The sequence below is a fragment of the Streptomyces sp. NPDC102441 genome (genome assembly GCF_044765585.1).
In the GTDB taxonomy this organism is placed as follows: Bacteria; Actinomycetota; Actinomycetes; order Streptomycetales; family Streptomycetaceae; genus Streptomyces.
In genome coordinates, this window is sequence record NZ_JBIWKH010000016.1 from 55,566 (window position 1) to 113,236 (window position 57,671).

At 69.4% G+C, this 57,671-nt stretch carries 51 protein-coding genes, 1 tRNA gene and 1 riboswitch (2 of these 53 cut by a window edge); of the genes, 30 read left to right on the forward strand and 22 right to left on the reverse strand.

Annotated elements, in window-relative coordinates; genetic code table 11:
- Positions 1–551 carry the 3' portion of an ATP-binding protein gene (locus ACIREO_RS30965; protein WP_404116175.1) on the forward strand. It extends 55 nt beyond the left edge of the window, so 551 of the gene's 606 nt are visible here — the last part of the coding sequence; the start codon falls outside the window, past its left edge; it ends in the stop codon at positions 549–551.
- A gap of 127 nt (positions 552–678) precedes the next feature.
- Positions 679–1,644: a DUF5926 family protein gene (locus tag ACIREO_RS30970; protein ID WP_404116177.1), complete on the forward strand. Its 966-nt coding sequence runs from the start codon at positions 679–681 to the stop codon at positions 1,642–1,644.
- Between the two features lie 700 nt (positions 1,645–2,344).
- Here ACIREO_RS30970 and ACIREO_RS30975 read toward each other — a convergent pair.
- On the reverse strand, positions 2,345–3,028 hold the full coding sequence (locus tag ACIREO_RS30975; RefSeq protein WP_404116179.1) for a bifunctional DNA primase/polymerase: 684 nt from the start codon (positions 3,026–3,028) through the stop codon (positions 2,345–2,347).
- Between the two features lie 601 nt (positions 3,029–3,629).
- On the opposite strand from ACIREO_RS30975, the gene ACIREO_RS30980 reads away from it, so the two are divergent.
- Positions 3,630–5,051, forward strand: a complete 1,422-nt coding sequence (locus tag ACIREO_RS30980) for a PP2C family protein-serine/threonine phosphatase (protein ID WP_404116399.1) — start codon at positions 3,630–3,632, stop codon at positions 5,049–5,051.
- 102 nt (positions 5,052–5,153) lie between these two features.
- The gene (locus ACIREO_RS30985; RefSeq protein ID WP_404116181.1) at positions 5,154–6,620 is read left to right on the forward strand and encodes an aminopeptidase P family protein; all 1,467 of its coding nucleotides are present in this window, start codon (positions 5,154–5,156) and stop codon (positions 6,618–6,620) included.
- 48 nt (positions 6,621–6,668) lie between these two features.
- Here the strand turns inward: ACIREO_RS30985 and ACIREO_RS30990 are convergent, their stop codons facing one another.
- Complete coding sequence (locus ACIREO_RS30990) at positions 6,669–7,226, reverse strand: ATP-binding protein (RefSeq protein ID WP_404116183.1); 558 nt, start codon at positions 7,224–7,226, stop codon at positions 6,669–6,671.
- 279 nt (positions 7,227–7,505) lie between these two features.
- Here ACIREO_RS30990 and ACIREO_RS30995 point away from each other — a divergent pair, with 279 nt between their 5' ends.
- The 9 genes from ACIREO_RS30995 to ACIREO_RS31035 all read left to right on the forward strand — a co-directional run bounded on the left by ACIREO_RS30995 (position 7,506) and on the right by ACIREO_RS31035 (position 17,372).
- Complete coding sequence (locus ACIREO_RS30995; protein WP_404116185.1) at positions 7,506–8,327, forward strand: hypothetical protein; 822 nt, start codon at positions 7,506–7,508, stop codon at positions 8,325–8,327.
- A gap of 100 nt (positions 8,328–8,427) precedes the next feature.
- A complete protein-coding gene (locus tag ACIREO_RS31000) occupies positions 8,428–9,156 on the forward strand; it encodes a YcnI family protein (RefSeq protein WP_404116187.1) in 729 nt (242 codons plus the stop codon).
- A 47-nt stretch (positions 9,157–9,203) separates the two neighbouring features.
- Positions 9,204–9,860: an SCO family protein gene (locus tag ACIREO_RS31005; RefSeq protein ID WP_404116188.1), complete on the forward strand. Its 657-nt coding sequence runs from the start codon at positions 9,204–9,206 to the stop codon at positions 9,858–9,860.
- Complete coding sequence (locus tag ACIREO_RS31010; protein ID WP_404116189.1) at positions 9,857–10,303, forward strand: copper chaperone PCu(A)C; 447 nt, start codon at positions 9,857–9,859, stop codon at positions 10,301–10,303. The genes ACIREO_RS31005 and ACIREO_RS31010 overlap by 4 nt, the downstream gene beginning before the upstream one ends.
- A gap of 13 nt (positions 10,304–10,316) precedes the next feature.
- A complete protein-coding gene (locus ACIREO_RS31015) occupies positions 10,317–12,356 on the forward strand; it encodes a copper resistance CopC/CopD family protein (RefSeq protein WP_404116191.1) in 2,040 nt (679 codons plus the stop codon).
- Positions 12,353–13,678, forward strand: a complete 1,326-nt coding sequence (gene efeB, locus ACIREO_RS31020) for an iron uptake transporter deferrochelatase/peroxidase subunit (RefSeq protein WP_404116401.1) — start codon at positions 12,353–12,355, stop codon at positions 13,676–13,678. The genes ACIREO_RS31015 and efeB overlap by 4 nt, the downstream gene beginning before the upstream one ends.
- Positions 13,679–13,752: 74 nt before the next feature.
- Positions 13,753–14,688 (forward strand): prephenate dehydratase, encoded by a 936-nt coding sequence (gene pheA, locus ACIREO_RS31025; protein WP_404116193.1) that lies wholly within the window; start codon positions 13,753–13,755, stop codon positions 14,686–14,688.
- Positions 14,689–15,282: 594 nt separating this feature from the next.
- Positions 15,283–16,560 (forward strand): serine--tRNA ligase, encoded by a 1,278-nt coding sequence (gene serS / locus ACIREO_RS31030; RefSeq protein WP_404116195.1) that lies wholly within the window; start codon positions 15,283–15,285, stop codon positions 16,558–16,560.
- Positions 16,557–17,372 (forward strand): HAD family hydrolase, encoded by an 816-nt coding sequence (locus ACIREO_RS31035; protein WP_404116197.1) that lies wholly within the window; start codon positions 16,557–16,559, stop codon positions 17,370–17,372. Before serS ends, ACIREO_RS31035 begins: the two co-directional genes overlap by 4 nt.
- 54 nt (positions 17,373–17,426) lie before the next feature.
- On the opposite strand, the gene ACIREO_RS31040 is transcribed toward ACIREO_RS31035, so the two are convergent.
- The 6 genes from ACIREO_RS31040 to ACIREO_RS31065 all read right to left on the reverse strand — a co-directional run bounded on the left by ACIREO_RS31040 (position 17,427) and on the right by ACIREO_RS31065 (position 22,284).
- A tRNA-Ser gene (locus tag ACIREO_RS31040) sits at positions 17,427–17,513 on the reverse strand.
- Positions 17,514–17,771: 258 nt separating this feature from the next.
- The gene (locus ACIREO_RS31045; protein WP_404116199.1) at positions 17,772–18,464 is read right to left on the reverse strand and encodes a hypothetical protein; all 693 of its coding nucleotides are present in this window, start codon (positions 18,462–18,464) and stop codon (positions 17,772–17,774) included.
- Between the two features lie 289 nt (positions 18,465–18,753).
- Positions 18,754–19,473, reverse strand: coding sequence for an ABC transporter permease (locus ACIREO_RS31050; protein WP_404116201.1), 720 nt, complete (start codon positions 19,471–19,473; stop codon positions 18,754–18,756).
- 30 nt (positions 19,474–19,503) lie between these two features.
- Positions 19,504–20,415, reverse strand: a complete 912-nt coding sequence (locus ACIREO_RS31055) for an ABC transporter ATP-binding protein (protein WP_404116203.1) — start codon at positions 20,413–20,415, stop codon at positions 19,504–19,506.
- On the reverse strand, positions 20,412–21,320 hold the full coding sequence (locus ACIREO_RS31060) for an ABC transporter permease (RefSeq protein WP_404116205.1): 909 nt from the start codon (positions 21,318–21,320) through the stop codon (positions 20,412–20,414). Before ACIREO_RS31060 ends, ACIREO_RS31055 begins: the two co-directional genes overlap by 4 nt.
- Entirely contained in the window at positions 21,310–22,284 is a 975-nt protein-coding gene (locus ACIREO_RS31065) for an ABC transporter ATP-binding protein (protein ID WP_404116403.1), read from the reverse strand. The genes ACIREO_RS31060 and ACIREO_RS31065 overlap by 11 nt, the downstream gene beginning before the upstream one ends.
- Before the next feature lie 288 nt (positions 22,285–22,572).
- On the opposite strand from ACIREO_RS31065, the gene ACIREO_RS31070 reads away from it, so the two are divergent.
- The 4 genes from ACIREO_RS31070 (at position 22,573) to ACIREO_RS31085 (ending at position 27,261) form a co-directional block, all read left to right on the forward strand.
- Positions 22,573–24,351, forward strand: coding sequence for an SDR family oxidoreductase (locus ACIREO_RS31070; RefSeq protein ID WP_404116207.1), 1,779 nt, complete (start codon positions 22,573–22,575; stop codon positions 24,349–24,351).
- Between the two features lie 342 nt (positions 24,352–24,693).
- The gene (locus ACIREO_RS31075; RefSeq protein ID WP_404116209.1) at positions 24,694–25,236 is read left to right on the forward strand and encodes an RNA 2'-phosphotransferase; all 543 of its coding nucleotides are present in this window, start codon (positions 24,694–24,696) and stop codon (positions 25,234–25,236) included.
- A 93-nt stretch (positions 25,237–25,329) separates the two neighbouring features.
- Complete coding sequence (locus tag ACIREO_RS31080) at positions 25,330–26,241, forward strand: LLM class flavin-dependent oxidoreductase (protein WP_404116211.1); 912 nt, start codon at positions 25,330–25,332, stop codon at positions 26,239–26,241.
- A 177-nt stretch (positions 26,242–26,418) separates the two neighbouring features.
- On the forward strand, positions 26,419–27,261 hold the full coding sequence (locus ACIREO_RS31085; RefSeq protein ID WP_404116213.1) for a Cof-type HAD-IIB family hydrolase: 843 nt from the start codon (positions 26,419–26,421) through the stop codon (positions 27,259–27,261).
- A 19-nt stretch (positions 27,262–27,280) separates the two neighbouring features.
- Here the strand turns inward: ACIREO_RS31085 and ACIREO_RS31090 are convergent, their stop codons facing one another.
- From ACIREO_RS31090 to hisC, 5 genes are all read right to left on the reverse strand, one after another.
- Positions 27,281–28,987, reverse strand: a complete 1,707-nt coding sequence (locus tag ACIREO_RS31090) for a GAF domain-containing protein (RefSeq protein WP_404116215.1) — start codon at positions 28,985–28,987, stop codon at positions 27,281–27,283.
- 62 nt (positions 28,988–29,049) lie between these two features.
- Entirely contained in the window at positions 29,050–32,616 is a 3,567-nt protein-coding gene (gene cydD / locus ACIREO_RS31095; protein ID WP_404116217.1) for a thiol reductant ABC exporter subunit CydD, read from the reverse strand.
- Between the two features lie 16 nt (positions 32,617–32,632).
- The gene (gene cydB, locus ACIREO_RS31100) at positions 32,633–33,634 is read right to left on the reverse strand and encodes a cytochrome d ubiquinol oxidase subunit II (RefSeq protein WP_404116219.1); all 1,002 of its coding nucleotides are present in this window, start codon (positions 33,632–33,634) and stop codon (positions 32,633–32,635) included.
- 19 nt (positions 33,635–33,653) lie between these two features.
- Positions 33,654–35,162 (reverse strand): cytochrome ubiquinol oxidase subunit I, encoded by a 1,509-nt coding sequence (locus ACIREO_RS31105; RefSeq protein WP_404116221.1) that lies wholly within the window; start codon positions 35,160–35,162, stop codon positions 33,654–33,656.
- 293 nt (positions 35,163–35,455) lie between these two features.
- The gene (gene hisC, locus ACIREO_RS31110) at positions 35,456–36,535 is read right to left on the reverse strand and encodes a histidinol-phosphate transaminase (protein ID WP_404116223.1); all 1,080 of its coding nucleotides are present in this window, start codon (positions 36,533–36,535) and stop codon (positions 35,456–35,458) included.
- Positions 36,536–36,938: 403 nt separating this feature from the next.
- On the opposite strand from hisC, the gene ACIREO_RS31115 reads away from it, so the two are divergent.
- The 3 genes from ACIREO_RS31115 (at position 36,939) to ACIREO_RS31125 (ending at position 40,287) form a co-directional block, all read left to right on the forward strand.
- Positions 36,939–38,051 (forward strand): LacI family DNA-binding transcriptional regulator, encoded by a 1,113-nt coding sequence (locus tag ACIREO_RS31115; RefSeq protein WP_404116225.1) that lies wholly within the window; start codon positions 36,939–36,941, stop codon positions 38,049–38,051.
- 174 nt (positions 38,052–38,225) lie between these two features.
- Positions 38,226–39,281 carry a metallophosphoesterase gene (locus ACIREO_RS31120; protein ID WP_404116227.1) on the forward strand — a complete coding sequence of 352 codons (1,056 nt, stop codon included), beginning with the start codon at positions 38,226–38,228 and terminating at the stop codon, positions 39,279–39,281.
- Positions 39,282–39,462: 181 nt separating this feature from the next.
- Positions 39,463–40,287 (forward strand): hypothetical protein, encoded by an 825-nt coding sequence (locus ACIREO_RS31125; RefSeq protein ID WP_404116229.1) that lies wholly within the window; start codon positions 39,463–39,465, stop codon positions 40,285–40,287.
- 91 nt (positions 40,288–40,378) lie between these two features.
- Here ACIREO_RS31125 and ACIREO_RS31130 read toward each other — a convergent pair whose 3' ends face one another.
- Together ACIREO_RS31130 and thiC are read right to left on the reverse strand one after the other, a co-directional pair.
- Complete coding sequence (locus tag ACIREO_RS31130; RefSeq protein WP_404116231.1) at positions 40,379–40,735, reverse strand: DUF805 domain-containing protein; 357 nt, start codon at positions 40,733–40,735, stop codon at positions 40,379–40,381.
- 377 nt (positions 40,736–41,112) lie between these two features.
- Positions 41,113–42,897: a phosphomethylpyrimidine synthase ThiC gene (gene thiC, locus ACIREO_RS31135; RefSeq protein ID WP_404116233.1), complete on the reverse strand. Its 1,785-nt coding sequence runs from the start codon at positions 42,895–42,897 to the stop codon at positions 41,113–41,115.
- Positions 42,890–43,023, reverse strand: a riboswitch (TPP riboswitch). Its footprint overlaps the gene before it by 8 nt.
- A 71-nt stretch (positions 43,024–43,094) precedes the next feature.
- On the opposite strand from thiC, the gene ACIREO_RS31140 reads away from it, so the two are divergent.
- Complete coding sequence (locus tag ACIREO_RS31140) at positions 43,095–44,450, forward strand: YibE/F family protein (RefSeq protein ID WP_404116235.1); 1,356 nt, start codon at positions 43,095–43,097, stop codon at positions 44,448–44,450.
- A 56-nt stretch (positions 44,451–44,506) separates the two neighbouring features.
- On the opposite strand, the gene ACIREO_RS31145 is transcribed toward ACIREO_RS31140, so the two are convergent.
- From ACIREO_RS31145 to ACIREO_RS31160, 4 genes are all read right to left on the reverse strand, one after another.
- Positions 44,507–44,944, reverse strand: coding sequence for an SsgA family sporulation/cell division regulator (locus ACIREO_RS31145; protein WP_030123081.1), 438 nt, complete (start codon positions 44,942–44,944; stop codon positions 44,507–44,509).
- Positions 44,945–45,045: 101 nt separating this feature from the next.
- Positions 45,046–45,813, reverse strand: a complete 768-nt coding sequence (locus tag ACIREO_RS31150; protein ID WP_404116237.1) for an IclR family transcriptional regulator — start codon at positions 45,811–45,813, stop codon at positions 45,046–45,048.
- Between the two features lie 287 nt (positions 45,814–46,100).
- Complete coding sequence (locus ACIREO_RS31155; protein ID WP_404116405.1) at positions 46,101–46,310, reverse strand: DUF5326 family protein; 210 nt, start codon at positions 46,308–46,310, stop codon at positions 46,101–46,103.
- 163 nt (positions 46,311–46,473) lie between these two features.
- Positions 46,474–46,791: a cupin domain-containing protein gene (locus tag ACIREO_RS31160; protein WP_404116239.1), complete on the reverse strand. Its 318-nt coding sequence runs from the start codon at positions 46,789–46,791 to the stop codon at positions 46,474–46,476.
- 77 nt (positions 46,792–46,868) lie between these two features.
- On the opposite strand from ACIREO_RS31160, the gene ACIREO_RS31165 reads away from it, so the two are divergent.
- From ACIREO_RS31165 to ACIREO_RS31185, 5 genes are all read left to right on the forward strand, one after another.
- Entirely contained in the window at positions 46,869–47,246 is a 378-nt protein-coding gene (locus tag ACIREO_RS31165) for a phage holin family protein (protein WP_404116241.1), read from the forward strand.
- 64 nt (positions 47,247–47,310) lie between these two features.
- Positions 47,311–48,435, forward strand: coding sequence for a cystathionine gamma-lyase (locus tag ACIREO_RS31170; RefSeq protein ID WP_404116243.1), 1,125 nt, complete (start codon positions 47,311–47,313; stop codon positions 48,433–48,435).
- Positions 48,436–48,709: 274 nt separating this feature from the next.
- Entirely contained in the window at positions 48,710–49,606 is an 897-nt protein-coding gene (locus ACIREO_RS31175) for a LysR family transcriptional regulator (protein ID WP_404116244.1), read from the forward strand.
- Between the two features lie 52 nt (positions 49,607–49,658).
- Positions 49,659–50,138: an NUDIX domain-containing protein gene (locus tag ACIREO_RS31180; protein WP_404116246.1), complete on the forward strand. Its 480-nt coding sequence runs from the start codon at positions 49,659–49,661 to the stop codon at positions 50,136–50,138.
- A gap of 125 nt (positions 50,139–50,263) precedes the next feature.
- The gene (locus ACIREO_RS31185) at positions 50,264–50,776 is read left to right on the forward strand and encodes a DUF2269 domain-containing protein (RefSeq protein ID WP_404116248.1); all 513 of its coding nucleotides are present in this window, start codon (positions 50,264–50,266) and stop codon (positions 50,774–50,776) included.
- Here the strand turns inward: ACIREO_RS31185 and ACIREO_RS31190 are convergent.
- A complete protein-coding gene (locus ACIREO_RS31190; RefSeq protein ID WP_404116250.1) occupies positions 50,676–51,920 on the reverse strand; it encodes an MFS transporter in 1,245 nt (414 codons plus the stop codon). The two genes, ACIREO_RS31185 and ACIREO_RS31190, sit on opposite strands and share 101 nt — an antisense overlap.
- A gap of 152 nt (positions 51,921–52,072) precedes the next feature.
- Here ACIREO_RS31190 and ACIREO_RS31195 point away from each other — a divergent pair, with 152 nt between their 5' ends.
- From ACIREO_RS31195 to ACIREO_RS31205, 3 genes are read left to right on the forward strand one after another with little or no spacing between them, the layout of a single operon-like run.
- On the forward strand, positions 52,073–52,531 hold the full coding sequence (locus ACIREO_RS31195; protein WP_404116252.1) for a MarR family winged helix-turn-helix transcriptional regulator: 459 nt from the start codon (positions 52,073–52,075) through the stop codon (positions 52,529–52,531).
- Between the two features lie 28 nt (positions 52,532–52,559).
- Positions 52,560–53,012: a GNAT family N-acetyltransferase gene (locus ACIREO_RS31200; RefSeq protein ID WP_404116254.1), complete on the forward strand. Its 453-nt coding sequence runs from the start codon at positions 52,560–52,562 to the stop codon at positions 53,010–53,012.
- Positions 53,013–53,053: 41 nt separating this feature from the next.
- On the forward strand, positions 53,054–54,217 hold the full coding sequence (locus ACIREO_RS31205) for a winged helix DNA-binding domain-containing protein (RefSeq protein ID WP_404116256.1): 1,164 nt from the start codon (positions 53,054–53,056) through the stop codon (positions 54,215–54,217).
- 65 nt (positions 54,218–54,282) lie between these two features.
- On the opposite strand, the gene ACIREO_RS31210 is transcribed toward ACIREO_RS31205, so the two are convergent.
- Positions 54,283–55,662 (reverse strand): serine hydrolase domain-containing protein, encoded by a 1,380-nt coding sequence (locus tag ACIREO_RS31210; protein WP_404116258.1) that lies wholly within the window; start codon positions 55,660–55,662, stop codon positions 54,283–54,285.
- A 162-nt stretch (positions 55,663–55,824) separates the two neighbouring features.
- Positions 55,825–56,505 carry a TetR/AcrR family transcriptional regulator gene (locus ACIREO_RS31215; protein WP_404116259.1) on the reverse strand — a complete coding sequence of 227 codons (681 nt, stop codon included), beginning with the start codon at positions 56,503–56,505 and terminating at the stop codon, positions 55,825–55,827.
- Between the two features lie 69 nt (positions 56,506–56,574).
- On the opposite strand from ACIREO_RS31215, the gene ACIREO_RS31220 reads away from it, so the two are divergent.
- A protein-coding gene (locus tag ACIREO_RS31220; protein WP_404116261.1) for an FAD-dependent oxidoreductase crosses the window boundary here: on the forward strand, positions 56,575–57,671 show its 5' portion. Its footprint extends 13 nt past the window's final position; only the first 1,097 of its 1,110 coding nucleotides appear in the window; it begins with the start codon at positions 56,575–56,577; its stop codon lies beyond the right edge, outside the window.

Genomic DNA, 57,671 nt, shown 5'->3' on the forward strand with positions numbered 1-57,671 from the left:
ATGGCCCTGTGGGCGTGGGGCAGGCGCGGCACCGTATGCGCGAGCAGCTGCGCAGCAACGGGGTCCCGGACACCGTGGTCGACGACGCTGTACTGATCCTTTCCGAACTTCTCAGCAACGCCTGCCGGCACGGCAGGCCGCTGGGGCAGCAAGCAGAGGTGGGGGACGGCGACATCCGCGCCGCATGGCGCGTGGACAGAAGGGGTGACCTGACCGTCGAGGTCACGGACGGCGGAGGGCCGACCAGGCCGGTCCCGGCCACACCGTCGGTCACCGCACGTGGTGGGCGCGGACTCAACATCATCAGTGCCCTCGCCCAGGAGTGGGGCGTACGGGACGACGCCGTAGGTGAGGTCACCGTCTGGGCCCTCGTCTCCGCGGGCCACGGACACAGCGGCTTCACGGCCGGGGCTCTGGGCCCCTCGAGGTCCACCCGCCGCGAACGGCCCGGGCTGAACGGACTGGACGGGCTGAAGGGGCTGAGCGGATTCGGCTCGCTCGACGGACTGGAACTCGCCGACGTTCTCGACGCCTTCGACGACGCGGGCTGAGAGCGGCGCGGCGCGCGACACGGTGGAACGGGCCGCGAGGGCGCCACGGCGGGTGTGCCCCGGCTATGACAGGGACGGCTAGGCTCGCGCCCGAGACCGCACTGTCGCAATCGGGAGATCGCCCACCATGGCCAAGAAGCGCCCTCAGTCCAAGGCCGGGAAGCCGCAGCTCAAGGACGGTGAAATCCCGGTCGTAGGGGCCCGTGAGCCCTGCCCGTGCGGTTCGGGCCGCCGTTACAAGGCGTGTCACGGACGCGCCGCCGCCCACGCCGTGACCGAGCTGGTCCAGCGCCCCTTCGAGGGAATCTCCGGGGAGTGCGACTGGATCGCGCTGCGCGAGCTGGTCCCCGCCGCCACCGTCGAGCTGACGCTGAAGAGCGGGCTTCCCGAAGGCGTGCCGTCCGTGACGCTCGCGACCGTGCTGCCGATGGCCTGGCCCGCGCTGCGCCGGGACGACGGCTCCGTCCTGCTCGCCCTGCAGAACGACACCTCGTCCGGCGACCTCAGCCGCGATCTCGCGGACACCCTGCAGCGTGCGCTGGAGGCCGACCCCGGTTCACCGGTCACCGCCCGCCGGGTGCCCGCCGACGGGCCCCGCCTGCAGGACGTCCTCGACCCGGACGCCGCTTTCGAGCCCGTCGTGCATCCCGGATTCGAGTTCTGGGTCCCGGACGCTTCGAACGCCACGGCGGAGGTGTCCGCATCGCTGGAGCGCGCCAACGCGGCTGCCATCCCCACCACACGGCTCTCCGGTGTGGACGCGGCCTACTGGTGCGAGACACCGGAGAAGAACCACCTGCGCTGGGTCATGCCGCACCCCGAGGAACAGCTCCTCGACGCCCTCGCCCGGCTGCACGCGGCGGGCACCTCCTCGCTCGGCGAAGGGACCCGTCTGGTGGGCTCGTTCCGCGCCCATGGGCTCATGGTCCCGGTCTGGGACCTGCCGAGCGCGATGGGGGCCGAGGAGTGCGAGAAGCCCGCGGCGCAGTTCGCGGAACGGCTCACCGGGGCACTCGCCTCGGACGCTCCGCTGACGGCCGAGGAGCGCCGGGCGCGCGGAGGGCTCACCAACCGCCAAGTGACGCTCAGCTGACAGTGACGAGAGCCGGGGCAAGGCGGTGACACCCGTCACAACTCCCCGTATCCGTCGGTAAATCGGTGTCCGAATAGACGAGATCGAATTTGCTAACGGCAGATCTCTTGTTACGGTTCTGGAAGTCCGGTCGCTGGTGCATCCCCCGTCGCCAGCGGCCGGGCGTCCTCGTTTCCGGGCCCGGACGGCCAGGGCGCACGCCGGAGCGCTCGGCGCACCGGCGGCCTGCGGCGACTGCCCGCCGCCCATCCGCCTCTCACCCGCGCGGATCGGTTCCCCCACAGGCCGACGCCCCGTCAACTCCTGTGTACGAGGCCGGGCTCGGCCCCGCGCGCGCCCGGAAAACCCGCGCGCGCACCCGGAGCACCCGTCGTGCCGGGCGTTCGCTTTCGGACAGAAATCCAGGATGCTGCCGGGCACCGGGAATGAGCCCGCAGCACCTGGGAAACAATCACACCGGAACGACCACGCGCACCGTTTCCGCAATGCGTGGAAAGGCCGCCGGAAAGCCTGCGAGCACCGGCTTTTGCGAGCATGCAATTACATCTGCCGCGTGCACCCCGCCCTTCGGGTGCCCCGGGAACCCGGGCGACGCGGAACCCGGACGACGCGGAACCCGGACGACCCCACACCCCTGAACGAGTGAGCGCCCGCTGTTCCCGCGTCGGTCAGGGCCTCAAGGCCCCTGGGCGCCGGCCGCTCAGTAGGTGAGCCGGCTCCCGCCGTCCGGAGCGCTGTTGCTCGCCTCGACGAGCGCGTCCAGGACGGATTCCACATCCGGAAGCCATGGCGGGGCGTTCCGGGCCTCCGGCGCGCGCTCCCAGCGCACCTGCCCCGTGCCCACCTCGGACGGGGGCAGGATGAGATAGCCGCCCTCCCCGTGGAACCGCAGAGAGCTGGGCACCCGGTCCTTGGCGTGCAGCAGCTCGCCGAGCCGTTCCAGGGTGTAGGGGGCGACCAGCAGCGACCACCGGGTGGGTGTCGCCACCACAGGGCCGAGCCGCAGCCCCATGCCGTCGAGCGCGGCCAGCGCCCGGGCACCGGCGACGGCCGGCAGACTCAGCGCGCAGGGCGCCTGGCCACCCGTGGCCAGGACGACGGGCGCGGTGGGCCGGTTGGTCCACCACCAGCGCACCATGCGCTCGTCGGTGGTCGCCGCCAGGAGACCGGGTTCGAAGGGGTGTGCGCCGGGCACGGCGCACTCGGGGTCGGGACAGGCGCAGCCACGGCCGCGTCCGCCGCGTACGGCTCCCGTCGTCAGGCCTGCTCCGGGGAGCACGGGCCAATTCCGGACGGAGGCACAGACCAGCGCCGCGTCGAGCTGTGCGGAGCTTTGCTTGCGCCGGGGCCGGTGCCTGCGTCGCCTTCCGAGGATCTCGCGCATGAGCGCTCGTTCCTTTCCGTTGAACGCCGAGGTCCACATCACACCACGCGCTCGTTACAGCACGTGTGCGTCTCTTCGCTGTGCGTGCTTGCTCATCGGGTCTGCGGTACGGACAGTTAGTCGGTGCCGAGCGTGAGCCGAGCCGAGCAGAGTGGAACCGAACAGAATGGAGCTGAGCCGAGTCGAACCGAGTTGAACCGAGCCGAGTCCAGTCAAAACATCGCGCGGCCGGCGTGCGCGGTGCGCGTGCCGTCCCTTGTGCAACCCCGCCACTCGGGGGGTGGGCGGGCGGCCGTCATCTGTAAGGACGCCCGGGCTCGCTGTCGGGTTCCGGGGCGGTCGTAACTGCCCCCGGCCATCCACGACTACGTACCCCGCATGACCGGGATGACGCTCCCTCCGGCATTTCACCCCGAGGGCGTTCCCTGTCGAGCGCCCCCAGTCGATCGCAAAAACCGGCCCGGGGGTGCATTTTTCGGCCAAGTTACCTGTCGCGTGGACACCATAAATACCGTAAGGACAATGCTGGACATCACCTCAGTTGTGCGTGTAGATGTGGGTGTGTGTACATGTGGTTGCACCGATAGCGGCGCAGAACGACATGGGGGTTTGCGATGCTATTCGACAGAACACACCAGTCGGAAAGCCAACTTCCATGAGCGCCCCCCACCTTCCGAAAGTGGCTGGAATCGACCCCATGGTTCCCGTTTCAACGCACACTGCCGCACCCACGGAAGGCGCGCCCTCCGCACCGGGAGCCTTCCTCCAGGACCGGCTGGCCGGCTGGGTCTCCGACCTCACCACGCTGCACGAACTCACCGAACGGCTGGCCGGGACCAGCACCCTGGACAGTGCCCTTCATGAACTCCTGGGCGCCGGAGCAGCGCTCGTGGGCGCCGGCCGCGGGCTCCTCGTCCTCGAACCCTCCGACGGCGGCGGGCCGTCCCGCACGGTCGGGCTCGGTCTCGCCCACGCCGATCTGGGGCACATCGAGACGGTGCCCCGCAGCGCCACCGCGTACGGCCGCTTCCTCGACGGCCTCCCGGATTCTGACTCCCCCCTGGCCAGTCCCGACATCCTCGGCGACACCGGCCTCGACCCCCGCTGCCGCGAGGTCGCCGCCCGGCTCGGATACGCCGCCAGCTACGCACAGCCCCTCGCCACCCGAACCGCCGGCCGGCTGGGTGCGGCCGTCTGGCTCTACGACGAACCGGCCGAACCGCTGGAACGCCAGTGCCATCTTGTCGGGCTGTACGCGCGCTACGCCGCCGAACATCTCGCCCGGCTGCTCGAACTCGAACGGGCCAGGGCGGACGCCGCCGCCGTCGCCGAGGAACTCCTCCCCAGCAGACTGCCCCGGATTCCGGGCGTACGCCTGGCCGCCCGGCGCCGGGCAGCACCCGGAGGAGGAGGCGACTGGTACGACGCGCTGCCCCTCCCGGACGACGCCCTCGGCCTGGCCGTCGGCTCGGTCGGAGGCTCCGGCCCGGCCGCCCTCGCCGCCAGGGGCCGGCTCCGCGCCGGTCTGCGGGCCTACGCCGTGATGGAGGGTGAGGACCCCGTCGCCGTACTCTCCGATCTCGAGCTGCTGCTGCGGCTGACCGAACCGTCCGCCACGGCGACCGCCCTCTACGCGTACTGCGAACCCGGCCGGCGCACGATCGTGCTCGCCGGTGCCGGGCACACCCCGCCGCTGGTGACCGGCGAACGGCGCACCGAGTTCGTGGAGACGTCCCTCTCGGCACCGCTGGGCATGCTCTCCTGCTGGGAGGCGCCGAGCGTGGAGTTCACCCCCCTGCCCGGTGAGACGGTGCTGTTCTACACCGACGGGCTGCTGCGCCGCACAGGAGACACCAGGGACCGGGCGTTCGCACGGCTGCACTCGGCGGCGGCCGCTGTGCCGAAGGTCCTGCGCCAGGACCCGGGAGCTGTGGCGGACCACATCCTGCGGACCGTCCTGCCCGACGGCGCGAACCGCGGCGGCGCCGAGGATGTCGCCCTGCTGGCCGCACGGTTCGACTGAGACCACAGCGCTCCGGATGTGTAAGAGGTCTTCCGGCACTGGGCCCCCTTCCGTACGCCCGTACGATGGAGAGGGCCCAGTGTCGTACAAGGAGGACAAAACGTGTCTGAGGAGCTCGCCCCGGAGACCCCGGAAGCAGCAGAAGCAGAGCCGATCAAACAGCGGAAGAACGGCCTGTACCCGGGCATCTCCGATGAGCTCGCGGAGAACATGAAGTCCGGCTGGGCCGACACGGAGCTGCACGGCCTGGAGCCGATCGCCCAGGCCTCGTACACCGCCGAGCGCCGTGCCGCGCTCTCCGCGCGCTTCCCCGGCGAGCGGCTCGTCATTCCCGCGGGCAATCTGAAGACCCGATCGAATGACACCGAGTACGCCTTCCGCGCCTCCACCGAGTACGCGTACCTGACCGGCGACCTCACCCAGGACAGCGCCCTGGTCCTCGAACCGGCCGCCGAGGGCGGGCACGAGGCCACGGTCTATCTCCTGCCCCGTTCCGACCGTGAGAACGGCGAGTTCTGGCTCGACGGCCAGGGTGAGCTCTGGGTCGGCCGCCGCAACTCCCTCATCGAGGCCGAGCAACTGCTCGGCATCCCCGCGAAGGACGTCCGCGAACTCCCGGCCGCACTGACCGCGGCCACCGGCCCGGTGCGCAACGTCCGCGGACACGACGCGGGCATCGAAGCCGCACTCACCGACAAGGTCACCGCCGAGCGCGACGAAGAACTGCGTGTCTTCCTCTCAGAGGCGCGTGTGGTCAAGGACGCGTTCGAGATCGCCGAGCTGCAGAAGGCCTGCGACGCCACGGCGCGCGGCTTCGAGGACGTCGTCAAGGTGCTCGACAAGGCCGAGGCAACGAGCGAGCGCTACATCGAGGGCACCTTCTTCCTGCGTGCACGCGTCGACGGCAATGACATCGGTTACGGCTCGATCTGCGCGGCCGGCCCCCACGCCACCACGCTGCACTGGGTCCGCAACGACGGCGCGGTCCGCTCCGGCGAGCTCCTGCTGCTCGACGCGGGCGTGGAGACCGACGAGCTCTACACCGCCGACGTGACCCGGACGCTGCCCGTCAACGGCACGTTCTCGCCGCTGCAGCGGAAGATCTACGACGCGGTGTACGAGGCCCAGGAGGCGGGCATCGCGGCTGTGAAGCCCGGCGCAGCCTTCCGCGACTTCCATGACGCCGCTCAGCGGGTCCTCGCGGAGAAGCTGGTCGAGTGGGGTCTGCTGGGCGACCTGACCGCGGAGAAGGTCCTGGAGCTGGGCCTCCAGCGCCGCTGGACGCTGCACGGTACGGGCCACATGCTCGGCATGGACGTCCACGACTGCGCCGTCGCGCGCACGGAGTCGTATGTCAACGGCACCCTGGAGCCCGGGGTCTGCCTGACGGTCGAGCCCGGACTGTACTTCCAGGCCGACGACCTGACCGTCCCCGAGGAGTACCGGGGGATCGGCGTCCGGATCGAGGACGACATCCTCGTGACCGAGGACGGCAACCGGAACCTGTCCGCCACGCTGCCGCGCCGGTCCGACGAGGTCGAGGCGTGGATGGCGCGGCTCAAGGGCTGACACGGCCGGCGCGTAAGGCCGCGCCCCGTGCGCCGGAGGGCGCGCTGCTCAGGACACCATGAGCAGCGCGCCCTCCCGCCATTTCAGGACCTTGTCGAAGCTCACCACCGCGCCGTACCCCGGCCGGTTCACGAAGTGGACGTGATCGGCGAGCTCCTCGATCAGACAGAGCCCACGCCCGCTCTCAGCCGTGACCGGAGGGCGCACCGCGGTGCGCGGGTGCGAGGGATCGCCCGCCAGGTGAGCGGCGGACGGCTGTGCGGCGGTGCGAAGCGTGCGCCGGGAGGGGAAACCGGGCCCCGAGTCGGCGACTTCGATACGGCATTTCTCGCCGTCCAGATACGCGGTGACCCGGTACTGCCCGCAGGCGTGTCCGGGCTGCCCGTCACCGGCGGGCACGGGGGCCGCGTCCCCGGCCCCACCCGCGTCCCCTCGGTCGCCGCCGTGTTCGACGGCGTTCGCACAGGCTTCGCTGAGCGCGACCGAGAGGTCGTAGGAGATGTCCGGATCCACCCCCGCGGTCTCCATGGTGCCGAGCAGAAAACGACGGGCGAGCGGAACGCTCGCGGCTTCGCGCCGCAAATGGAGTGACCACCACATGCTCATGCTCCAGCCTCCTGGCTGCGGCTCGACATACCGTTACGTATTGCCGCCATCAGCGCTTCGTAAGCACGGATCGGCCATGACAGCGCTCATTCGGCGGATGCGGATATTCCGTCCACGGGTGTATGCCCGCCCGGATCGCGGCACCGGAGCGGCCGTGAACAGGTACAACACCCCCTGATCACTCCCTATCACTCCCTATCGCTCCCTGATCGGGACGGATGCCGACCTTCCGGACCTGCCGTACGGAGACAGGTGGCTCAGTGGGATGATGACCCGGCCATGTCTATGCCTGTCGCACGCGCCGGAGCCGGTATGCGGCTTTTGAGGACCGCGGTGTTCACCGCGGTCTGCGTCGTGCTCGCCTCCGCCGGACATGGCCTCGCCGCAGGCGTGGGTGTGCCCGGCACGAGTCTGCTGGCCGGCTTCGCCGGAGTCTTCGCCGTCGCGGTGGCACTCGCCGGGCGTGAGCGGACCCTTCTCTCCATCACCGCCGCCCTCGCGGCCGGACAGGTCGCCCTGCACATCCTCTTCGGGCTCGGGCGGCACGCGCCGGCGCCCGCGGCAGGGACCGGGGACGACTCCCTGATCCACTTCGCCGCAGGGCTGGTGTGCGGTGCGGGACCGGCGCAGCTGAGCGCGGGCGAGGCCCACCGCATCGTGACCACCGCGGGCCTGGACCCCGCGACGGTGGCCCAGGGGCACTCACATCTGGCGTCCGGAGCGGCAGCCGCACCGGATGCGGCTCCGACGCTCCTGGACACCATGATGTCCGGCCTGCCCAGCCTCCCCATGGTCCTGGGGCACCTGCTCGCCGCGCTCGCCACCGGCTGGTTGCTGCGCCGCGGCGAGATCGCGCTCTTCCGGCTGGCCAGGCTCTCGGCGCACGGTGGCCGGCAGCTCGCGGCCGGAGCCAGGCTGCGCGCGCTACGGGCGGCGATGGCACTCGTACGCGCTCTGCGTGCGGGACTTCCGGGCCGGGCCACGACCGGGCCGCACCCTCTCCGCAACGCCGTCGACGCTCCCGCGCCGGCCACCGGGGACCCTCTGCAGCACATGGTGATCAGGCGCGGGCCGCCACCCGTATACGTACGCGCAGCCTGACGCGGCCCCTCCGCCTGGATTCCGGTGAGGTGGCCGTGATGCCGTCGCGCCTCCGCGCGCCGGACCACCTTTCCTCGTGTCCTGTGGAGTGATCCCTGCCATGAACATTTCCCGCATCGCACTCGCCGGCGGCGTCGCCGCGTCCACCGTCCTGCTGCTCGCCGGTACGGCCTCCGCGCACGTCAGCGTGCAGCCGCAGGGCGAGGCCGCCAAGGGCGGCTACGCCACCGTCAACTTCAAGGTCCCCAACGAGCGCGACAACGCCTCCACCGTCAAGCTCGAGGTCAGCTTCCCGACGGACCACCCGCTGGCGTCCGTCAGCCCGCAGCCGGTGGCGGGCTGGAAGATCGATGTCACCAGGAGCAAGCTGGCCAAGCCGCTCGAGGTGCACGGCAAGAAGATCAACGAAGCCGTCTCGAAGGTCACCTGGACCGCGGAGGGCGACGGCATCGAGGCGGGCTTCTTCCAGCAGTTCCCGCTCTCCGTCGGGCAGCTGCCCGAGGACGCCGACCAGCTCGTCTTCAAGGCTCTCCAGACGTACAGCAACAAGGAAGTCGTGCGCTGGATCGAGGAGCCCACCGAGGGCGGCGAGGAGCCCGAGAGCCCGGCTCCCGTCCTCGCGCTGACCGCCCCGGCGGACGACGCCCACGGTGCCGCCGCGGACGCCAAGAGCGGTGAGGCACAGGAGACGAAGGAAACGGCCTCGGCATCCGGTGAGGCGTCCTCGAACACCGACGGCACCGCCCGTGTCCTGGGCGTCGTCGGCATCGTCGTCGGTGTCGCGGGGGTCGCCTTCGGTGTCCTCGCCGGCCGTCGCCGCAGCGCCTGAGCCTCCAGACCCACCACCCGTATTCACAGATCAGGAATCAGCTCTCCATGCACAGCAAGAAGACGGTGCTGGCCGCGGCGTTCGCCGCCGTGGCCGCACTGACCCTGTCGGCCTGCGGCAGCGGCGGAGACTCGGCGGACAACTCCGTCGCCGAGGTCTCCTCCGGGACCGAGTCCAAGCCCGCGACCGTGCTCGACCAGCCGTTCACCAAGCCCGACCTCGTACTCACCGACACCCACGGCAAGAAATACGACCTGCGCGAACAGACCAAGGGCAAGCCGACACTCATCTACTTCGGCTACACCAACTGCCCCGACGTATGCCCTCTGACCATGAGCAACATCGCCGTCGCCAAGCGGGCACTGCCCAAGGCCGACCAGGACAAGCTCCAGGTCGTCTTCGTCACGACGGACCCCGAACGGGACACCCCGGCATCCCTGGGCAGCTGGCTCAAGGCTCAGGACCCCGACTTCACCGGTCTCACCGGGGACTTCCCCACCATCCAGGCGGGAGCGCGGCAGATCGGCATCGGCATCGACGCACCGAAGAAGGAGAAGGACGGCACGATCGTCTCGATGCACGGCGCCCAGGTCATCGCGTTCTCCCCGAAGACCGACAAGGGGTACGTGCTCTACAGCGAGGACACCACGGCCGAGGACTACACCGAGGACCTCCCGGAGCTCGTCAAGGGGGAGACCCCGTGAACCGCCGCACGGCCGTTGCCGGCGCCCTGGCCCTCACCACCGGGCTGACGCTGACGGCGTGTTCCTCGGACGGCGTGCCGCAGCTGGAGGTGACCGGGGCCTTCATGCCACAGCCCGTCAGCGACATGGCGGCCGGCTTCCTCCTCGTGAAGAACAGCAGCGACGCCACCGACCGGCTCACCTCGGTGACGAGCTCCCTCTCGGACCACGTCTCCATCCACGAGACGAAGAACCGGACGATGCGGATGGTCACGTCGTTCGAGGTGCCCGCCGGTGGCGAGCTCGATCTCGAACGCGGCGGCAACCACATCATGTTCACGGAGCTGAAGCAGCAGCCCAAGCGGGGAGAAACGGTCTCCGTGGAACTGCACTTCGAGAAGGCCGACCCCATCACGGTCGACATTCCCGTGAAGGAGACCACCTACAACCCGAAGAAGAGTTGAGGTACTGACACCCATGACGGCCACCGCCCCGCGCTTCGGGCCCTCCCCGATACGACGGCCGCTCGCCGCGGCCGCGCTCCTCGCCACGCTGATCAGCCTGCTGTTCGGTCTGGTGCTGGCCGGCGCGAGCCCCGCGTCCGCGCACGCCGCTCTCACCGGGAGCGACCCCCAGGACGGGGCGGTGGTCGCCACCGCGCCCAAGGACGTCACGCTCACCTTCTCCGAGCAGATCGCCATGGACGACGACTCGATCCGGGTCCTCGACCCCAGCGGCAAGCGGGCCGACGACGGCGCTCCCCGTGACCTGACGAGCGGCGGCGCAGTGCGGTACGGCGTACAGCTCCACAGCGGTCTGCCCGACGGCACGTACACCGTGGCCTGGCAGGCCGTGTCCGCGGACAGCCATCCGGTCGCGGGAGCCTTCACCTTCTCCGTCGGCGCCCCCTCGGAGACCACCGTGGCCCTGCCCTCCGACGGCGCCGGCGGCGGTCTCGTAGGGGCGCTCTACGGCATCGCACGCTACGCCGCGTACGCCGGATTCATCCTGCTCGCGGGCGGATCTGCCTTCGTACTCGCCTGCTGGCAGCGCGGAGCGGGCGCGCGGCCGATGCAGCGGCTCGTCGTACGCGGCTGGGTCACGCTCACCGCCGCCACCCTGGCCATGCTGCTCCTGCGCAATCCGTACACCGGCTCCGGCAAGCTCGCGGACGCCTTCGACCTCGACGGGCTCCAGTCCGTACTCGACACGAAGCCGGGCGCCGCGCTGGTCTCCCGGCTGCTGCTCCTGGGCGCATCCGCGCTCTTCATCGCCGTCCTCTTCGGGGCCTACGCCAAGCGTGAGGACGAGAAGGAGAAGCAGGACCTCACCTTCGGACTCGCGACGGGCGGAGCGGTCATCGCCGCCGGGATCGCCGGTACATGGGCCCTGGCCGAGCACGCCTCGACGGGGATCCAGCCGGGCATCGCCATGCCGGTCGACGTCCTCCACCTGCTCGCCGTCGCCGCCTGGCTTGGCGGACTCACCGCGCTGCTGGTCGCCCTGTACCGGACGCCGGACATCACGAGCGGCGCGGTACGCCGGTTCTCCCGTATGGCATTCGGCAGTGTTCTCGTCCTCGCCGCGACCGGGCTCTACCAGTCCTGGCGTCAGGTCGGATCGTGGTCGGCACTGACCGGCACCCGGTACGGGCAGCTGCTGCTCCTCAAGGTGGCGCTCGTCGCCGTACTCGTCGGGGTCGCGTGGATATCGCGGCGCTGGACGGGACGGCTCACCGATTCCACCGGATCCGCATCCGCATCCACCAGATCCGCGTCCGGTCCCACCGAATCCGCGTCCGCATCCACGTCCGGTCCCACCGAATCCGCGTCCGCATCCACGTCCGGTCCCACCGAATCCGCGTCCGCCGACGACGCCGCCTCGGTGGAGGCCTCGGAGACAGCGGCCGCGGTCTCCGTGGCCGAGGGGGCCGTGGCCCCTGAACGCGCCGCCCAGCTCTCCCGGCAGCGTGCCGCGCTGACGGCGACGAAGGAGAAGCGCGACCGGGACGCCGATCCGGACCGCTCCGGGCTGCGGCGTTCCGTGATGGTGGAGACGGCCATCGCCGTGGTGCTGCTCGTCGTCACGACGATCCTCACCTCGACCGAGCCCGGCCGCACCGAGGAGGAAGCCGCGCGCGGCAACACCACGGCGGCACCGGCGCCGGTGACCGGTGGGCAGGTGAATCTGAGCCTGCCCTTCGACACCGGCGGCCAAAACGGCAAGGGGACGGTGCGCCTGGACATCTCGCCCGGCGGAACCGGGTCGAACAGCGTGCACCTCTGGGTCGACGGACCCGACGAACGCCCCCTGGACGTCCCGGAGGTGAAGCTCGCCTTCACTCTGGAGTCCAAGGACATCGGTCCGCTGCCGGTCGCCCCCGACCGCCTCACCGAGGGGCACTGGACCGCGAGCGGCGTGCAGCTCCCGATGGCGGGCGACTGGAAGGTCGCCGTGACGGTACGCACGTCGGACATCGACCAGACCACCATCGTCAAGAACGTGAAGATCGGCTGAGCAGGGTGAGCAAGAAGAAGGACCACACCGGGCAGAACGGCGACACCGCCGTCCGCCGCGACGGATCCGGCCCCGACGGCACGAGCGTCGTCTCCCGGCGCCGGCTGATCGGCAGCGCGGGAGCGGCCGGCGCGGCAGGCCTGGTTCTGGGCGCGGCGGGCGGCGCGGGCGGCTATGCCGCGACGCGAGGGGACGAGCCGGCACCGCTGACCACGGTCGGTTCGACCGAGGCGATGTTTCACGGGAAACATCAAGCGGGGATCACCACTCCGCTTCAGGCCCGCGGACACCTCGTCGCCTTCGATCTGACGCCCGGCGCGGGGCGGAAGGAAGCGGCCGCCCTGATGCGTCGCTGGTCGGCCGTGGCGGAACGGCTGATGTCCGGTGAGCCGGGGGAGAGCGGCGAGGGGCACGACACCGGTGTGGCCCTGGACGCCGGGCCGTCCTCCCTGACCGTCACCTTCGGATTCGGACGAACCTTCTTCACACGCACCGGCCTGACCGGCCGCCGGCCGGCCGCCCTGGACCCGCTGCCGGCCTTCTCCTCCGACCACCTCGACGCCAAGCGGTCGGAGGGAGACCTCTGGGTGCAGATCGGTGCCGACGACGCGCTCGTCGCCTTCCACGCCCTGCGCGCCCTTCAGAAGGAGGCCGGCTCGACCGCCCGGGTGCGGTGGCAGATGAACGGCTTCAACCGCACCCCGGGGGCCACGGACCGTCCGATGACCACACGCAATCTGATGGGCCAGGTCGACGGCACCAACAACCCGAAACCGGCCGAGAGCGACTTCGAGAAGCGGATCTTCGTGGAGTCCGGTGGATCTTCGGCGTACGCCTGGATGGCGGGCGGCTCGTACGCCGTCGTACGGCGGATCAGGATGCTCCTGGACGACTGGGAAGAACTCACGGTCAAGCGGCAGGAACAGGTCATCGGGCGGCGAAAGGCGGACGGCGCCCCGCTCAGCGGCGGTTCGGAGGACACCGCCATGGACCTGGACAAGGCAGGGGCGGACGGCAAACTGCTGGTCCCCGGCAACGCCCATGCCCGGATCTCCTCCCCCGAGAAGAACGGCGGAGCCGCGATGCTGCGCCGCCCGTTCTCGTACCACGACGGCATCTCCGACGACGGCACCCCCGACGCAGGACTGCTCTTCATCTGCTGGCAGGCCGATCCGTTCAAGGGCTTCATCCCGGTCCAGCGCAAGCTCGACCGGGGGGACGCGCTCTCACCGTTCATCCGGCACGAGGCCAGCGGTCTCTTCGCCGTACCCGGAGGTCCCGCGTCCGGGGAGTACGTGGGGCAGCGACTGCTGGAGGCGTGAGAGCGCATGGCCCTCCCGCCCGGGGCCTGAGTCAGGCGCGCCGGCCCCGTCCACCGGCCCATTAGGGTGACCGTATGTCAGCCACGCGCTACGCCTACCTCGGTCCCGAAGGCACCTTCACCGAGGTGGCCCTCCGTACGCTCCCCGAAGCCGCCACCCGCGAACTCGTCCCGATGGTCTCGGTCCCGGCCGCACTGGACGCGGTACGAAGCGGGGAGGCCGCGGCGGCGCTCGTCCCCATCGAGAACTCCGTGGAGGGCGGGATCAGCACGACGCTCGACCAGCTGACCTCGGGCGCTCCGCTGATGATCTACCGCGAGGTGCTGCTCTCCATCACGTTCGCCCTGCTGGTGCGCCCCGGGACGAAGCTCTCGGACATCAAGACCGTCACCGCCCACCCGGCCGCGCAGCCTCAGGTACGCAACTGGATGGCGGCCCATCTGCCGAACGCGGTGTGGGAGTCGGCCGCCTCGAACGCCGATGGCGCACGGCTGGTCCAGGAGGGGCGCTACGACGCCGCCTTCGCCGGTGAGTTCGCCGCGGCGACCTACGGGCTGGAAGCTCTGGTCACGGAGATCCACGACGCGGAGAACGCCCAGACCCGCTTCGTGCTGGTAGGGCGCCCGGCCAGGCCGTCGGCGCCCACGGGAGCCGACAAGACCTCCGTGGTCATCTGGCTCGGCGCCGACCGTCCGGGCGCCCTCCTGGAACTGCTCCAGGAGTTCGCCGTACGAGGCGTCAACCTGATGCTGATCCAGTCCCGGCCCACCGGGGAGGGCATCGGGAACTACTGCTTCGCCGTGGACGCGGAGGGACACATCGCGGACCGCCGCGTCGGTGAGGCACTGATGGGGCTGAAGCGGATCTGCCCGGAGGTGCGGTTCCTGGGTTCGTATCCGCGCGCAGGAGTGACGCCGGCAGAAGTGAGCGCCCTGCGGATCGGGACGTCGGACACGGACTTCACCGAGGCGTCCGACTGGCTGGCCCGTAGCCAGGACGGCCGGGCCTGAGGCCCTGTGTGGAGGGACCGGCCCCGAATCCCACCGGTCCTACCTGCAGATTTTCATCCCGCGCAAAAGTTATCCACAGGGCACCCCTTCAGCCTGGGGACAAGTCGACACCGCAACACGACATGGTCGACAAATCACCCCAGTACTCCTGGATCCCCCATGAGGTCACAGCTCCCCCCGTGTCACTCCAATTCCGTTGATCAACTCATTGGAACGAGGAATACCCACCCGAATGAGTGCACGGGTGAGGTTTGAGTTGCGATTCCCTGTCCCGGCATGCCGCTTTCGGAACGATCTCTTCCGGCATCCACAGATCTTCTTCACAGCCTGTGGATAACTAATTGGATCGATGACGACCTGTGGACAACACACCCTTCCGGGACCCTCAACTCCCCGCGCACGCACCGGTGATGCGTCAAGGAGAAGGGCGCCTTGTTCCCTTTTCGAGGCAATGAGACCTTTTTATTGACGATCTCCACCCCGCGTTCGGCCCGCAGCGCTCACCAGGATTACCAATTCCGGCAATTCAGACAAAGCGCCACGCTCATCGATATCGGTTCGAGCGGTGGATCCCCGCACCGGTAGCCTTGAGGGGTGATTGACCTTCGCCTGCTCCGTGAGGACCCCGACCGTGTTCGCGCCTCCCAGCGCGCCCGTGGAGAGGACGTCGCGCTCGTCGACGCCCTGCTCTCCGCCGACGAGCTGCGCAGGTCGTCCGGCGTCCGCTTCGACGAACTCCGCTCCGAGCAGAAGTCGCTCGGGAAGCTGATCCCCAAGGCCACCCCCGAGGAGCGTGCCGAGCTCCTCAAGAAGGCTGATCAGCTCAAGTCCGAGGTCAAGGCGGCAGACGCGGCGCAGGGCGAGGCCGACGCCGAGGCCAAGCGACTGCTCCTGCTGCTCGGCAACATCGTCCACGAGGACGTGCCGGTCGGCGGCGAGGAGGACTTCGTCGTCCTGGAGACCCACGGCACGATCCGTGACTTCGGTGCGGAGGGCTTCGAGCCCAAGGACCACCTGGAGCTCGGAGAAGGACTGGGCGCCATCGACATGGAGCGCGGCGCCAAGGTGTCCGGATCGCGCTTCTACTACCTGACGGGCATCGGCGCGCTGCTCGAACTGGCCCTGGTCAACGCGGCCATCGCCCAGGCCACCGAGGCCGGTTTCGTCCCCATGATGACCCCCGCCCTGGTGCGCCCGCGCGCCATGGAGGGCACGGGCTTCCTCGGCCAGGCCGCGGAGAACGTGTACCACCTGGAGAAGGACGACTACTACCTCGTGGGCACGTCGGAGGTCCCCCTCGCGGCGTACCACATGGACGAGATCCTCGACGCCGGCAAGCTGCCCCTGCGGTACGCCGGCTACTCCCCCTGCTTCCGGCGTGAGGCTGGCACGTACGGCAAGGACACCCGAGGCATCTTCCGCGTCCACCAGTTCGACAAGGTCGAGATGTTCTCGTACGTCGACCCGGCGGACGCCGAAGCCGAGCACCGCAGGCTCCTGGACTGGGAGAAGCAGTGGCTCACCGGCCTCGAGCTGCCGTTCCAGGTGATCGACGTCGCCACCGGTGACCTGGGGGCCTCGGCCTCGCGGAAGTTCGACTGCGAGGCGTGGATCCCGACCCAGGGCAAGTACCGCGAGCTGACCTCCGCGTCGAACTGCGACGGCTTCCAGGCGCGCCGGCTCTCCGTCCGGATGCGTGACGGGAAGAAGGTCCAGCCGCTGGCCACGCTGAACGGCACGCTCTGCGCCGTACCGCGCACGATCGTGGCGATCCTGGAGAACCACCAGCTGCCCGACGGCTCGGTGCGGGTGCCGGAGGTTCTCCGTCCCTACCTGGGCGGACGCGAGCTCCTGGAACCGGTCTCCAAGTGATGTTCCCCTACAAGCTCGTCGCGACCGATCTCGACGGCACGCTGCTGCGTGACGACCACACCGTCTCCGCTCCCACCCGGGAGGCGCTGGCCGCGGTCACCGCGGCCGGCGCAGCCCATATCGTCGTCACCGGGCGGGCCGTTCCGTGGACCCGGCACATCCTGGACGACCTGGGCTACGAGGGCCTCGCGGTGTGCGGCCAGGGCGCGCAGGTCTACCACGCGGGCGAGCACAGGCTGCTGACCTCCCTCACCCTGGACCGGCAGCTCGCCGGACTCGCGCTGTCCAAGATCGAGGCGGAGGTCGGCCCGCTCGCGCTGGCGGCGAGCCGTGACGGGCTCGAGGGCGAGGTGCTGGTCGGGCCTGGTTACGAGGTGCAGGAGGGGCCGCTGCCCGCCGTCTTCATGGCCGACCCCGCAGAGATGTGGACCGCTCCGCTGAACAAGATCTACATCCAGCATCCGGAGCTCGACGACGACGCCCTGGCCCACGCCGCGCGGCAGGCCGTCGGCAGTCTGGTGAACATCGTCATGGCAGGCCCGGGGGTCGTGGAGATCCTCCCCCTGGGGCTGAGCAAGGCGACCGGGCTTTCGCTGGCCGCACGCCGTCTGGGGCTCAAGTCGTCGGACACGCTGGCGTTCGGTGACATGCCGAACGACATCCCCATGTTCGGCTGGGCGCAGCACGGCGTGGCCATGGCCAACGCGCACGACGACCTCAAGGCCGTGGCGCACGAGATCACCGCGTCGAACGAGCACGACGGCATCGCGGTCGTGCTGGAGGAGCTGCTCCGGACGGCCACACGCGCGTAGGCGGGGCTGTTCTGCGGGCCCCCGGCTCAGGCGGGGCGGTTCTTCGGGCTGCTGCGGAGGATGCGCGGATCGAACGCGCGCGGGGGTCGCGCCCCGACGACGGCTCAGCAAGCCGCTGCCTTACCACTCGGCCAATCCTCCGGGAGGTGGCCGCACGCGAGACTCGCGCAGGGCCACCCGGGGATCCTGCTGCGGGCGACCGCGCGGGCAGCTGATGAAGCTACCGCGGTGCCGGCTGCGGACCGCCCTGTCGGGAGCACGACGGACTCGGACTCCTGGTCATCGCCGCGCTCCTCTCCCGGTCCTCATGAACGGCGCCTTCCCGCGCCGTTGCCCTCACTCTGCCCGAGACCGCCGTCCGGGGACCACCCATTTCTTTCGGTGATCCCCGGCGGAGTGTCAGCCGCTCCTGCGGCGGCCCAGATCCCTCAGCCGGTGGGCGAGGTCGTCCATGCGGGCATCGAGCCGGATGACGTCGTGCGAGACGTCGGTGAGCCGGATGCTGATCGCACCGACGACCTGGTGGGTCACATCGAGCTTCCGGTCGAGCGAGTCCAGCCGCTGCGACATCCGGCCGAGCACGGGGCCCAGCTCCTGGAGCGCGCTCCCCACGTCTGCCAGGCAGCCCTCGATGCGGGTGACGCGCCGGTCGAGCGAGACGTAGGAGGTCCTGAGCTCCTCCTCCGCGTCGAGCAGGTGCGTCCGGACGCTGCGCGCGATGTCGCTGTCGCGAAGAAGCATGGCCACGTTGAGCACGGTCCTGCGGGTGTAGAGCGTGAGCTGAGTGGGCGCCTGTGGATAACTTTCCGGCCCCTCACCCTTCCATAGGGACATCATGTCCCTATGGAAGGCGCGCAGCTCAGCGCCGCGCACCAGCCTGAGGCCGTTCTCCTCCACCTCGGCGCGGTGGCGCTGGGTCAGCTTCTTGATGACCTCTGTGGATACTTCGAAGTACCGGGCCACCTCCTCTGTGCGAAGGTGAATTCCGTCCGGGAGCATGACAAGGCTCTTGACCTTGTCGAGGACTTCGACGCGCCCCATCTGCTCGACCCGGAGGGCCTGGGATTCGAGCAGGGCGACTTCCGTGGGCATGGGTATGCCTTTCGTGCGTGGGAACGGCAAGGACAGCCCTGTCCCCGGGCTGCGAGGGCGGAGGTCGCTCACGGTTGCCACTCACTCGATGACCGGCCGGGTGGGCGCTGCCTCACCGCTGCCGGCATTCCCCGAATTCACGAAAGCTCGACGCCACAGATTCCAGTTGCCTCCACGCACCCTGTACAACGAGCCGACAAACGTACAGTCACGCCACCCGGCCGCCCCCGCACATGGAACAACCCCCGCCCGATGGGCGGGGGTTGCAGGTGGTGCACGGCGGCCGGTCTCACTCCTCGCCGGCGAGCTTCAGCGCTCGCAGCTTCTGACCGGCGTACCACGTGGCCAGGGCCGTGACGCCGACCAGCAGCACGGTCGCGAGCGGCAGGCCGACGTCCGAGGTGATCGCGCCCTCCCCGGCGACCTTCTCGGCGACCGACAGGGACCACTGCTGGACGCTGAGCGTCCTGGCCCCCGGCACCAGGCTGCCGACGAGGGTCTCCCAGACCAGTGCGTACACAAGGCCGAGGACGACCGCGTGCCGGCTGACCGTGCCGAACAGCAGGAAGAGCGCGCTGTACGCGATCGACGCGACCAGCGCCGCGATCGTGTAGGCCACGGCGATCTGTCCGCCGTTGCCGTTCATGATGAGCCCCGCGATCAGCGTGGGCAGCGCCGAGAACAGCATCGTCACGGCGATGGCGACGATGAGTTTGGTGAAGATGATCGTCGGCCGCTTCACCGGCTTGGCGAGCAGATAGACGATCGAGCCGTCGTCGATCTCCGGCCCGATGGCGCCGGTACCCGCGATGACACCGATGAGCGGAACCATCGTGGCGATGGCGAAACCGCCCAGCACCCCGGAGGCGACGCCGTCATCGGCTCCGGCGAACGCCCGTACCGCCACGGCGATGGCCACCAGGAGGACCGGCAGGACGAACAGGATGGCGGCCCGGCGCCGGCCGAGCAGGGCCCGGTAGGTGAGCCGGGCGACTGTGGGGTCGTACATGACGCTTCACAGCTCCTTTCAGGCCACTACTCAGGCCGCTACAAGATAGGAAAAGACCGATTCGAGGGACTCGTCGGACGGGGAGACGGTGAGCAGCCGGATGCCGTGTTCACGCGCGACCTTCGGCAGCAGCGTCGTGAAGCGTCCGAAGTCGACCGCCTGGATGCGCAGGGCCTTCTCCGTGACATCGACCTCGATACCCGCCGTCGAGGGGTCCGCGATGAGCGCGGCTGCGAGGGCCCGGTCGTCACTGGACCGGACGAGATAGCGGTGCGGCCGGTCCGTCATCAGCCGGCGGATCTTCCGGAAGTCGCCCGACGCCGCGTGGCGGCCGGCCACGACCACCTCGATGTGCGAGGCGAGCTGCTCGACCTCCTCCAGGATGTGGGAGGAGAAGAGCACCGTGCGCCCCTCCGCCCCCATCTGGCGCAGCAGCTCCATGAGCTGCATGCGCTGACGCGGGTCCATGCCGTTGAACGGCTCGTCGAGGAGCAGCACCGAGGGGTCGTGGACCAGGGCGGACGCCATCTTCACGCGCTGGCGCATGCCCTTGCTGTACGTCGAGATCTTGCGGTCCTGCGCGTACTCCATCTCGACCGTGGCCAGCGCCTTGTGCGCGGCCGCGTCGCCCAGCCCGTGGAGCTCGGCATTGGCGACGACGAACTCGCGGCCGGTCAGGAAGTCGTACATGCCCTCCCGCTCCGGCACGATCCCGATCGCCTTGTAGACCGCCTCGTTACGCCAGATCTCTGTGCCGTCGAGCGTCACCTTGCCGGTCGACGGCGCGAGGAACCCGGCCATCATGTTGATCAGCGTGGACTTCCCGGCCCCGTTGGGTCCGAGCAGCCCGGTGACTCCGGGACCCACGGTCATGCTGACGTCGTTGACGGCGACCACGTTGCCGAACCAGCGGGAGGTGTGGTCGATCTCGATGGTGGTCACAGCCCGACCCTCCGGTAGCGGCGCATCAGTACGGCGTACGAGCCGGCGACGAGCGCGAGAACAACGATCAGATAGACCACACCGGCAGCGGCTCCGGGTCCTTCCCCACCGGGGAAGGAGGAGGCCGCCCCGAGGAAGGCGGTCTGCACGCCGTCGATCAGCGTGATGGGCGAGAAGAGTCCCAGCCACGTGATGGCGGCGGCCGAGTCCGTCTGCCAGGCGATCGCCTGGACCGTGGAGACCGCGCCGTAGGTGATGGTCAGTACGGCGATGACGGCGGCGACTCCGAAGCCCCTGCGTGGCGTCAGCGCGGCGACCACCAGTCCGAGCCCGGCGAACAGCACGGAGAGCAGTGCCACCGAGACCATCCCCTGCCCGAAGCCCTTGGTCTGATCGGCGAGGTCGAACTCGGCCAGCAGCGATCCCACATAGAGGATGACGAGGGGCAGCCCGGTGAGGATGAGCAGGGCGGACGCCATGGCGGCGAACTTGGCGACCACGTAGTCGACGCGCTCGATGGGGCGCGAGAAGTACAACGGCACGCTCCTGAAGCGGAGGTCCCTGGACACGGACTGCGGCGCCTGGGAGGCGACGAAGAGTCCGATCACGGCCTGCAGGTAGACCGCGAAGTCCGTGAAATCGATGGGAAGCTTCGTCATGCCGGGTGCGTAGATGGCGACCGCGACGAGGATCAGCGCCACCAGGCACATCACCCCGCACAGAAGCATCGGCAGCATTTTGGACTTGGCGGACCTGCCCAGCCCGAACGAGCCCCGCAGGGACTGCGAGTACAGCGAGCGGCGGGCGTAGGCCCGGCCCAGCCGGACGCCGTCGTAGGAGCGGTATCCGATGTTGTGGATCCGGGAGGTGTCGCTCCCGGCCGCGGTCCCGGTCTCAGTGCTCATCGCGACCGCTCCCCTTCTGCTGTCCGGCACCCGCTGTCACGGCCACGGCCGCCGGTGGTGCCTCTTCGGTACGGAAGACCTCGGCGATGTGGTGGCGCCGCTGTTCCATCCGGATGAGACCCAGCCCGAGGCCGGCGACGCTGTCGCGGACGATGTCGTACGTCTCCTCGCCCGTGGCCTCCACCAGGAGGATGTGGCCGGCGCCCGGAAGCCCTTCGGCGTCGACGCCGTCGTGCCCGACGAGCTTGATCCCGGCCCCGGCGAGGGCCTGGCGCAGGGCGCCCGTGCCGTCCGGGTGGGTGTCGCTGTCGGTGACCTCGACCGCCAGCGTCGTGGTGGTCTGGGTGAAGTCGCTGGTGGAGCTGGAGCGCAGCAGCGCGCCGCCGTCGATGACGACGACGTGGTCGCAGGTCCTCTCGAGCTCCCCGAGGAGATGCGAGGTGACCAGCACCGAGATGCCGAAGTCGGTGTGGACACGGCGGATCAGGCCGAGCATCTCGTCCCGTCCGACGGGGTCAAGACCGTTGGTCGGCTCGTCGAGAAGCACCAGCTTGGGGTCGTGGACCAGTGCTTGGGCCAGCTTCACCCGCTGCTTCATGCCGGTCGAGTAGCCGCCGATGGGACGGTAGCGCTCCTCGTACAGCCCGACGTGGCGCAGGGTGTCCGCGGTCCGCTCGCGTGCCGCGGTGGGCGGCAGCCCGGACATCCGGGCCATGTGGACGACGAACTCGGTCGCCGAGACGTCAGGTGGCAGACAGTCGTGCTCGGGCATGTATCCGACCCGCTCCCGGATGGCGGCGCCTTCGGTGGCGACGTCGAGCCCGAGCACCGCGGCCCGGCCCTCGGTGGCGGGGGACAGACCCAGCAGGATCTTGATCAGTGTGGACTTGCCGGCCCCGTTGGAACCCACCAGGCCGGTTACGCCCGGTCCGATGTCCAAGGAGAGCCGGTCAAGTGCGGTCACCCTGGGGAACCGCTTGCTCAGACTTTCGGTTGCGATCACAGTCACGTCTTCGAAGGTAGTGGCGCCCGTCGCGGGAGTCGTCAGACCAGGCGGCTGTATCGGAGTCAGACTCCAGGCGTACGGACCCGTAGGGGCCCCACGGGAGGAGGACGCGGGAGCGGGTTTGTCCACAGGGTGTTGTCCACAGGTTCGGGTCATCCCTTGACGCGACCGTCCGCCGGTTGCCACATTCAGCGGTGTCACGTTACGGACGCGTACCGCAACGCCGGCACTAAACCAGGAGGCGGCGTGGATCTGCGAGGCGCGCGTGAGCGCTGGGTGCGTACGGGCGGGATCGAGCTGTGTGTCGCCGAACTGGGCGATCCCGCGCAGCCGACGATCGTGCTGGTGCACGGCTATCCGGACAGCAAGGAGGTCTGGTCCGAGGTCGCGGGCCGGCTCGCGGAGCGGTGGCATGTGGTGCTCTACGACGTCCGGGGCCACGGCAGGTCCACGGCGCCCGAGCCGCTGCGCGGCGGCTTCACCCTGGAGAAGCTGACCGACGACTTCCTGGCTGTCGCGGATGCGGTGAGCCCGGACCGCCCCGTCCATGTGGTCGGCCACGACTGGGGTTCGGTCCAGTCCTGGGAATTCGCGACGGTCGAGCGGACCAAGGGCCGTATCGCCTCGTTCACATCGATGTCCGGCCCCTCTCTCGACCACTTCGGGCACTGGATCAAGCAGCGGATGTCCCACCCGAGCCCACGCCGGGTGGGGCAGTTGCTCGGCCAGGGCGCCAAGTCCTGGTACGTGTACGCCCTGCACACGCCGGTGCTGCCGGAAATGGCCTGGCGAGGAGTGCTGGGCAGGCAGTGGCCGCGGATTCTGCAGCGGATGGAGAAGGTGCCTGCGGACGGATATCCGACGGCGTCGCTCCCGGGGGACGCGGCACACGGTGCCTGGCTCTACCGTGACAACATCCGCTCCCGCCTGCGCCGGCCGCGCCCGGACGCGTACGCACATGTGCCGGTGCAGCTGATCACACCGACCGGTGACGCCTTCCTCTCACCGTCGCTCTACGACGAACTGGACGCATGGGTCCCACGGTTGGTGCGTCGGACCCTGCCGGCGAAGCACTGGGTCCCGCGTACCAGGCCGGACCAGCTGGCCGCGTGGATCAGCGAATTCGTGGGCATGGAATCCGACGGCAAGGACGCAGCCGCTGAATCCGGGGCACCGGGTCCGACGGCCACTGGTGCCCATGCGGACCGGTTCGGCGGGCAGTTGGTTCTCGTCACGGGCGCAGCCTCGGGGATCGGGAGGGCCACAGCACTGTCCTTCGCCGAGGCGGGAGCACGGGTGGTGGCCGTCGACCGGGACGTGGAGGGCGTTGCCCGGACGGCGGAGAGGGCCCGGCTGATCGGCGCGTCCGGCGCCTGGGGCGAGGTGGTGAATGTCGGGGACGAGCAGGCGATGGAGGAGCTCGCCGAGAAGGTCGCCGCCGAACACGGCGTCGTGGACGTCCTGGTGAACAACGCGGGTATCGGGCTCTCGGGCTCCTTCCTCGACACGACGAGTGAGGAGTGGCGGAAGGTCCTCGACGTCAATCTGTGGGGGGTCATCCACGGCTGCCGGATCTTCGGGAGGCAGATGGCCGACCGGGGGCAGGGCGGCCACATCGTCAACGTCGCGTCGGCGGCGGCCTATCAGCCGTCGCGGGTGCTGCCCGCCTACAGCACGTCCAAGGCTGCCGTGCTGATGCTCAGCGAGTGCCTGCGTGCGGAACTCGCCGAGCAGTCGATCGGGGTCAGCGCCGTCTGCCCGGGTTTCATCAACACCGGCATCACCGGCACCGCGCGCTTCGTCGGAGCCGACGCGGCGGAGGAGGCGCGGCTCAGGAAGCGGACTGCCCGGCTGTACTCGCTGCGCAACTACCCTGCGGAGAAGGTTGCTCGGGCGATCCTGGCGGCAGTGGTGCACAACCGTGCGGTGGTGCCGGTGACGCCCGAGGCGCGAGGTGCACGGCTGCTGTCACGGATCAGCCCTCGGGTGCTGCGTGGTGTGGCCCGGCTGAAGCCACCCCTGTGACTGCGGCGGCCGGCCCAGGTCCAGGCCGGCCAATCTCCGCGAGTGCGAGCCGAGTTACGCCCGGCCGCCTGAACACCTGCTCCACGCAACTCACTTGCCCATGTGCCGCTTCTGGACGCTGAGTCACAGGTTACATTTAACACAAAGCGCCCCTAAAAGTACGCACAGGTAAACTAGTTGGGCAAATGCCTCATTTCTGGCAGCACTTGTCCACAGGAGCGCCAAAAAGCCTGTGGATAAAGCCAGTTGGCTGTGGATCAAACCCGATCACGCTCATGAGTGCTCCAAACCCCGGGTGAAATCGAGGTGCGCCGGGAGGAGCTGTCTGGGCACCCTGACGGGATGGACGAACGACGCACCGTCAAGGTGTCCAGGTATCTGTCGAAGCATCTGCGGCATGAGCCCGACCGGATCGGGATCAGTCTCGACCCCCACGGCTGGGTGGCCGTCGACGAGCTGCTGCGGGCCTGCGCACGGCACGGCTTCACCATCACCCGGGACGACCTCGACCATGTCGTCGCGGTCAACGACAAACAGCGGTTCACCGTGGACGGCGATCGCATCCGGGCCAACCAGGGGCACTCCGTCACGGTCGATCTCGGCCTGCCCCCCGCCGAACCACCGGCGTACCTCTACCACGGCACCGTGGCACGGGTGCTCGACGCCATCCGCGCCGAAGGGCTCCGGCCCATGAACCGCCACCATGTACATCTCTCGCCGGACCGCGAGACAGCGGACCGGGTCGGCGCGCGGCGCGGCGCCCCGGTCGTCCTCGCCGTGGACGCGGGCGCCATGCACCGCGCGGGCCACCTCTTCCATGTCAGCACCAACGGGGTATGGCTCACCGACTCCGTGCCGCCGCCCTTCCTGCGCCTGCCTGGATAAGGCATTCCGCAGCTCAGTGCCCATCCAGTGCACCCACTGCCACCGCCGGGTGTCTCCGACAGGGCCCCGAGGCACAGCCGTAGAGTCGTGACCATGACCTCCTCCCGCCGACTGAGCACCGTGATCCTGCCCATCCGCCGCTGGCACGAGGGCGGCCGGTCCTTGTGGGTGCGCGCCGAGGATCTGGGATTCCACGCCGCCTACACCTACGACCACCTGGCCTGGCGGACGTTCCGCGACGGCCCGTGGTTCGGAGCTGTCCCGACGCTGACGGCCGCCGCCGCGGCCACCCAACGGCTGCGGCTGGGCACGCTCGTCACCTCGCCCAACTTCCGGCACCCGGTGACGCTCGCCAAGGACCTCATCACGCTGGACGACGTCTCCGACGGACGGATCACGCTCGGCATCGGCGCCGGTGGCAGCGGTTTCGACGCCACCACGCTGCGCGGGAGCGACGAGGAGCCGTGGACGCCGCGGGAACGCGCCGACCACTTCGACGAGTTCGTCCCACTGCTCGACCGGCTGCTCCGGGAACCCTCCGTGACGCAGGAGGGCCGCTTCTACAGCGCCAACGAGGCCCGGAACATCCCCGGCTGCGTTCAGCGCCCCCGGCTGCCCTTCGCGGTCGCCGCCACCGGCCCACGCGGACTGAGGCTCGCGGCACGGTACGGCCAGGCGTGGGTGACCACCGGTGATCCGAAGCTGTACGAGGCCGGCACCCCCGAGCAGTCCGTGGAAGCCGTCCGAGGGCAGATCAGCCGACTCGGCGTGGCATGCGAGCAAGCCGGGCGGGATGTCTCGGATCTGGACAAGATCCTTCTCACCGGTTTCACCCCCGGCCGGCCGCTGCGGTCCTTCGACGCGTTCGTCGACTTCGCGGGAACGCACTTCGACCTCGGATTCACCGAGATCGTCATCCACTGGCCGGAGCCGGACTCGGACTTCGCCATGGACACCAAGGTGTTCGAGCGAATCGCCACCGAGGGCCCTGCCCAGTTCGGCTGACCCATCCGGCTCCGGGCGCCCGGCAGGGACGAGGGACACTCCGGGCCTCCGGCCTGGGCTGTTCCCCCGAAAAGCCCTCGGTATATGCCGGTGACATGTTCCGCAGCTCAGAGACTCGCGCTCTCAGATGTGCGCCCCTCTGCACGCCCGTGCGACTCCGTGCGGGAGAATGACCGGGTGACCTCAGCTACAGACTCGCCTCTGCCTGCCGTGACCCGGCTGATCGCCACCGACCTGGACGGCACCCTCCTACGCGACGACAAAACCCTGTCGGCCCGTACGACCGCCGCCCTGGCAGCCGCCGAAGAGGCGGGAATCGAGGTCTTCTTCGTCACCGGAAGGCCCGCCCGCTGGATGGATGTCGTCAGCCCCCACGTGCAGAGCCATGGCATGGCGATCTGTGCGAACGGTGCCGCGGTCGCCGATCTCCACGACGGACGTCTGATCAAGGTCTCTCCGCTGGACCGCGACATCGCCCTGGCCGTGGTCGACAACCTGCGCGAGGCCGCTCCCGGGGTGTCGTTCGCCGTCGAACTGACCACCGGCATCCACTACGAACCGGCCTACCCCCCGTTCCACATGGACCCGGGTGCCACCGTCGCCGTCGCGGAGAAGCTGCTCCACGAGGAGGCACCGGGCACGGGTACGCCCGTACTGAAGATCCTCGCCCACCACCCCGAACTGGCCCCGGACGCCTTCCTCTCGCTGGCCCGTGAGCTCGCGGGGGATCGTGCGTCGTTCACCCGGTCCAGCCCCACCGCGCTGCTGGAGATCAGTGGCCTCGGCGTCTCCAAGGCGGCCACGCTCGCAGCCTGCTGCGCGGAACGCGGTATCGCTCGGGCCGAGGTGGTCGCGTTCGGGGACATGCCCAACGACGTGGAGATGCTCAGCTGGGCCGGAGCCTCGTTCGCCATGGGCAACGCCCACCCGGCCGCCGTGGCCGCCGCGTCCGGTGTGACGCTCACGAACGACGAGGACGGTGTCGCGGTCGTCATCGAGCGGATCCTCGCCGCACGCTGAGCCCTCGGCGGTCCGTACGTCAGAGCGGGACCTGCCAGGTCACCGTCGTGCCGCTGTCGCTCTCCCCGGCCCCCGGGCCGAACCAGCCGGCACCGCCCAGCGACTCGGCGCGCCTCCCGAGGTTGCGCAGGCCACTGCGCCGGCCTCCGTCCGGGATCCCCACCCCGTCGTCCACGACCGTCAGCCGGACCGCGTCCCTCCCGTCCGGCAGCACCGCGGTCGCGTCCACCCTCACCTCGACACGCGAGGCCCTCGCGTGCCGGAAGGTGTTGGACAGCGCCTCACGCAGAGCGGCGATGAGGTTCTTGCCCGCGAGCTCCCCCACCAGCGAGTCGACAGGGCCCAGAAACCGGTGGGAGGGCATGAAACCCAGAGGCACCGCTGCCATGTTGATCTCCCGGAGCACACGGGTCCGCAGCCCCGACGGCGCCTCGGCCGGCTCCTGCTGCAGCGCGAAGATGGCGGTTCGGATCTCCTGGATGGTCACGTCCAGTTCGTCCACGGCCCGTCCGATGCCGGCCTGCACCGCGGGGACAGGGGAGCGCCGCTGGGCACCTTCCAGCATGATCCCGGTGGCGAACAGGCGCTGGATGACCAGGTCGTGGAGGTCCCGGGCGATCCGGTCCCGGTCCTCGTAGACGGCGATCCTCTCCCGGTCCCGCTGGGTTTCGGCCAGCTTCAGAGCCAGTGCGGCCTGCGCGGCGAAGTGGGTGGCCAGCGTCCGCTCCGCCCGGGTGAAGGGACGGCCACCCCGCACCCGTGGGATGGACAGCGCCCCGAGCACCCGCCCGCCGCTGCGCAGGGGGAGCAGCATGTGCGGACCGAACCGGTCGGCCAGCCTGGTGATCATGCGGGGGTCCGTCGCCGAGTCGTCCAGGAACACCTCCTCGCCCTTCAGAAGCGCCGCCACCACCGGGCTGTGCGGCGGGATGATCACCCCGAGGGACTGGGACGGCTTGGCCCCGGCGACGGCGACGATCTCCAGACCTCCCCCCGCGGCCGGCAGCAGCACGATGCCGGCGACGGCGTCGGCGAGGCGGCGCGCCTGTTCGGCGACGACGGACAGTGCCTCGTCGGCGTCCCCGGCCGAGAGCAGAGCGGTGGTGACGGCCACCGAGCCGTCGATCCACCGTTCGCGCTGTCGCGCGGCGTCGTACGTCCGCGCGTGACCGATGGCGATCCCGGCCTCCGTGGCCAGCACGCGCAGCATGTGCAGTTCGTCGTCACCGAACGCGTCCCCGCCGCGCTTCTCCATCACGTAGAGGTTGCCGAAGATCTTGCCCTGGACCCGGATCGGGACCCCGAGGAACGTGCGCATCTTCGGGTGTGCGGCCGGAAAGCCCGCGAAGCGCGGATCAGCCGCCAGGTCCTCCAGCTGAATGGGCACGCCCTCCTCGATCAGCGCGCCCAGCAGACCGGTGTGCCCGTCGGGCGGCCGGCCGATCGCCCGGGCGGTCTCCTCGGGCACCCCGTACGTGATGAAGTCGCTGAGGCTCTCACCGGGCCTTTCCACGACTCCGATGGCCGCGTAGCGGGCGTGGGCGAGTTCGGCGGCGGTCTCACAGATGCGCTCCAGGGTGGAGTGGAGCTCGAGGCCCGTACCGACGGACCTCGTCGCTTCCAGCAGCTGCGGAACACGTGCGGTCAGCTCCGCGGAGAGCCCTCGCAGGCTCCCGGCGGACCGCTGCGTGGTCCCGGGCGCGTCCTTCGGATCCTGCTCGGCCATGACCCGAGCCTAGTAAGCACCGAATGGTCCGGAAAGTCGGAACCGGAGCCGTCTCACCGTCCTCAGACCCGCACAGGCACCGCCCGCCTCCGCTCCGGCTCCGTGCGCACCGGCTTCTGTTCGCGTTCGAGCATCCTGCGCAGCGGGCCGTCCTGCGCTGCCAGAGCGGCGTACGGCCCCTGCTGCACCACCCGGCCCCCGTCCAGCACCAGGACCTCGTCCACCGCGTCGAGCCCGGCCAGCCGATGGGTGATCAGCACGGTCGTACGCCCCTGAGTGGCATCCAGCAGATCCTCGGTCAACGCGTCCGCCGTCGCCAGGTCAAGATGCTCCGCGGGCTCGTCGAGCACGAGTACGGGGAAGTCGGCGAGGAGCGCGCGGGCCAGCGCGAGCCGCTGCCGCTGGCCGCCCGAGAGCCGGGCCCCGTGCTCACCCACCAGCGTGTCGAGGCCGTCGGGCAGGGACCGGACCCAGTCCAGCAGCCGGGCCGAGGCGAGGGCGTCCCGCAGCTGTCCGTCCGTAGCACCGGTGCGGGCGAGCCGCAGGTTCTCGCGGATGGAGCTGTCGAAGACGTGAGCGTCCTGGGCGCACAGGCCGACGAAGGTCCGGACCGTGTCGCCGTCCAACTCGGACGCTTCTACGCCACCGAGACGGTACGTCCCCTCCCGCGCGTCCAGGAAGCGGAGAAGCACCTGGGCGAGCGTGGTCTTTCCCGAACCGGACGGGCCGACGACAGCGATCCGTTTGCCGGAGTGGAGCGTCAGGCCGACGGAGTGCAGCGCATCGCGCTCCGCGCCCTGGTACCGGGCCGACAGCCCTCGTACGTCGAGCGGGAAGGGCGAGGCGGGCGCCTCGGCCGGGTCCGCCGGTTCCTCGACCGGTACGGGTGCGTCCAGCACCTCGTAGACCCGCTCCGCACTCCGCTCGACCCGCCGGCGGTACTGGACCGCGAGCGGAAGTCCCGTCACGGCCTCGAACGCCGCCAGGGGCGTGAGGACGACCACGGCGAGTCCCACTCCGGCCAACCGCCCGTCCGCCACCGCGGGCAGCGCGACGATCGCCGCGCCCACGACGGTGAGCCCGCAGATCAGGGCGGAGAGCCCGCCGCCCAGGGCGGTCGCGGCCGCCGCACGTGAGGCGATCCGTGTCAGGACGCTGTCCGCCGTACGCACCTGGTCCTTACGGGCGGGCAACGCACCCGCCACGGTCAGCTCCGCCGTCCCGCCGAGAAGATCGGCGACCCGGACGGCCAGCGCGGCCCGGGCGGGAGCGAGTTGGCGCTCGGCGCGCCGCGCGCAGGCGCCGCTCAGCCACGGCACCCCCACGCCCGCGAGGAGCAGCCCGGCGGCCAGGACGGCACCCGCCTCCGGGAGCATCCAGCCGGTGAAGGCGACCGCACCCGTCCCGACCAACAGTGCGGTCGCGGCGGGCAGCAGCCAGCGGAGCCAGTAGTCCTGCAGCGCGTCCACATCGGAGACCAGCCTGGACAGCAGGTCGCCCCGCCGTGTGGCCCGGAGACCGGCGGGCGCGACGCGCTCCAGCCCGCGGTACACCGCCACCCTGAGCTCGGCGAGCATCCTGAGCACGGCATCGTGGGACACCAGGCGCTCCGCGTAGCGGAAGACGGCCCGGCCCATGCCGAAGGCCCTGGTCGCGGTGACCGCGACCATCAGATACAGCACGGGCGGCTGCTCGGAGGCGCGTGAGATCAGCCATCCGGAGACGGCCATGAGACCGACCGACGACCCCACGGCCAGACTCCCCAGCAGCAGTGCCAGACCCAGCTTCCCGTGCTGGGAACCGGCGGCCTCACGCACCCTGCCCAGCACGCGCCCCCCGGCCCGGGGGGCGGTGTTCCTGAGCAGCGCGGTCTTCCCCACGCCCGGCCGTCCCGCATCGACCGGCCCGACTGAAGCGCGCTCGGTCGCGTCCTGACCGCCCGGGGCGGTGGGAACACCGGAAGCCGTCCCACCGTCCTGCGCCGGCACCCCGAACTCCCCCGGTTCCAGCGTCACCACCCGGTCGGCGACGGCGAGCAGCGCCGGCCGGTGCACGACCAGCAGCACCGTGCGCCCCTCTGCCAGCCTCCGCACCGCGTCGACGATGCCCGCCTCCGTCTCACCGTCCAGGCTCGCCGTCGGCTCGTCGAGCAGCAGCAGAGGCCGGTCGGCGAGGAAGGCCCGCGCCAGTGCGAGCCGCTGACGCTGCCCCGCGGAGAGCCCGGCACCGTCCTCGCCCAGAGGCGTTCCCGCGCCGTCCGGCAGTGCGTCCACGAACTCGTACGCCCCTGCCTCCCGAAGCGCGGCCATGACCGCGGCGTCGTCCGCCTCCGGGCGTGCCAGCCGTACGTTCTCCGCGATCGTCCCGGCGAAGAGGTGGGGGCGCTGGGGAACCCAGGCGATCCGCTCACGCCAGCGTTCGGGGGAGAGGGAGGACAGATCGGTCCCGCCGACCCGGACCTGCCCGCCGTCGGGCGCCGTGAATCCCAGCACCACGCCGAGAAGCGTGGACTTACCGACCCCGCTGGGGCCGACCAGTGCGACGGTCTCCCCCTCCTCGACCACCAGGGAGGCAGCGTCCAGCGAGGGCTCGGCGCGGCCCTGGTGCCGGACCGTCACTCCCTCCAGCTCCAGCCGCAGGGACTGCGGAACGTCCTGACGGCCGCCGGCCGCAGGCTCGGTCTCCAGCACTGCGAAGATCTCCTCCGCGGCCGAGAGCCCTTCCGCGGCGGCGTGGTACTGGGCGCCGACCTGGCGGATCGGGAGGTAGGCCTCCGGCGCCAGGATGAGGACCACCAGGCCCGTGTATAGGTCGAGCTCTCCGTGGACGAGCCGCATACCGATCGTCACCGCGACCAGAGCCACGGAGAGAGTCGCCAGAAGTTCCAGGGCGAAGGAGGAGAGGAAGGCGATCCGGAGCGTCTTCAGCGTGGCCTGGCGGTATTGCGAGGTGATACTGCGGATCGATTCGGCCTGCGCCTTGGCACGCCCGAAGACCTTCAGTGTCGGCAGACCCGCGACCACGTCGAAAAAGTGACCGGAGAGCCGCGACAGCAGCCTCCACTGACGGTCCATCCGGGACTGGGTGGCCCAGCCGATGAGAACCATGAAGAGCGGGATCAGTGGCAGCGTCACCACGATGATCGCCGCCGAGACCCAGTCCTCCGTGACGATCCGGGCCAGCACCGCCACCGGGACGACGACCGCGAGGCCCAGCTGCGGGAGATAGCGCGAGAAGTAGTCGTCGAGGGCATCGACGCCCCGGGTGGCCAGAGCGATCAGCGACCCGGTGCGCTGCCCGCTCAGCCAGTCCGGCCCCAGGCCGGAGGCGCGCTCCATGAGCCGGCCCCGCAGCTCGGACTTGACCGCGGCACTCGCCCGGTACGCGGCCAGTTCGGTCAGCCAGGCCACGAACGCCCGCCCCAGTGCGGCAGCGGCGAGCAGGAGCAGTGGTGTGCGGAGCCCGGCGACGGTCAGCCCGTCCTCGAATCCGCCCACCACCACTTCGGCGACGAGCATGGCCTGGGCGATGACCAGGACGGCGCCGACCAGACCCAGGGCCACCACGGCCGACAGGAAGAACCGGGTGGCTCGGGCGTACCGGAGCAGACGCGGGTCGATCGGTTTCACGTGAAACAGCTCCCGTTCAGTGCGCGTCGGCGATGTGGTGCGTGCCGATGCGCTTACGGAACACCCAGTACGTCCAGCCCTGGTACAGCAGCACCACCGGAGTGGCGATGCCGGCACACCAGGTCATGATCTTGAGGGTGTACGGGCTGGACGAGGCGTTGGAGACCGTCAGGTTCCAGGCGTCGTTCAGCGAGGACGGCATCACGTTGGGGAAGAGCGTCAGGAAGAGCATGGCGACCGTCGCCGTGATCGTCACCCCGGAGAACGCGAAGGACCAGCCCTCACGTCCTGCCGCGATGGCGCCGATGGCCGCGACCAGCGACACCACGGCGATGATCACCGCCGCCAGGCTCCAGCCGTTGCCGTTGTCCGCCTGGGTCCAGACGAGGAAGCCAAGCGCGAGAACCGCCGTGGCCAGGCCCAGCTTGAAGGCCAGCCCTCGCGCCCGCTCCCGGATGTCCCCGACGGTCTTGAGCGCGGCGAACACCGCGCCGTGGAAGGTGAAGAGGAACAGCGTGACCAGCCCGCCGAGAACGGCGTACGGGTTGAGGAGGTCCCAGAGGTTACCGACGTACTCCATATCGGCATCGATCTTCACCCCGCGGACGATGTTCCCGAAGGCCACACCCCAGAGAACGGCCGGGATCAGCGATGTCCAGAAGATCGCGTGCTCCCAGTTGGTCTGCCACCGCTCCTCGGGCCGCTTCGCCCGGTACTCGAAGGCCACCCCGCGCACGATCAGGCAGAACAGGATGACCAGCAGGGGCAGGTAGAAACCGGAGAACAGGGTGGCGTACCACTCCGGGAACGCCGCGAAGGTCGCACCGCCCGCGCTGAGCAGCCACACCTCGTTCCCGTCCCAGACCGGCCCGATCGTGTTGATCAGGACCCGGCGCTCCTTGCGGTCACGGGCCAGCAGCTTGGTGAGGACCCCGATACCGAAGTCGAATCCCTCCAGGAAGAAGTAGCCGGTCCACAGGACGGCGATGAGCACGAACCAGACGTCGTGGAGTTCCATCTCTCAGCTCCGCTTGATCTCAGTAGGAGAAGGCCATCGGCCGGTCGGCGTCCTGGTCGTGACCGCCGATCCGGGTGGGCGGGTTGAGGTCGGCCTCGGTGAGCTCGGGCGGTCCGGCCTTGACGTACTTCAGGAGGAGCTTGACCTCGATGACTGCCAGCACCGCGTAGAGCGCGGTGAAACCGATCATGGAGGTGAGGACCTCCCCCTGCGAGACGCCTGGTGAGACGGCGTCTCGGGTCTGGAACACCCCGTACACCACCCAGGGCTGGCGCCCCGTCTCGGTGAAGATCCAGCCCCAGGAGTTGGCGATCAAGGGGAAGAGCATGGTCCAGAGGGCTGTGATCCAGTACAGCTTGGCGAGCTTCGAGCTCAGCGCCTTGTTCTTGAAGAGCACCAGATTCGGTACGTCGTCCTCACCGGTGCGCAGTGCCTCCGGCAGCATGAACTTCTTCCGCGTCAGCCAGAGGCCCAGCAGCCCGAGGCCGAAGGAGGCCATGCCGAAGCCGATCATCCAGCGGAAACTCCAGAAGGCGACCGGAATGTTCGGCCGGTAGTCGCCCGGACCGTACTTCTCCTGCTCCGCCTTGTTGATGTCGTTGATGCCGGGGATGTACGACGTGAACGTGTCGTCCGCGAGGAAGGACAGTATTCCGGGGACCGAGACCTCCACCGTGTTGTGCCCTTCGGCGACGTCGCCGACCGCGAAGAGCGAGAAGGGCGCCCCGTCCTGGCCCTCCCACAGAGCCTCGGCCGCGGCCATCTTCATCGGCTGCTGCTTGAACATCACCTTGCCGAGGACGTCACCGCTGACGGCGGTGAGCAGGCCTGCGGCGACCACGGTGACGAGTCCGAGCCGCAGGGAGGTCCGCATCACCCGGATGTGCTTCTTGCGTGCGAGGTGGAAGGCGGCGATACCGACCATGAACGCGCCGCCCACCAGGAAGGCCGCGGTGATCGTGTGGAAGAACTGGGCCAGCGCCGTGTTCTGCGTGAGCACGTGCCAGAAGTCCGTGAGCTCGGCACGGCCGCGTTCCTCGTTGATCCGGTAGCCGACCGGGTGCTGCATCCAGGAGTTGGCGGCCAGGATGAAGAACGTCGAGAGGATCGTGCCGATCGACACCATCCAGATACAGGCGAGATGGATCTTCTTCGGCAACTTGTCCCAGCCGAAGATCCACAGCCCGATGAAGGTGGACTCGAAGAAGAACGCGATCAGCGCCTCGAAGGCGAGCGGGGCACCGAAGACGTCACCGACGAACCGGGAGTAGTCGGACCAGTTCATGCCGAACTGGAACTCCTGGACGATGCCGGTGACCACGCCCATGGCGATGTTGATCAGGAAAAGCTTGCCCCAGAACTTGGTGGCCCTGAGGTACTTCTCGTTGTCCGTGCGCACCCAGGCGGTCTGCAGGCCGGCGGTGAGCGCGGCGAGAGAGATCGTCAGGGGGACGAACAGGAAGTGGTAGACGGTGGTGATGCCGAACTGCCAGCGCGCCAGGGTCTCTGGTGCCAGAGCCAGGTCCACGACTCTTCTCCTTACGTCACCGCGAGCACACGCGCGGGCCGCCCACGAACCACCCGATCACGGGAGGAAACGGGACGCGCTTGTGAACGCGTTCACATTCACAAGCAATTATGGCGCACATATCTTCGAAGGCATCGAGTGGGGGGTGCTTTCCGGCCGACCCGGCCGAGCCATCGCAAACCGGACAGACCTATGAGCTCGGACCGGCAGCCGCCGGGACACGGAAACGCGGTGGCCCCGGACCTCGGTGATCGAGGTCCGGGGCCACCGGAGCGCAGGCGCCGGCCGCGCCGCTACCGCTCCAGGCGGAAGGACTCCGCCACCTTCAGGAACACGTCGTTGGCCTCGGCCTCCCCGATCGTGACCCGCACGCCCTCACCGGCGAAAGGCCGCACGACCACACCCGCCCGCTCGCAGACCCCGGCGAAGTCGAGCGTGCGGTCCCCGAGCCGCAGCCAGACGAAGTTCGCCTGGGACTCCGGAACGGTCCAGCCCTGCCGCACGAGCCCCTCGTACACCCGGGCACGCTCGCCGACCAGCGATCCGACCCTGCCGAGCAGCTCGTCCTCGGCGCGCAGCGAGGCGACCGCGGCGTCCTGCGCGACCTGGCTGACACCGAACGGGACGGCCGTCTTGCGCAGCGCCGCCGCCACGGGCTCGTGCGCCACGGCGAAGCCGACCCGCAGGCCGGCGAGGCCGTACGCCTTGGAGAACGTGCGGAGCACCGCGACATTGGGACGGTCGCGGTAGATCTCGATGCCGTCCGGCACGTCGGCGTCCCGGATGAACTCCTTGTACGCCTCGTCGAGCACGACCAGGACATCGTCCGGGACACGGTCCAGGAAGCGCTCCAGCTCCGCCCGGCGCACCACCGTGCCGGTCGGGTTGTTCGGGTTGCAGACGAAGATCATCCGGGTCCGGTCGGTGACCGCACCGGCCATGGCGTCGAGATCGTGCACCTCACCGTCGGTCAGCGGCACCCTGACCGACGTCGCACCGCTGATCTGCGTGATGATCGGGTAGGCCTCGAACGAGCGCCAGGCATAGATGACCTCGTCGCCCGGACCCGAAGTGGCCTGGAGCAACTGCTGGGCGACGCCGACGGAGCCCGTGCCGGTGGCCAGATGGGAGACCGGCACGCCGAACCGGTCGGCCAGCTCGTTCATCAGACCGGTGCAGGCCATGTCCGGGTACCTGTTGAAGCCGGCAGCCGCGGCGAGCACCGACTCCATGACCCCGGGCAGCGGGGGATACGGGTTCTCGTTGGAGGACAGCTTGAAGGCAACCGGCCCCTCCGCGGACGCCGGCTTGCCCGGCACATACGCAGGGACGCCGTCCAGCTCGGCGCGCAGCTTCGGGCTCGTCTCGCTCACCGCAGGTCCTCCTCGACCGTCCGTACACATCAATACTGCTCACCTTATGAGGATTGGGCACCTGTGCGAACGGCCGGGATCCGAAATCGCCCCCTCGGGCGGGAGACGTCTGCCACGCACGGCTCCGGCAGCCCCCTGAGAGGGGGAGCGCCGCGCCTCCCGGCGCGCGCCGGTCGCTCACTCCGTGGCGCGCATCCCTCGAACAGGTGAGTTGAGACCTCTTCGAGACATGGACCATTCAGCAGGTCCCCGCACACCGATGCATGACACATCGTCACAGACGGCCGCAACGCCCTTGATTTACAAGGCATTTACGCCTTTTCGATCATGCAGAAACGTGCCTGCCGACGTGTGCATATGCGACCGGCCTGACCGGGCTCCGGAGCCCTACTATCGGCTCGCCATGACAGCAGCAGGGAAGCACCAGGTGAGCCGGACAGAGACGCCCCGCCGCAGCGGCCGGCAAGGACGGGCGGGGATCCGGGACGTAGCCGCGGCGGCCGGGGTCTCCATCACGACCGTTTCGGACGCACTCAACGGCAAGGGCAGGCTCCCGGATACCACCCGCCGGCATGTCCGCGAGGTCGCCGAACGGCTGGGCTACCGCCCGTCCGCGGCGGCCCGAACCCTCCGTACCGGCAAGTCGGGGCTCATCGGCCTGACCGTGACCACGTACGGGGATGAACCTTTCACCTTCACCGAATTCGCCTACTTCGCAGAGATGGCGAGAGCCGCCACATCGGCCGCGCTCGCCCGGGGCTACGCCCTCGTGATCCTTCCCGCCACCTCGCGCCACGACGTGTGGTCGAACGTCGCGCTCGACGGGACAGTCGTCATCGACCCCTCCGACCAGGACCCCGTGGTCACCGAACTCGTGCGCCAGGGGCTTCCCGTCGTCTCCGACGGCCGTCCCGCGGGCACGCTCCCCGTCACCGCCTGGGTCGACAACGACCACCGGGCCGCCGTACTCGATCTCCTGGACCACCTCGCGGCCGCGGGAGCCCGCCGTATCGGGCTGCTGACCGGCACCACCACCGACACGTACACCCGGCTCTCCACCACCGCCTATCTGCACTGGTGCGAGCGGGTCGGCCAGGATCCGGTCTACGAGTCCTACCCGGCCCACGACCCCTGCGCGGGCGCGGTCGCCGCCGACCGCCTGCTGGCCCGCCCCGACCGCCCCGACGCCGTCTACGGGCTCTTCGACCCCAACGGCACCGATCTGCTCGCCGCCGCGCGCCGGTACGGCCTGCGGGTGCCTGAGGACCTCCTGCTGGTCTGCTGCAGCGAATCCACGGTGTACGCGTCCACCGAACCCCCCATCACCACGCTCTCGCTGAAGCCCCGCAGAATCGGCACGGCCGTCATCCAGCTCCTCATCGACGCCATCGAAGGGGTCGAACACGACGGTCCGCTGGAGCAGGTGATACCGACGGAGCTCATCGTCAGGACGTCCTCCCAACGGCGTCCGCCGCGCACCACGGTCAGCCCTCCGCGATCACCGGCCGGGGATTGAACGGATTAATCCGGACCAAACGGCCGACGAACCGGATGCTCGCACGGATTCAACACCCCTGGTGCGTCACACAGCACGATCCGCATTCCTATGATGGGCGCACGACACCGCGGACCACCTCTACCAGGCAGGGCCCGTCAGGTGTACGGAGGCGCGACGGTGGTGGAGGGGTCGATGACTCAGGGGGCCGGTCAGGAACCCGTAGTGCGGACAGCGACGTTGCGTGACTTCCGCGTACCGCCGTATGCGCAGGTGCCCGCACCCGCGCCGTTGCCGCACCCCGGCAATGCCGCGGTGGGCGACGAACCGCCGGAGGGGTACACCCCCACGGCGCGCGATCTTCCCGTGATCAACCGCGGCGACACCGTCCAGGTGGAGGTGGTACCGGAGCCCCGGCCCGCCGCCGACTCCGGCCGGGGTCCGCTGTACGTCGTCGGCGACGTACACGGCTATCTGGACGAGCTCCTGGCCGCTCTGGGTGAGCAGGGCCTGGTGGACGCCGACGGCCGGTGGGCGGCGGGCAACGCCAGACTCTGGTTCCTGGGCGACTTCACCGACCGCGGCCCGGACGGTATCGGCGTCATCGATCTCGTCATGCGTCTCTCCGCTGAGGCCGCGGCCGCCGGGGGGTACTGCAAGGCCCTCATGGGCAACCACGAACTGCTGTTGCTCGGCGCGAAGAGGTTCGGCGACACCCCGGTGAACTCCGGTGCCGGAACCGCGACGTTCCAGGCCGCCTGGCTGCTCAACGGTGGCCAGAAGACGGATATGGAACGGCTCGAGGACGTACACCTCCAGTGGATGGCCCGGCTCGACGCGGTCGTCGAGGAGGACGGGCATCTGCTGATGCACTCCGACACGACCGCCTACCTCGACTACGGATCCACCATCGAGGACGTCAACGACACGGTGCACGCCATTCTCACGCGGAACGACGCCGACGAGTGCTGGGAACTCTTCCGCAAACTCACCAAGCGGTTCGCCTTCCGCGACGAGGGCGCGCAGGCCGTCCGAGAACTGATGTCGACCTACGGCGGGCAGCGCGTCGTCCACGGCCACAGTCCCATTCCGTATCTGCTCGGCGAGGTCGGATCGGAGGAGGGCGAGGACGTGGCGCGGCCCGTGGTGGACGGCCCGCATGTCTACGCGGAAGGGCTCGCCATCGCCATGGACGGCGGGGTGACCATGGCCGGAAAGCTGCTGGTCGTGCAACTTCCCCTGCATGACTGACGGTCGCCGGGGAAGACGCATCACGACCCGACACCGTCAGCAGCTGGGCCTATTTCCGGAAACACCCTGTCACCCCGTGCCGTAGGCGCTCTACCATCGGCGTATCAGTCGCAGGCTCTCCTCCGTTTCCGCCCGATCGCCCGGCCCGCACGGTCGATCAGGCCCTACGGAGCATCGGGGGATGCACATGAAAAGCGCTCCGCACCTACTGGCCGAGGACCGCCCCGAGTACGAGCGGATCCTCGCCGACGCGCTGCGTCATGCCCACGAACGACCGGATCTGGACGGAGTCGGCGACCGGCTCAACGCGGAACAGCTGCGGACGATGGCACTCAACGCGACGCCCCTGATCACCGCGGCGGCGGCCACCGAGTACGACCACTACGTGAAGGTCCGCGGCGAGCTGCGCGGACCGGGAGACCCGGACGCCCACGCATCCGTCCTCGGGCCCGCCACGGACGAGGCCGGCCCCACGGGCGCCGGCACCCTCGCGGTGATCGCCGTACTGGCACCCGTCCTCGCCGGTACGGCCGCGCTGATATTCCTGGTGGTCGGCTACCCGCTGAAGGCGCTCAGCCCCGCTCCGGCCTTCGCCGGCACCATGGTCGCCGCCGGCTGGTTCTTCGCGGCCGTCGCCGCAGCGGCCACCCTCGTCTCGGCGGTGGGGCTCCTCGTCGCCGCCCTGCGCAACGGCGCCACCGCGCTGCCGGCCATGGGCGAGGAGGAGGAACTGCCGGAGGACGTGGCGCGCGCCCGGGAGGCATGGCGCCACGCCCTGCTGGAACGCGGCATCCTGCCCTTTCTCCGGGACGCGCTGGCCGATCCGACCGCGGGGCCCGCCTCGCGCACACCGCACCGCTCGCCCGACCGGATCCCGAAGATCGGCTACAGCAGGCCGGACTTCTCCGGACCGGAGGACGGCCCTTCGGCCGGTCCGCGCCCGACCTTCACCAGCCCCGACTTCACCAGCCCGGACTACGGCGGCCCGGAGCACCAGCCGGAGTGATCCGGCCGGCCTCTGCCCCACACCCCGTACGGCAGAGGCCGGAGCGGCGTCCTGCCGCTCCGGCCTCTGCCGGCCTCCCCCTGAGAGGAGGTCAGATTCCCTGCGGGGCGAGCTTCGGGTTCGGGCCGTACTCGTTCACCTCGCGCGCACCCTCGGTGCACAGGAAGACGAGCAGGATGATGGCGCCCACGAGCGGGATGAGGGCGATCAGGAGCCACCAGCCGGTGCGGCTGGTGTCGTGCAGCCGGCGCACGGCGACGGCGAGCGACGGGATGAACACCGCGACCAGGTAGATGTAGTAGGGAATCTGCGAGTCGATGGCGAGGCCGAGCATGCTCAGGACCACTGCGGCTATGAAGTTGAAGAGCGCGAACATCCAGTACTCCTTGCGGCGCGCACGTCCGCCGAAGCCCGCGTAGTTCTTGAGTACAGCCAGGTACCAGTCCACTGTGTTTCCCTCCCCTGGCGCCCCGTTGGGGCGCACACCAATTTCGGCCAAGCCCAGCGGAAGGTAAAGCACAGATAAGGAAATGGTCAACAGCGTTCGGGGCGGTGCGAGAACTTACATCTACCTGCAGCACAGCTGTGTCCATACTGACGCCGAAAGCCCCCCGACGGCCCGGCAGGACGGTACTGACCGGTCTGAACCAGCCATTGTGGGCACTCTTCCTGTTGTACCAGCACAATCCGACGTCCGGACCGAAGCCCGCTTCCGGGTCCAGGACGACGTCGGCCACGGCCCATGGCCCGTGCAGGAGTTCAGGGCGGCCGCACGGCACAGGACTGTGGTGAAGGCTCTCCAGGAGCCCTCACCACAGTCAGCGGTCAGTCCGCCAGGGGCAGGTACACGCGGTTGCCGCTCGCCGCGAACTCCTTGGACTTCTCCGCCATCCCCGCCTCGATCTCGGCCTGGTCGGCCCCGTGCTCCCGCCGGATGTCATGGGAGATCTTCATCGAGCAGAACTTGGGGCCGCACATCGAGCAGAAGTGCGCCGTCTTCGCCGGCTCGGCCGGCAGCGTCTCGTCGTGGAACTCGCGCGCGGTGTCGGGGTCGAGTGCCAGATTGAACTGATCCTCCCAGCGGAACTCGAAGCGGGCGTCCGACAGAGCGTCGTCCCACTCCTGCGCCCCTGGGTGCCCCTTGGCGAGGTCCGCCGCATGAGCGGCGATCTTGTACGTGATGACACCGGTCTTCACGTCGTCACGGTTGGGCAGCCCCAGGTGCTCCTTGGGCGTGACGTAACAGAGCATCGCCGTCCCCCACCAGGCGATCATCGCCGCACCGATGCCCGAGGTGATGTGGTCGTACGCGGGTGCGACGTCCGTGGTGAGCGGGCCCAGTGTGTAGAAGGGCGCCTCCTCGCAGATCTCCTGCTGGAGGTCGATGTTCTCCTTGATCTTGTGCATCGGGACATGCCCCGGGCCCTCGATCATCGTCTGTACGCCGAACCGCTTGGCGACGGTGTTGAGCTCGCCGAGCGTCCGGAGTTCGGCGAACTGCGCCTCGTCGTTGGCGTCGGCGATGCAGCCGGGGCGCAGCCCGTCACCCAGCGAGTACGTCACGTCGAAGGCCGCGAGGATCTCGCAGAGCTCCTCGAAGTGCTCGTACAGGAAGGACTCCTTGTGGTGCGCCAGGCACCAGGCGGCCATGATGGACCCGCCGCGCGAGACGATGCCGGTCTTGCGACGTGCCGTCAGCGGCACGTAGGGGAGCCGCACACCGGCGTGCACCGTCATGTAGTCGACGCCCTGCTCGGCCTGCTCGACGACGGTGTCCTTGTAGATCTCCCACGTCAGTTCCTCGGCCCGGCCGTCGACCTTCTCGAGTGCCTGGTAGAGGGGGACGGTGCCGATCGGCACGGGGGAGTTGCGCAGGACCCACTCACGGGTGGTGTGGATGTTACGGCCGGTGGAGAGGTCCATGACCGTGTCGGCGCCCCACTTGGTGGCCCAGGTCATCTTGTCCACCTCCTCCTCGATGGAGGAGGTGACGGCGGAGTTGCCGATGTTGGCGTTGACCTTCACCAGGAAGCGCTTGCCGATGATCATCGGCTCGATCTCCGGGTGGTTGACGTTGGCCGGCAGGACGGCCCGGCCCGCCGCGATCTCCTCGCGCACGACCTCGGCTTCGACGCTCTCCCGGATCGCGACGTACTCCATCTCCGGGGTGACCTCCCCCCGGCGGGCGTACGCGAGCTGTGTGACGGGCCTGCCGTCGCGGCTGCGGCGGGGCTGGCGCGGGCGGCCCGGGAAGACCGCGTCGAGGTTGCGCAGGCCTCCCCGCGGCGAGGTGTGCTTGAGCCCGTCGTCCTCGGGAAGCGCGGGACGGCCCGCGTACTCCTCGGTGTCCCCGCGGGCGATGATCCAGTTCTCCCGGAGCGGGGCGAGCCCTCGGCGTACGTCGGTGTCGGTGGTGGGATCGGTGTACGGCCCGGACGTGTCGTACAGCGTCACGTCCTTGCCGTTGGTGAGGTGCACCTGACGGACCGGCACCTGGAGGTCCGGGCGCGAACCCTGGACGTATCCCTTGTGCCAGCCGATGGACTTCCCGGCCTCGTCGTTCTGCGCGTTCTGCTTCGAGGCAGGCGTGCGTGCGTCCGCTGTGGTCATGAGACCTACTCCCTACGCCGGCATTACCCGGTAACAGGTTCGGCGGTCGGCGCAGCGTGTTCCGTACGGAGATACGGAGGTCAGCGCCCTCTCAGCCCGGTGCTCCGAGCTCCCGCGTGTACAAATGTGCCTCCACGCTAACCTCCGTCCTGGCGTGCTGGCCAGAGGGCCTCCCCTGTTCTTGGGATGATCGCGGGGTGACGTCCCCCGGAAGCGCCCCCGAACCCCACGGCCCCGCATCAGGCAGCACAGAGAGTCATGCGCACGGCCACACCCACAGCCATGGTCCTGCCGCGCCCGTGTCGAAGCATCTGCGCAAGATCATCGCTGCCGTACTGATCCCGTTCGCCACCGCGGTTCTGGTCGGCCTCGTGGCGTTCTGGCCCGGCGGGGCCCCCGCCCATGAGCGCACCGGGGTCGGCTTCGACCGGCAGACTCAGGACGGGCAGGTCACGAAGGTCGTGTCGGTGGACTGCGCGGATGTCAACGCCTCGCAGGTGCCGCCGACCGGCGACACCTCCACGCCCTCGGGCCGGGAGGCCGTCAACGAGCAGTCGGGGCAGTGCGAGAAGGCCACGGTCGAAGTGACCACCGGTAAGGACAAGGGCCGTACGTTCGTCGAGGTCGTCCAGCCCGACGCCCCGCGGCAACTGCGCGAGGGGCAAGGCGTGATCGTGGCGTACGCGCCTGACGCGCCCCGGGACCTGCAGTATTCGGTGACCGACGTGGACCGCGCGTTCCCGATGGCGCTGCTCGCCGGGATCTTCGCCCTCGCGGTCGTCGTGGTGGGCAGACTGCGCGGACTGATGGCGCTGATCGCGCTCGCCGTCTCGTTCGCCGTGCTGACCCTGTTCATCCTGCCGGCGATTCTGCAGGGCTCGAATCCCCTGGTCGTCGCGGTGATCGGGGCCAGTGCCATCATGCTGATCGCCCTCTACACCTGCCATGGGCTGACGGCCCGCACATCCGTCGCCGTCATCGGCACGCTCATCTCACTGCTGCTGATCGGGCTGCTGGGTTCGCTCTTCATCGGCTGGGCCGGTCTGTCCGGGAACACGGATGACAACACCGGCCTGATCCATGGGCTGTACCCGGAGATCGACATGAGCGGCCTGCTGCTCGCCGGTGTGATCATCGGCTCGCTCGGCGTGCTCGACGACGTGACAGTGACCCAGACGTCAGCGGTCTGGGAGCTGCACCAGGCCGACCCGACCATGGGCGCACGCCGGCTCTACCGGGCGGGCATCCGGATCGGGCGCGACCACATCGCATCGGTCGTCAACACGCTCGTGCTCGCCTATGCGGGCGCGGCGCTGCCCCTGCTGCTGCTGTTCTCGATCGCGCAGAGCAGTGTGGGCACGGTGGCCAACAGCGAGCTGGTCGCCGAGGAGATCGTCCGCACACTGGTCGGATCGATCGGGCTGGTCGCCTCGGTGCCGGTGACGACGGTGCTCGCGGCCCTGGTGGTCTCCGCGGACCGCACGGGGCTCGGCACGGAAGCCGGAGCTCCTGCACCCGCACGGACCGGGAGGGGACGACGCCGCAAGGCCTGAGCCGCGCCACCAGTTTTCCGGTGTTCGGTGTTCGGTGTTCGTCCGGATCTTTCTGTTCAGCCGGCGTTCTGCTCCTTGGCGAGGATGCGGCCCAGCGCCTCTTCCAAGTTGCCGTCGAAGTCACCCAGAGTGTGCTCCTGCCCCAACGGCACCAGCTTGTCCGTCCGGTCGAGAAAGGCCACAAGAGGTGCTGTGCCCGCCCTGAAGAGCGCACGGTCCGCACCGACCTGAAGGCGGATATGTACGTCCGACAGCCCCTCGGGCTCGATCGGGCCGATGTGCACATCGCCGTCGCCACTGGGGCTGTTGAGACCGTCGAGCAGCAGCTCGCGGCCGAATGCCCAGGTGACGGGGGCGTCACCTGGCAGGTGGAAGGTCATCCGGATCGCATACGGATCACTGACCTCGTACCGGAGCTCCACCGGAATACGGAAGGAGAGCTCCTCGGAGACGAGGAAGCTCATCATGACCTCTGCTTGAACCGACTCGCGCATCGTTCAACCCCGCAGTAGATGAAACTGGCCAGGAATGATCCCCCATGGCCCTATTGACGCCATCGTGGTGCACGCGATAGCAGATCACAAGGAGTGATTTTTCAGATACTGATAGAGAACACGAACGAGCGCAAGAGAGTAGTCACTTCGCAGCGTAGTTGTTCGACTGCGGGGAGCAACCGTTCCTCTTGGTGCAGCGGGAGAGAAACGGCCATGGCCGCAACAGCAGAACCGACAGTGATCGGAATGGCCGCACAGACCGTCCCCACTGCGTACTCCTGGCGTTCAATGACAGGTTCCGTACGTTTCATCGATCTCAGCCGGTTCAGCAGCGCCTGACGGTCCCTTACGGAGTAACGCGTCAGCGGCCGGACGGGGTGCCGGTCCAGATGATCCTCGCGTGCGCGCTCGTCGAGCTGCCCGAGGAGACACTGCCCGAGGGCGTGGGCATGGCCCGTCTCACGGAACGAGGCCCACTCGTGCACTGCGGGAACGGCCGGGGTATCGGCCACGGCGACCATCTCGATCTCGCCATCCTTGTACAGGGCGCAGTACACAGGGGCACCGATGACGTCCGCCCAGTGGGCGAGCGATTCGACGATCACGCCAGGACGCGGCGTCGCGGGGCCTCCGCCCAGGCGCTCGGCCGCGGCCCCGAACAGGAAGACGCCGTTCTCCCTGCGGAGATACCCCTCATGGGTGAGGGTCCGCAGCAGGTGATAGGCGGTGGGAAGGGGGAGCCCGGCCTCCCGGGCGAGCTGCTTGGCCGGCGCCCCGTCCCGATGGGTGCCCACAGCCTCCATAAGTCTCAACGCCCGCTGAACCGAACCGATCAACGTCGGGACAGCGGTACTCGATGCCGTGGTCACAGGTCACCCCCAGGCATGGTGACGGGCTCTCAGCCCTCCCGCGGGGGCCGCCCCCACGGGCCCGCCGCGAGCCTGGGGTCCGGAGACCGGACGGTCGCACAAACCACTGGGCAGGATGGTGACGGACCGTCATTTCCCAGCTGGCGGCAGCGGTACGTCACTGTATCCGCACGTTCAGTCACGAGTGAGGTTTCGACCGTGACTTAGCTCAGCTGGGCTAATCGCCCGATCCCGCGGCCCGGCACGCGGACCCCGGACACCGCGTGACCGGGCTCCGCCCGATGGCCCTACCAGTCTTTGCGCTCGGACGAGGACATGAACTTCCGCACGACGAAGATCAGACCGCCCACGAGGACGACGAAGACCAGCACCTTGAACAGCAGCCCGATGACGAACCCGACCACGCTGGCGATCAGGCCGCCGAACACAACGAGCACGATGAGAGGCACCGCGACCCACTTCACCCACCAGGGCAGCCCCGCGAAAATCTCCCGCACCGCCATCGCTGTTACCTCGTCTCTATGAGTTCCTGCTTCGATGCTAGAGCCGTGGGGGTGGCCGGCGGGCGCCCCGGAGCCCTTGAAATCCCCTGAACGATCCCCTAGGGAACATCGGGCCCCGAGAACCCTCCGGAGCCGGAGGAAACCCCGGGAGGACCGGTCAGCCCTCCGGCGGGGAGAAGATCACCATCACTCTGAGGTCCTCGGTGATGTGGTGGAACTTGTGGGCGGCCCCGGCGGGTACGTACACGACGCTCCCCCGCGCCACCTGCGTCGTCTCCGTGCCCACCGTGATCGAGCCGTGGCCGCTCACGACGAGGTACACCTCGTCCTGCTTGTGCGGCTGCTGCGTATCGAGCGCGCCGGCGTCCAGGGCGTACAGGCCGACGGACATGTTCCGTTCCCGGATGAACTGCAGATACGCGCCTTCGTTGGCAGCGCGTTCCGCCTCCAGTTCGTCCAGTCTGAATGCCTTCATCGTCCGTCCGCCCCTCGCGCCCGTACCGTCTGTCCCGACGGTGCCCGCCACCGATCATGTCTGCCACGATCAGACACATGAAGAATTTCGTAGTCAAGACGATCGCCAACGCGGGTGCGCTGGCTGTAGCCATCTGGCTGCTCCAGGACATCACGCTGACCGGCGACAACACCGGACGCAAGGTGCTCGCGCTGATCGTGGTCGCGTTGCTGTTCGGTCTGGTGAACTTCATCGTCAAGCCGGTGGTGAAGCTGCTCACCCTCCCTCTGTTCATCCTCACGCTCGGGCTGATCACACTCGTGGTCAACGCCCTGATGCTGATGCTGACCTCGTGGCTGGCCGGCGTGGTCGACGTGAGTTTCCATGTGGAAGGCTTCTGGACCGCGGTCCTGGGCGGGCTCATCATCTCGGTCGTCTCCTGGGCGCTCAACGTGGTGCTCCCCGAGGAGGACTGATCCCTCCCTTGATGACACAGTGCGGAGCGGACCGGCGCACGCCGGGGAGAGACGAGGTATCGACATGAGCACCACAGGCGACGGAACACGGGCTGTACGAGCCGGCCTGCCCGAACCGGAGCAGTACGAGCCCACACTCCCCGGCCCGGTCTTCGCCGCGCACTTCCATCTGTCCGGCGAGCCGGTCGGCCCCTATACGTACGGCCGGGAGACGAATCCGACCTGGACCCACCTGGAGCGCGCTATCGGCGAGCTGGAGGCGCCGGGGGAGGAGGTCGGAACCACGGTCTTCGCCTCCGGGATGGCCGCCATCTCGGCCGTCCTGCTGTCCCAGGCGCGGACGGGCGACGCCGTGGTCCTGCCCAATGACGGCTATCAGGCTCTTCCCTTGGTGCGGGAGCAGCTGGAGGCGTACGGCGTCGAGGTGCGGACCGCACCGACCGGCGGGGACGCGCAGCTGGAACTGCTCGACGGGGCGAAGCTGCTGTGGATCGAGACCCCCTCCAACCCCGGCCTTGACGTCTGTGACGTACGCAGGCTCGTGGAGGCCGCCCACGCCGCGGGGGTCCTGGTGGCCGTCGACAACACTCTGGCCACCCCTCTCGGCCAGCGCCCCCTCGAACTGGGCGCGGACTTCTCGGTGGCCAGCGACACCAAGGGCATGACCGGGCACGGGGACATCCTGCTGGGCCATGTCAGCTGCCGGGATCCGCAGCTCACTGCCGGAGTACGACGCTGGCGCAAGGTGGTCGGCGCCATTCCCGGCCCCATGGAGGCCTGGCTCGCGCACCGTTCGCTGGCCACGCTGCAGCTGCGGATCGACCGCCAGTGCACGACCGCGCTGGCACTGGCCGAGGCCCTGTCCAAGCGTGCGGACGTGGCGGGGCTCCGGTACCCGGGGCTGCCCGGCGATCCCTCGTACCCCATCGCGGTCCGGCAGATGCGGCGCTTCGGCTCCGTGGTCTCGTTCGTACTGGCGGACAAGGGCACCGCGGAACGCTTCCTGGCCGGGCTGCGCCTGGTCGATGACGCGACGAGCTTCGGCGGCCTGCGCTCCACCGCCGAGCGCCGGGCCCGCTGGGGCGGGGACGCGGTGCCGGAGGGTTTTGTCCGTTTCTCGGTCGGCGCCGAGGACGCCGAGGATCTTCTGGCCGACGTGGAACGCGCACTGGACGCGTCCGCGCGCTGACCCTCTCCCCCTCAGGTCCTGGCAGGACCGGTCCGGGACGGGCGTCCCCGTCCACCGGACCGGTCCTGCTCGGGACGAGCGGTCCGAGCCTCCCCCCTCATGGCTCGGACCACCCCGGTTCCTGCGCCGAGAACCGCTTGGACAAGGCTAGTTGACTCTGCGTCAGTGTCCAATCACAGTAGCGACAGCGTCCTATCGACATATTTATAGTTGGGGCGGTCGTGAGGGACGGTGCGGGACGGCGCAGTGTCCGCGAGGGTGGAGGGGGCGGACCATGGACCTGGCCCTGCTGCGCACATTCGTCACGGTGCACCGGGCCGGATCGTTCACTCGGGCCGCCGCCCTGCTGGGTCTGTCCCAGCCGGCCGTCACCTCGCAGATACGCACGCTGGAACGGCAACTGGGCCGCCCGCTCTTCCTGCGCAGGGCCCGTGGGGTGACCCCCACCACCGTTGGCGACGAGCTCGCCCACCGGGCGGCCCCTCACCTGGACGCGCTGGTCGACCTCGTCGAGGTGGAGCTCGACGAGGAGTCCGGGACGAGGACACTGCACCTGGCAGGCCCTCCTGAGTTCACCTCCGTACGGGCGCTGCCCGCCCTCACCCCGCTGATCTCACAGGGGCTCGCGCTGCGCAGCACATTCGTCGCGAACCCCGAGGACACCCTGGAAGGGCTGGCGGCGGGACATCATGATCTGGCCATCACCACCGCCCGTCCACGCGGCGGGCTGCTGACATCGACCACCCTCTGCGACGAGGAGCACGTCCTGGTCGCCGCACCACGCTGGGCGGGACGTCTGGGCCCCGGGGCATTGCGCCACAAGGGCTCCGTACTCCTGGAGCAGCTGCCGGTGGTCGAGGTCCACGAGAGTCTCCCCCTGGTCTCCCGCTACTGGGCGACGGTCTTCGACAGCCGTCCCGCCGCCTCCGCAGCCGTGATCGCACCGGATCTCCGCGCGGTTCTGGAGTGTGCGGCAGCGGGCGCCGGCCTCGCCGTACTGCCGCGCTACCTCTGCGAGGACGCGCTGGAGCGGGGGGAGGTCGTGGCACTCCTCGACCCACCGATGCCACCGCTCCGCACGTACTTCCTCATCGCGAGGACCGGGACACTCGGGCTCCCGCACATCGCGCGGGCTCACGAGTGGCTGGTGCGGGCCGCCGTGGACTGGTGACCGGTCCGCCGATAGGAGTTTCAGACCGGCTTTCCTGGGCCACTCTCTTGCCATGACCGAACGTCCGGTGGTCAAGCGCACAGCACGCGCCGTCCTGCTCGACGGCAATGACCTCATCCTGATCAAGCGCACCAAGCCCGGTGTGGACCCGTACTGGATCACGCCTGGTGGTGGCGTCGAGCCGGAGGACGCCACCGTCGTCGACGCACTGCACCGTGAAATCGACGAGGAGCTCGGCGCCAAGATCGTCGACGTGGTGCCCTGCTTCGTCGATACCGTCGAACACATCGCCGGCGGCGGAGTAAAAGGCGTGAAGGTGCAGCAGTTCTTCGTCTGCCGACTGGCTTCGATGGATCTGTCGCGCCGGCACGGACCGGAGATCGACGACCCCTGCGGGGAGTACGAGGTGGTCCGGGTGCCCTTCAGCCGGATCGGAATCGCGGCCGTACACCTCGTCCCCCTGTCCCTGCGGCACTATCTGGACGCCAATATCGAGGGCGTACGCGCATTGCACGCACCCGACCTGGGCTGAGGCCTGGACCGCCCGGCGAGGAGTGCGACGCTCGGGCCGGGCCCGCCGCGTACGCCGAGGCCAGTAGCCGGGGATACTCCCGCTGTCAGATGACCGCATGCCTCTCGCTTGACACCGTGTTTCACGTGAAACCACTCAAGCGGCCAGTTCGCCGATCCATCCTCGTCGCCCATGTAGCGGTGTCCGTGAGCTGGCTGGGCCTCACCGGGGGGTTGCTGGCGCTCGGCCTCACCGCGTTCCTCACCCACGACGCCACGATGGCTCAGGCATCGACCCGCGCCATGAAGGTCTTCGGTGACTGGCTCGTCGTGCCGGTCGCCCTGCTGTCACTCCTCAGCGGTCTGGTGCTGGCGCTCCGTACCCCGTGGGGCCTGGCCAGGCATCGCTGGGTCTGGACGAAGTTCTGGCTGACCCTGATCACCGCGGGGCTGTCGGTCTTCTCGCTCCGACCGGGCATCAACGAGGCCGCGGCCCGGGGTGTAACAGACATCGACCTGGTGATCGCACCCTCGGTGGCCACGGCCACGTATCTCTTCATCACCGCGATATCGGTACTGAAGCCGTGGGGGCCGACCCGCCGAGGCCATCGCCTCCGGCAGGCTCAGCAGCGTGCGGGACAACCGGCCGGCCGGCCGTGACGCTCCGCCGCTCGAGCCCGCCGGAGAGCAGCGCCAGGAGCAGCGCCGAGGCAGCGAGTGCGGCGCCGACCCAGTTGGGCGCGGTGTAACCGAACCCGGCCGCGATCACGATGCCGCCGAGCCATGCCGAGAGCGCGTTACCGAGGTTGAAGGCACCGATGTTCACGGCTGAGGCCAGGGTGGGCGCACCGGCCGCCTGATCGAGAACGCGCTTCTGGAGCGGCGGCACGGTCGCGAAGCCAAGAGCCCCGATGAGGAAGATGGTCACCGCGGCGGCGATCTTGTTGTGCGCGGTCAGCGTGAACAGAGCCAGGACCGTCGCAAGCGCGCCCAGCGCCACGTACAGCATCGGCATCAGATGGCGGTCGGCGAACTTCCCGCCGAGCAGATTCCCGCCGACCATGCCGAGCCCGAAGAGGACCAGCAGCCAGGTGACGGACGACGTCGCGAAGCCGGCTGTCCCGGTCATCATCGGGGTGATGTAGGTGATCGCCGCGAAGACGCCGCCGAAGCCCAGAACCGTCATCGCCATGGCGAGGAGCACCTGGACATTGCGGAACGCGGCCAGTTCATGACGGATCCGCACGCCTTGAGGTTTCGGCTGCTCAGGAACGAGCTTCGCCACACCGAGGAGACCCAGGACTCCGAGTCCCGCGACGACGAAGAACGTGACGCGCCAGCCGAGGTTCTGGCCGATGAAGGTGCCCAGCGGGACCCCGACGACGTTGGCGACGGTGAGTCCGGTGAACATCATGGCGATGGCACCGGCCTTCTTCTCCGGGGCGACCAGATCCGCCGCCACGACCGATCCGATACCGAAGAAGGCACCATGGGCGAGTGAGGCGATCACCCGCCCTGCGAGCATCGCACCGAAGGTGGGGGCGAGTGCGGACACCACGTTCCCCACGATGAACAGCCCCATCAGGAGCATCAGCATCCGCTTTCGGGTCACGCGGGTGCCCAGAACGGTCATCAGCGGAGCACCGAGGACCACCCCCAGGGCGTAGCCCGTGACCAGGAAACCCGCGGTCGGGATCGAGACCTGGAAGTCCGCTGCGACATCGGGAAGCAACCCCATGATCACGAACTCGGTTGTGCCGATACCGAATGCTCCGATGGCGAGGGCGAGGAGCGCGAGCGGCATGGGTGTCACCTTCCTGAAAGACTGCGTCTGCACTTAACAAGCGTCCACAATAATTGCAGACGCCTGTTAATTGCAAGCGCGGACTATTGCATGTGTGCCCTATCCTGGAGGAAGACAGCTGAGGGAAGCAGCTCCCGTACGGAGGAGAGACCATGACAGCGACAGACCCCGCACTGACGGCCCTTGCGCAGAGCTGGTGCGCCCTCTCCCTGCTCCACGGGAAGATCGAGGCCCGTATCGAACGGGCCCTTCAGTCCCGCCACAACCTCAGCGCGCGCGAGTTCTCCCTGCTCGACGTCCTGAGCCGCCAGCACAGCGGCACGGGCGGGCATCTGCAGATGAAGCAGGTCGCGGACGCCGTGGTGCTGAGCCAGAGCGCCACCACACGGCTGGTCACCCGGCTCGAGGACCGGGGCCTGCTCACCCGCTACCTCTGCGACACGGACCGGCGGGGCATCTACACGGACGTCACCGAAGCGGGCCTCACGCTGCTGAACGAGGCCAGGCCGACCAACGACACCGCGCTCCGCGCCGCTCTCGACGAGGCCGCCGAGTACCCTGAACTCGCCCCTCTGGTCCGGACGGTCGAGGCACTGAAGGTCCCCGCCTGAACCGGTGGTTTTGCGTAGTCTGCCGATCATGAGCGATCTCGACATACGTCCCGCAGCACTCGCGGACATCCCCGCCATCGTGGCCATGCTCGCTGACGACCCGCTGGGTGCGCGGCGGGAGTCTCCGGACGACCTGGCCCCGTATCACGCCGCGTTCCGGCGTCTTGCCGACGACCCGAACCAGCATCTGACCGTGGCCGCGCGCCAGGGCCGCATCGTGGGGACACTCCAGCTCACGATCATTCCCGGACTGTCCCGACGTGGTGCGACGCGGTCCGTCATCGAAGGGGTCCGCGTCCACGCGGATGAGCGCGGCAGCGGTCTCGGCACCCAGCTGATTCAGTGGGCGGTCGACGAATCAAGGCGCCAGGACTGCCAGTTGGTGCAGTTGACATCGGACACCACCCGGACGGACGCCCACTGCTTCTACGAGCGGCTCGGCTTCACCGCGAGCCATGTGGGCTTCAAACTTACTCTCTGACCGCAGAGTTTCGGACAGCTCCGCCCTCCGGGAGGCAGCACGTGCACCGCATCGATGACGAGCAGCGCAGGATCAGACTCAGCCGACGGCACTTGCTGGCCCCGTCCGTACGGGCCACGTCCGCCGTCGAGGTGGCCGATGCCGTCGTAGCCCTGCACGCGACAGATGCCGCCACGGTCTTCCTCTCCGTCTGCGCCCGGCTGACCGACCCCGGGGCCGGGGCGGTTGAGCGAGCGCTCTACGAGGATGTTTCCCTGGTACGGCTGCTCTCCATGCGGAACACGTTGTTCACCGTGTCCGCGGAGGCCGCGCCCGCCGTCGACGCGTCGAGCGCGCGGACCGTGGCGGCCAAGGAACGCCAGAAGCTTCTCAAGCATCTGCGCGAGGACGGCAAGGGCCTGGACGAACAGTGGCTCGCCGACACCGAGCGGCAGACGCTCACTGCTCTGACCACTCGAGGCCGTGCCACGGGGAGCGAGCTGTCGGCCGCCGTACCCGCTCTGCGTACGAAGATCACCATTTTCCCCGGAACGAAGCAGGAAGCGGTGCAGGGGGTCGCCACCCGGGTGATCCGGGTACTGGCCGCTGACGGGCGCATCAGGCGGGACCGGCCACGCGGCTCATGGACCTCCAGCCAGTTCCGCTGGACGGCCGCCGAGCCCTGGCCCGCATCGGATCCCGCCGGGGCACGGGCGGAAGTGGCGAGACTCTGGCTCCACTCCTACGGGCCGGCCACCGAACGCGATCTGAAGTGGTGGACCGGCTGGGGTGTCCGCGAGACGCGTGCAGCCCTCGCTTCCATCGGCGCCGAGGAGGTCCTGCTCGACAGCGGGGCCGTCGGCTGGATCGCCCCGGGGGATCTCGCAGCCGAACCTGCTCCTGAGCCCTGGGCGGCCCTGCTGCCCGGTCTCGACCCGAGCGCGATGGGCTGGGCCGACCGTGATTTCCACCTGCCCGCCGATCACCGTGCCGCCCTCTTCGACCGTGCAGGAAACATCGGGCCCACTGTGTGGTGGAACGGCCGAATCGTGGGCGGCTGGGCCCAGCGCGCGGGCGGAGAGCCGGTGTGGCGACTGCTCTCCGACGTGGGCCAGGAGGCCTCACAGCTCATCGAGGCAGAGGCCGGCCGGCTGTCGGCCTGGGTGGGCGACGTCCGGATCACCCCGCGCTTCCGTACACCGCTGGAGCGCGAGCTGACGGCCTGATCCGCTTGCTGCGGGTCCGAGGCTGTCTGGGTCGGCGTTTCACGTGAAACGCCGACCCAGGCTCTTCAGCGGGCGAGGCCTCGCCAGCCGTCCTCGTCCACACCACCGGGAACCGCAGCACTCCGCTCGTACGGCTCCCGGGTGAAGACGAACGACCCCAGGTCGAGATGGTCCACCGTGCCGTCATCGGCGCGCACGGCCCTCAGCGTCTCCCCCGCGTAGTAGCCGTTGAGCCCCGTCCAGGTCCCGTCGGGGCGCGCCCGGAACCGGGAGGCGCGCCCGGCGCCCCGCAACGGCTGGAACTCGAGGCCCCCGTCTGCGAGCAGCTTCAGCGCGAGGACCTGCGTGCCCCAGTACCAGGGCCCTGTCAGCGCGAGAAGCCCCTCGTCGACCTCGGGCAGTGGACACCAGGGCTCCGGGATCCTCGGCTCCGCGTCGGCGACGATCTCCAGGAGGTCCGCAGCCACCGTACTGATCTGAGGGCCGGAGGTCGCGTTCGAGAACACCACGGCCGCCACGTCGTCCTCGACGCTGAACCACAACGCGGCCAGGAAGCCGGGGAGCGATCCCGTGTGGCCGAGGAGCGTACGGTTCCCGCGCCGTACCGCCTGCAGACCGAGGCCGTACGTGCCGGCCCAGTCGCCCGCTTCCGGTGGGGCGGAGGGGGCGTGCATCTCCACGACCGAGGACGCACGGAGCACCCGTTCATCGCCCTGTGCCAGGAAGGCCGCGAAGCGGAGCAGATCGGTGGTGGTCGACCAGAGCTGGCCGGCAGGTGCCATGAGTCCGAGGTCCTCGGCCGGCTCGGGCAGCATGACGTCGGCCCATGGATGGACAGCCCAGCCGCCCGCATGCGGGGCACACGCCTGCGGAGTCGTGCGGTCCATCCCCAGGGGTTCCAGAATCTCGCGGCGCAGGACCTCCGCCCAGGAATCGCCGCGCAGTCTCTCCACGAGCGAGCCGAGCAGCGTGTAACCCGGGTTCGAGTAGTGGTGGCCGTGGCCGGTGGGGTGGATCACCGGCTTCTCGCCGAGCACATCGGCCAGCTCGGGACGTATGGCCCCTGGTGTCCTCTCCCACCAGGGCGCCGGTGTCTCCGCCTTCAGACCCCCGCTGTGGCCCAGCAGCTGGAACACCGTCACCTGCCCGACATCCGTGCCGGGCAGGTGCTTCTCAAGAGGATCGTCCAGATCCAGCAGCCCCTCGTCGCGCAGGCGCATCACCAGCACAGCGGTGAACGTCTTGGTGATGGAGCCGATCCTGAACTGCGTATCTCCATCAGGCTCATGGCCGTCCACGCAGCTGCGGGCGCCGCTCCAGGCGATTTGCCCGCCCCTCTGCACCGCGGCGACGAGGGAGGGGGCGCGGCCTTCGGACTGAGCGGTGGCGACACGGTGCAACAGGGCGCGCCCGGTACCGGGGAGCAGGGTTTCGGAAGAGGTCATGGCCCAAGCATGACCCGCGCCTCATCCGCCTGACGAACCTATTCGGCAGCCGCCGGGCAACCGCCTCCACCCCCGCGAAGCCACGTAGAACCGTCGTCGATCTCGTCGATCAGCCCACCGGTCAGTCGGGCATGGATCCCCGTTCCGCGCGGGCGGCGCGCGTCACCTTGAGATGCGGGCTTCGATGCCGTCGAGCAGGCAGTCGAGGCCGGTCCGGAAGGTGTGGTCGGCGTGGTGGTGCGTGGCATCGCGCACCACCGTGGCCAGCGCGGGGAATCGGCCGGTGGCGAGGGTCCGCTTCAGATAGGGCCCGAGTGAGGCCTGCCAACGCTTCTCGTCCATCCCGGTGGCCCGCTCGGCACGCCGCTCGGCGACCTCCCGGCGCACCGCGCCGATCGCGTACGCGTTGACCGCGGCGACCACCGGCATGACCTCGTCCACGTCGACGTCACCCAGTGCGGCCACCACTGTCTCCCCACTGGCCAGCGCGTGCGGCCCGAGCTGGGGCCGGCCACCCAGCAGATCGGCCAGCCATTCGTGCTCGTGAGCGGCGTGCCGAGTGGCTTCGGCAAGAGACCGGAGCACCTCCCGCCAGCCGTCTCCGACCGGCCGGATCTCGGCGTGGGCGGCGTCGACCATCAGGTCGAGCAGCTCGTCCTTGCTGGCGATGTAGCCGTACAGCCGCATCGGACGGACGTCCAGCGCGGTGGCGACCTTGCGCAGCGACACCGCGTCCAGGCCGTCCGCGTCGGCCAGCCGGATCGCCGCTCGCACGATCTGCTCCCGGCTCAACGGGACCGGCACAGGCCGATTCGGTGGCTCCGGCCTCTCCCACACCAACATGCCGCTTACAGTACATCACATGAACCGATACAGTGTATCGACCAGTACGGCGTATCGAAGGAGGCACCCATGTCCATTGCCATCGTCGGAGCCGGCCTCGGCGGCCTGGCTCTCGCCCGTGTGCTGCACGTGAACGGCATGCGTTCGGTTGTGTACGAACGGGAGTCGTCACGCGGTGCTCGCGGTCAGGGCGGCATGCTCGACATCCACTCCGGCCAGCGGGCGCTGCGTGAGGCCGGTCTGATCGACCAGTTCCACGCGATTGCCCGTGGTGAAGGCCAGGACATGCGCCTTCTCGAGCCGGACGGCACCCTGCTGCTCCAGGAGGACACGCCCGACGACGCCCCGCTCGATCGACCCGAGGTCGACCGCGCCGACCTCCGGGACCTGCTGCTGGATTCCCTCCCCGAACACGCGGTGCGCTGGGGGCACGCGTTCGGGTCCGCCGACAACGGCCTGCTGCACTTCGCCGACGGCAGCAGTGCGACATATGACCTACTGGTCGGCGCGGACGGCGCTCAGTCCCGGGTCCGCACGATGCTCACCGACGCCCGCCCGGTGCACATCGGCCAGAACATCGTCGAGCTCGGCATTCCCGACATCGACCGCACGCACCCCGACCTCGCGGCGATGGTCGGGCGCGGCAACTACTGGGTGTTCGGCAACGGACTGTCCCTGGCGGCGCAGCGCAACGGCGACGGGCGCGTTCGCATCGGCCTGAACTTCTACAACACCGCCGAGGACTGGTTCGCCACCAGCGGGATCCCGTTCGACGACCCGGCCGCCGCCAGGGCGCGGCTGATCGATCTGCTCCCCGGCTGGGATCCACGGTTCACCGCACTGATCGCGGCTTGCGACGACACGGTCGTGCCGCGGCCGATCACCACTCTCCCGATCGGCCTGACCTGGCCTTCGACGCCAGGCGTCACCCTGCTCGGCGATGCCGCGCACCTGATGCCACCGGTGGGAGAAGGCGCCAACATGGCGCTGCTCGACGGCGCCCTGCTCGGTCTCGCGCTGGCCACGCAACCCGACGACTTCTCCGCCGCCGTCGAAGAATACGAACGCGAGATGTTCGAACGCACCGGTGCCGCCGCCCGGATGTCCGCGGACATGCAGGAATTGCTGATGTCGCCGGACGCCGCCAAGAAGCTGCTCGCGGTCTT

What these genes read in the sequence shown, in the direction of transcription:
- ACIREO_RS30970 (WP_404116177.1), top strand. Translation starts at nt 679, where the DNA reads ATGGCCAAGAAGCGCCCTCAGTCCAAGGCCGGGAAGCCGCAGCTCAAG.
- ACIREO_RS30975 (WP_404116179.1), bottom strand. Translation starts at nt 3,028, where the DNA reads ATGCGCGAGATCCTCGGAAGGCGACGCAGGCACCGGCCCCGGCGCAAG.
- ACIREO_RS30980 (WP_404116399.1), top strand. Translation starts at nt 3,630, where the DNA reads ATGGGGGTTTGCGATGCTATTCGACAGAACACACCAGTCGGAAAGCCA.
- ACIREO_RS30990 (WP_404116183.1), bottom strand. Translation starts at nt 7,226, where the DNA reads ATGAGCATGTGGTGGTCACTCCATTTGCGGCGCGAAGCCGCGAGCGTT.
- ACIREO_RS30995 (WP_404116185.1), top strand. Translation starts at nt 7,506, where the DNA reads ATGTCTATGCCTGTCGCACGCGCCGGAGCCGGTATGCGGCTTTTGAGG.
- ACIREO_RS31000 (WP_404116187.1), top strand. Translation starts at nt 8,428, where the DNA reads ATGAACATTTCCCGCATCGCACTCGCCGGCGGCGTCGCCGCGTCCACC.
- ACIREO_RS31005 (WP_404116188.1), top strand. Translation starts at nt 9,204, where the DNA reads ATGCACAGCAAGAAGACGGTGCTGGCCGCGGCGTTCGCCGCCGTGGCC.
- ACIREO_RS31015 (WP_404116191.1), top strand. Translation starts at nt 10,317, where the DNA reads ATGACGGCCACCGCCCCGCGCTTCGGGCCCTCCCCGATACGACGGCCG.
- pheA (WP_404116193.1), top strand. Translation starts at nt 13,753, where the DNA reads ATGTCAGCCACGCGCTACGCCTACCTCGGTCCCGAAGGCACCTTCACC.
- ACIREO_RS31045 (WP_404116199.1), bottom strand. Translation starts at nt 18,464, where the DNA reads ATGCCCACGGAAGTCGCCCTGCTCGAATCCCAGGCCCTCCGGGTCGAG.
- ACIREO_RS31050 (WP_404116201.1), bottom strand. Translation starts at nt 19,473, where the DNA reads ATGTACGACCCCACAGTCGCCCGGCTCACCTACCGGGCCCTGCTCGGC.
- ACIREO_RS31060 (WP_404116205.1), bottom strand. Translation starts at nt 21,320, where the DNA reads ATGAGCACTGAGACCGGGACCGCGGCCGGGAGCGACACCTCCCGGATC.
- ACIREO_RS31075 (WP_404116209.1), top strand. Translation starts at nt 24,694, where the DNA reads ATGGACGAACGACGCACCGTCAAGGTGTCCAGGTATCTGTCGAAGCAT.
- ACIREO_RS31080 (WP_404116211.1), top strand. Translation starts at nt 25,330, where the DNA reads ATGACCTCCTCCCGCCGACTGAGCACCGTGATCCTGCCCATCCGCCGC.
- ACIREO_RS31090 (WP_404116215.1), bottom strand. Translation starts at nt 28,987, where the DNA reads ATGGCCGAGCAGGATCCGAAGGACGCGCCCGGGACCACGCAGCGGTCC.
- cydB (WP_404116219.1), bottom strand. Translation starts at nt 33,634, where the DNA reads ATGGAACTCCACGACGTCTGGTTCGTGCTCATCGCCGTCCTGTGGACC.
- ACIREO_RS31115 (WP_404116225.1), top strand. Translation starts at nt 36,939, where the DNA reads ATGACAGCAGCAGGGAAGCACCAGGTGAGCCGGACAGAGACGCCCCGC.
- ACIREO_RS31120 (WP_404116227.1), top strand. Translation starts at nt 38,226, where the DNA reads ATGACTCAGGGGGCCGGTCAGGAACCCGTAGTGCGGACAGCGACGTTG.
- ACIREO_RS31125 (WP_404116229.1), top strand. Translation starts at nt 39,463, where the DNA reads ATGCACATGAAAAGCGCTCCGCACCTACTGGCCGAGGACCGCCCCGAG.
- thiC (WP_404116233.1), bottom strand. Translation starts at nt 42,897, where the DNA reads ATGACCACAGCGGACGCACGCACGCCTGCCTCGAAGCAGAACGCGCAG.
- ACIREO_RS31145 (WP_030123081.1), bottom strand. Translation starts at nt 44,944, where the DNA reads ATGCGCGAGTCGGTTCAAGCAGAGGTCATGATGAGCTTCCTCGTCTCC.
- ACIREO_RS31160 (WP_404116239.1), bottom strand. Translation starts at nt 46,791, where the DNA reads ATGAAGGCATTCAGACTGGACGAACTGGAGGCGGAACGCGCTGCCAAC.
- ACIREO_RS31165 (WP_404116241.1), top strand. Translation starts at nt 46,869, where the DNA reads ATGAAGAATTTCGTAGTCAAGACGATCGCCAACGCGGGTGCGCTGGCT.
- ACIREO_RS31170 (WP_404116243.1), top strand. Translation starts at nt 47,311, where the DNA reads ATGAGCACCACAGGCGACGGAACACGGGCTGTACGAGCCGGCCTGCCC.
- ACIREO_RS31175 (WP_404116244.1), top strand. Translation starts at nt 48,710, where the DNA reads ATGGACCTGGCCCTGCTGCGCACATTCGTCACGGTGCACCGGGCCGGA.
- ACIREO_RS31180 (WP_404116246.1), top strand. Translation starts at nt 49,659, where the DNA reads ATGACCGAACGTCCGGTGGTCAAGCGCACAGCACGCGCCGTCCTGCTC.
- ACIREO_RS31190 (WP_404116250.1), bottom strand. Translation starts at nt 51,920, where the DNA reads ATGCCGCTCGCGCTCCTCGCCCTCGCCATCGGAGCATTCGGTATCGGC.
- ACIREO_RS31195 (WP_404116252.1), top strand. Translation starts at nt 52,073, where the DNA reads ATGACAGCGACAGACCCCGCACTGACGGCCCTTGCGCAGAGCTGGTGC.
- ACIREO_RS31200 (WP_404116254.1), top strand. Translation starts at nt 52,560, where the DNA reads ATGAGCGATCTCGACATACGTCCCGCAGCACTCGCGGACATCCCCGCC.
- ACIREO_RS31210 (WP_404116258.1), bottom strand. Translation starts at nt 55,662, where the DNA reads ATGACCTCTTCCGAAACCCTGCTCCCCGGTACCGGGCGCGCCCTGTTG.
- ACIREO_RS31215 (WP_404116259.1), bottom strand. Translation starts at nt 56,505, where the DNA reads ATGTTGGTGTGGGAGAGGCCGGAGCCACCGAATCGGCCTGTGCCGGTC.